73 protein-coding genes and 2 other annotated features (1 of these 75 cut by a window edge) are annotated in these 55,051 nt (G+C 47.5%); of the genes, 69 read left to right on the top strand and 4 right to left on the bottom strand.

All coding sequences use genetic code 11. The features are described from left to right. Together disA and pssA are read left to right on the top strand one after the other, a co-directional pair. Positions 1-1,026, top strand: partial view of a DNA integrity scanning diadenylate cyclase DisA gene (gene disA / locus HPY31_RS27975; protein ID WP_172143230.1) — the 3' portion only. Its footprint begins 51 nt before the window's first position; only the last 1,026 of its 1,077 coding nucleotides appear in the window; the start codon falls outside the window, past its left edge; it ends in the stop codon at positions 1,024-1,026. 114 nt (positions 1,027-1,140) lie between these two features. Then, positions 1,141-1,869: a CDP-diacylglycerol--serine O-phosphatidyltransferase gene (gene pssA / locus HPY31_RS27970; RefSeq protein ID WP_016742861.1), complete on the top strand. Its 729-nt coding sequence runs from the start codon at positions 1,141-1,143 to the stop codon at positions 1,867-1,869. Between the two features lie 95 nt (positions 1,870-1,964). Here the strand turns inward: pssA and HPY31_RS27965 are convergent, their stop codons facing one another. Further along, positions 1,965-2,360, bottom strand: coding sequence for a nucleoside triphosphate pyrophosphohydrolase family protein (locus tag HPY31_RS27965; protein ID WP_007716195.1), 396 nt, complete (start codon positions 2,358-2,360; stop codon positions 1,965-1,967). A gap of 286 nt (positions 2,361-2,646) precedes the next feature. Here HPY31_RS27965 and HPY31_RS27960 point away from each other — a divergent pair, with 286 nt between their 5' ends. From HPY31_RS27960 to HPY31_RS27840, 26 genes are all read left to right on the top strand, one after another. Then, positions 2,647-3,735 carry a PIN/TRAM domain-containing protein gene (locus HPY31_RS27960; protein WP_012683961.1) on the top strand — a complete coding sequence of 363 codons (1,089 nt, stop codon included), beginning with the start codon at positions 2,647-2,649 and terminating at the stop codon, positions 3,733-3,735. A 27-nt stretch (positions 3,736-3,762) separates the two neighbouring features. Then, the gene (gene ispD / locus HPY31_RS28665; protein WP_371811819.1) at positions 3,763-4,449 is read left to right on the top strand and encodes a 2-C-methyl-D-erythritol 4-phosphate cytidylyltransferase; all 687 of its coding nucleotides are present in this window, start codon (positions 3,763-3,765) and stop codon (positions 4,447-4,449) included. Between the two features lie 3 nt (positions 4,450-4,452). After that, complete coding sequence (ispF, locus tag HPY31_RS28660; RefSeq protein WP_048035642.1) at positions 4,453-4,926, top strand: 2-C-methyl-D-erythritol 2,4-cyclodiphosphate synthase; 474 nt, start codon at positions 4,453-4,455, stop codon at positions 4,924-4,926. A gap of 87 nt (positions 4,927-5,013) precedes the next feature. After that, complete coding sequence (gene gltX / locus HPY31_RS27950) at positions 5,014-6,480, top strand: glutamate--tRNA ligase (protein ID WP_172143229.1); 1,467 nt, start codon at positions 5,014-5,016, stop codon at positions 6,478-6,480. A 27-nt stretch (positions 6,481-6,507) separates the two neighbouring features. Next, positions 6,508-6,767 (top strand) — a binding site (T-box leader). A gap of 90 nt (positions 6,768-6,857) precedes the next feature. Further along, entirely contained in the window at positions 6,858-7,523 is a 666-nt protein-coding gene (gene cysE / locus HPY31_RS27945) for a serine O-acetyltransferase (RefSeq protein ID WP_012683965.1), read from the top strand. Then, positions 7,504-8,910 carry a cysteine--tRNA ligase gene (gene cysS, locus HPY31_RS27940; protein WP_172143228.1) on the top strand — a complete coding sequence of 469 codons (1,407 nt, stop codon included), beginning with the start codon at positions 7,504-7,506 and terminating at the stop codon, positions 8,908-8,910. Before cysE ends, cysS begins: the two co-directional genes overlap by 20 nt. Before the next feature lie 17 nt (positions 8,911-8,927). After that, positions 8,928-9,332 (top strand): Mini-ribonuclease 3, encoded by a 405-nt coding sequence (locus HPY31_RS27935; protein WP_007716204.1) that lies wholly within the window; start codon positions 8,928-8,930, stop codon positions 9,330-9,332. 1 nt (position 9,333) lies between these two features. Next, positions 9,334-10,089 carry a 23S rRNA (guanosine(2251)-2'-O)-methyltransferase RlmB gene (gene rlmB / locus HPY31_RS27930; protein WP_064202935.1) on the top strand — a complete coding sequence of 252 codons (756 nt, stop codon included), beginning with the start codon at positions 9,334-9,336 and terminating at the stop codon, positions 10,087-10,089. Between the two features lies 1 nt (position 10,090). Next, complete coding sequence (locus HPY31_RS27925; protein WP_172143227.1) at positions 10,091-10,615, top strand: NYN domain-containing protein; 525 nt, start codon at positions 10,091-10,093, stop codon at positions 10,613-10,615. 83 nt (positions 10,616-10,698) lie between these two features. After that, positions 10,699-11,349 (top strand): RNA polymerase sporulation sigma factor SigH, encoded by a 651-nt coding sequence (gene sigH / locus HPY31_RS27920; RefSeq protein ID WP_005828894.1) that lies wholly within the window; start codon positions 10,699-10,701, stop codon positions 11,347-11,349. A gap of 237 nt (positions 11,350-11,586) precedes the next feature. Continuing rightward, complete coding sequence (rpmG, locus tag HPY31_RS27915; protein WP_003392018.1) at positions 11,587-11,736, top strand: 50S ribosomal protein L33; 150 nt, start codon at positions 11,587-11,589, stop codon at positions 11,734-11,736. Continuing rightward, complete coding sequence (gene secE, locus HPY31_RS27910) at positions 11,736-11,984, top strand: preprotein translocase subunit SecE (RefSeq protein WP_012683970.1); 249 nt, start codon at positions 11,736-11,738, stop codon at positions 11,982-11,984. Before rpmG ends, secE begins: the two co-directional genes overlap by 1 nt. A gap of 45 nt (positions 11,985-12,029) precedes the next feature. Continuing rightward, on the top strand, positions 12,030-12,566 hold the full coding sequence (nusG, locus tag HPY31_RS27905; RefSeq protein ID WP_012683971.1) for a transcription termination/antitermination protein NusG: 537 nt from the start codon (positions 12,030-12,032) through the stop codon (positions 12,564-12,566). A gap of 187 nt (positions 12,567-12,753) precedes the next feature. Beyond that, entirely contained in the window at positions 12,754-13,179 is a 426-nt protein-coding gene (rplK, locus tag HPY31_RS27900) for a 50S ribosomal protein L11 (RefSeq protein WP_005828886.1), read from the top strand. A gap of 89 nt (positions 13,180-13,268) precedes the next feature. Next, positions 13,269-13,952, top strand: coding sequence for a 50S ribosomal protein L1 (gene rplA / locus HPY31_RS27895; RefSeq protein WP_016742853.1), 684 nt, complete (start codon positions 13,269-13,271; stop codon positions 13,950-13,952). 42 nt (positions 13,953-13,994) lie between these two features. Further along, positions 13,995-14,158 (top strand) — a sequence feature (ribosomal protein L10 leader region). A 24-nt stretch (positions 14,159-14,182) separates the two neighbouring features. Then, on the top strand, positions 14,183-14,698 hold the full coding sequence (rplJ, locus tag HPY31_RS27890) for a 50S ribosomal protein L10 (protein WP_016742852.1): 516 nt from the start codon (positions 14,183-14,185) through the stop codon (positions 14,696-14,698). Between the two features lie 55 nt (positions 14,699-14,753). Beyond that, positions 14,754-15,116 (top strand): 50S ribosomal protein L7/L12, encoded by a 363-nt coding sequence (gene rplL, locus HPY31_RS27885; RefSeq protein WP_007716218.1) that lies wholly within the window; start codon positions 14,754-14,756, stop codon positions 15,114-15,116. 102 nt (positions 15,117-15,218) lie between these two features. Further along, positions 15,219-15,815: a class I SAM-dependent methyltransferase gene (locus HPY31_RS27880; protein ID WP_172143226.1), complete on the top strand. Its 597-nt coding sequence runs from the start codon at positions 15,219-15,221 to the stop codon at positions 15,813-15,815. 309 nt (positions 15,816-16,124) lie between these two features. After that, on the top strand, positions 16,125-19,664 hold the full coding sequence (rpoB, locus tag HPY31_RS27875) for a DNA-directed RNA polymerase subunit beta (protein ID WP_172143225.1): 3,540 nt from the start codon (positions 16,125-16,127) through the stop codon (positions 19,662-19,664). Between the two features lie 29 nt (positions 19,665-19,693). After that, positions 19,694-23,320: a DNA-directed RNA polymerase subunit beta' gene (gene rpoC / locus HPY31_RS27870; RefSeq protein ID WP_016742849.1), complete on the top strand. Its 3,627-nt coding sequence runs from the start codon at positions 19,694-19,696 to the stop codon at positions 23,318-23,320. A 138-nt stretch (positions 23,321-23,458) separates the two neighbouring features. Continuing rightward, positions 23,459-23,713, top strand: a complete 255-nt coding sequence (locus HPY31_RS27865) for a 50S ribosomal protein L7ae-like protein (RefSeq protein ID WP_172143224.1) — start codon at positions 23,459-23,461, stop codon at positions 23,711-23,713. 122 nt (positions 23,714-23,835) lie between these two features. Next, complete coding sequence (gene rpsL / locus HPY31_RS27860; protein ID WP_012683978.1) at positions 23,836-24,270, top strand: 30S ribosomal protein S12; 435 nt, start codon at positions 23,836-23,838, stop codon at positions 24,268-24,270. A 56-nt stretch (positions 24,271-24,326) separates the two neighbouring features. Then, on the top strand, positions 24,327-24,797 hold the full coding sequence (gene rpsG / locus HPY31_RS27855) for a 30S ribosomal protein S7 (RefSeq protein WP_007716226.1): 471 nt from the start codon (positions 24,327-24,329) through the stop codon (positions 24,795-24,797). Between the two features lie 69 nt (positions 24,798-24,866). Next, positions 24,867-26,945, top strand: a complete 2,079-nt coding sequence (gene fusA, locus HPY31_RS27850; RefSeq protein WP_012683979.1) for an elongation factor G — start codon at positions 24,867-24,869, stop codon at positions 26,943-26,945. Positions 26,946-27,065: 120 nt separating this feature from the next. Then, positions 27,066-28,256 (top strand): elongation factor Tu, encoded by a 1,191-nt coding sequence (gene tuf, locus HPY31_RS27845; RefSeq protein ID WP_012683980.1) that lies wholly within the window; start codon positions 27,066-27,068, stop codon positions 28,254-28,256. A gap of 153 nt (positions 28,257-28,409) precedes the next feature. Further along, positions 28,410-29,345, top strand: coding sequence for a DMT family transporter (locus HPY31_RS27840; RefSeq protein ID WP_172143223.1), 936 nt, complete (start codon positions 28,410-28,412; stop codon positions 29,343-29,345). A gap of 27 nt (positions 29,346-29,372) precedes the next feature. Here the strand turns inward: HPY31_RS27840 and HPY31_RS27835 are convergent, their stop codons facing one another. After that, positions 29,373-29,759: a globin domain-containing protein gene (locus HPY31_RS27835; RefSeq protein WP_172143222.1), complete on the bottom strand. Its 387-nt coding sequence runs from the start codon at positions 29,757-29,759 to the stop codon at positions 29,373-29,375. A gap of 356 nt (positions 29,760-30,115) precedes the next feature. Here HPY31_RS27835 and rpsJ point away from each other — a divergent pair, with 356 nt between their 5' ends. The 38 genes from rpsJ (at position 30,116) to HPY31_RS27645 (ending at position 51,553) form a co-directional block, all read left to right on the top strand. Then, positions 30,116-30,424, top strand: a complete 309-nt coding sequence (gene rpsJ, locus HPY31_RS27830) for a 30S ribosomal protein S10 (protein ID WP_005828858.1) — start codon at positions 30,116-30,118, stop codon at positions 30,422-30,424. A gap of 150 nt (positions 30,425-30,574) precedes the next feature. Further along, positions 30,575-31,204, top strand: a complete 630-nt coding sequence (rplC, locus tag HPY31_RS27825) for a 50S ribosomal protein L3 (protein WP_012683983.1) — start codon at positions 30,575-30,577, stop codon at positions 31,202-31,204. A 20-nt stretch (positions 31,205-31,224) separates the two neighbouring features. Next, a complete protein-coding gene (rplD, locus tag HPY31_RS27820; protein WP_016742844.1) occupies positions 31,225-31,848 on the top strand; it encodes a 50S ribosomal protein L4 in 624 nt (207 codons plus the stop codon). Then, a complete protein-coding gene (gene rplW / locus HPY31_RS27815) occupies positions 31,848-32,138 on the top strand; it encodes a 50S ribosomal protein L23 (RefSeq protein ID WP_007716243.1) in 291 nt (96 codons plus the stop codon). The genes rplD and rplW overlap by 1 nt, the downstream gene beginning before the upstream one ends. A 32-nt stretch (positions 32,139-32,170) precedes the next feature. Beyond that, a complete protein-coding gene (rplB, locus tag HPY31_RS27810; RefSeq protein ID WP_012683985.1) occupies positions 32,171-33,001 on the top strand; it encodes a 50S ribosomal protein L2 in 831 nt (276 codons plus the stop codon). A 49-nt stretch (positions 33,002-33,050) separates the two neighbouring features. Then, the gene (gene rpsS, locus HPY31_RS27805) at positions 33,051-33,332 is read left to right on the top strand and encodes a 30S ribosomal protein S19 (protein WP_007716246.1); all 282 of its coding nucleotides are present in this window, start codon (positions 33,051-33,053) and stop codon (positions 33,330-33,332) included. A gap of 29 nt (positions 33,333-33,361) precedes the next feature. Continuing rightward, positions 33,362-33,694 carry a 50S ribosomal protein L22 gene (gene rplV / locus HPY31_RS27800; protein WP_012683986.1) on the top strand — a complete coding sequence of 111 codons (333 nt, stop codon included), beginning with the start codon at positions 33,362-33,364 and terminating at the stop codon, positions 33,692-33,694. A gap of 13 nt (positions 33,695-33,707) precedes the next feature. Continuing rightward, on the top strand, positions 33,708-34,370 hold the full coding sequence (gene rpsC, locus HPY31_RS27795) for a 30S ribosomal protein S3 (protein WP_012683987.1): 663 nt from the start codon (positions 33,708-33,710) through the stop codon (positions 34,368-34,370). Positions 34,371-34,372: 2 nt separating this feature from the next. Continuing rightward, positions 34,373-34,807: a 50S ribosomal protein L16 gene (gene rplP / locus HPY31_RS27790; protein WP_007716249.1), complete on the top strand. Its 435-nt coding sequence runs from the start codon at positions 34,373-34,375 to the stop codon at positions 34,805-34,807. Beyond that, the gene (gene rpmC / locus HPY31_RS27785; protein WP_012683988.1) at positions 34,797-34,994 is read left to right on the top strand and encodes a 50S ribosomal protein L29; all 198 of its coding nucleotides are present in this window, start codon (positions 34,797-34,799) and stop codon (positions 34,992-34,994) included. The genes rplP and rpmC overlap by 11 nt, the downstream gene beginning before the upstream one ends. Positions 34,995-35,016: 22 nt before the next feature. Further along, positions 35,017-35,283: a 30S ribosomal protein S17 gene (gene rpsQ / locus HPY31_RS27780; RefSeq protein WP_012683989.1), complete on the top strand. Its 267-nt coding sequence runs from the start codon at positions 35,017-35,019 to the stop codon at positions 35,281-35,283. A gap of 41 nt (positions 35,284-35,324) precedes the next feature. Then, positions 35,325-35,693 (top strand): 50S ribosomal protein L14, encoded by a 369-nt coding sequence (rplN, locus tag HPY31_RS27775; protein ID WP_012683990.1) that lies wholly within the window; start codon positions 35,325-35,327, stop codon positions 35,691-35,693. A gap of 49 nt (positions 35,694-35,742) precedes the next feature. Further along, the gene (gene rplX / locus HPY31_RS27770; RefSeq protein WP_007716253.1) at positions 35,743-36,057 is read left to right on the top strand and encodes a 50S ribosomal protein L24; all 315 of its coding nucleotides are present in this window, start codon (positions 35,743-35,745) and stop codon (positions 36,055-36,057) included. Positions 36,058-36,083: 26 nt separating this feature from the next. Then, positions 36,084-36,626 (top strand): 50S ribosomal protein L5, encoded by a 543-nt coding sequence (gene rplE, locus HPY31_RS27765; RefSeq protein WP_012683991.1) that lies wholly within the window; start codon positions 36,084-36,086, stop codon positions 36,624-36,626. 24 nt (positions 36,627-36,650) lie between these two features. Then, positions 36,651-36,836, top strand: a complete 186-nt coding sequence (locus HPY31_RS27760; RefSeq protein ID WP_007716256.1) for a type Z 30S ribosomal protein S14 — start codon at positions 36,651-36,653, stop codon at positions 36,834-36,836. A 27-nt stretch (positions 36,837-36,863) separates the two neighbouring features. Beyond that, positions 36,864-37,262 carry a 30S ribosomal protein S8 gene (gene rpsH, locus HPY31_RS27755; protein ID WP_012683992.1) on the top strand — a complete coding sequence of 133 codons (399 nt, stop codon included), beginning with the start codon at positions 36,864-36,866 and terminating at the stop codon, positions 37,260-37,262. A gap of 35 nt (positions 37,263-37,297) precedes the next feature. Beyond that, positions 37,298-37,834 carry a 50S ribosomal protein L6 gene (gene rplF, locus HPY31_RS27750; RefSeq protein WP_016742843.1) on the top strand — a complete coding sequence of 179 codons (537 nt, stop codon included), beginning with the start codon at positions 37,298-37,300 and terminating at the stop codon, positions 37,832-37,834. Between the two features lie 32 nt (positions 37,835-37,866). Continuing rightward, positions 37,867-38,229 (top strand): 50S ribosomal protein L18, encoded by a 363-nt coding sequence (rplR, locus tag HPY31_RS27745; protein ID WP_012683994.1) that lies wholly within the window; start codon positions 37,867-37,869, stop codon positions 38,227-38,229. Between the two features lie 18 nt (positions 38,230-38,247). After that, the gene (rpsE, locus tag HPY31_RS27740) at positions 38,248-38,745 is read left to right on the top strand and encodes a 30S ribosomal protein S5 (protein ID WP_007716268.1); all 498 of its coding nucleotides are present in this window, start codon (positions 38,248-38,250) and stop codon (positions 38,743-38,745) included. Positions 38,746-38,761: 16 nt separating this feature from the next. Beyond that, complete coding sequence (gene rpmD / locus HPY31_RS27735) at positions 38,762-38,947, top strand: 50S ribosomal protein L30 (protein ID WP_012683995.1); 186 nt, start codon at positions 38,762-38,764, stop codon at positions 38,945-38,947. Positions 38,948-38,980: 33 nt separating this feature from the next. Beyond that, positions 38,981-39,421 (top strand): 50S ribosomal protein L15, encoded by a 441-nt coding sequence (rplO, locus tag HPY31_RS27730; protein WP_007716272.1) that lies wholly within the window; start codon positions 38,981-38,983, stop codon positions 39,419-39,421. Continuing rightward, positions 39,421-40,716: a preprotein translocase subunit SecY gene (secY, locus tag HPY31_RS27725; protein ID WP_172143221.1), complete on the top strand. Its 1,296-nt coding sequence runs from the start codon at positions 39,421-39,423 to the stop codon at positions 40,714-40,716. The genes rplO and secY overlap by 1 nt, the downstream gene beginning before the upstream one ends. Positions 40,717-40,776: 60 nt before the next feature. Continuing rightward, positions 40,777-41,421: an adenylate kinase gene (locus HPY31_RS27720; RefSeq protein WP_012683997.1), complete on the top strand. Its 645-nt coding sequence runs from the start codon at positions 40,777-40,779 to the stop codon at positions 41,419-41,421. A 6-nt stretch (positions 41,422-41,427) separates the two neighbouring features. Beyond that, complete coding sequence (map, locus tag HPY31_RS27715; RefSeq protein WP_012683998.1) at positions 41,428-42,174, top strand: type I methionyl aminopeptidase; 747 nt, start codon at positions 41,428-41,430, stop codon at positions 42,172-42,174. A 118-nt stretch (positions 42,175-42,292) separates the two neighbouring features. Further along, entirely contained in the window at positions 42,293-42,511 is a 219-nt protein-coding gene (infA, locus tag HPY31_RS27710; RefSeq protein WP_003333772.1) for a translation initiation factor IF-1, read from the top strand. Between the two features lie 34 nt (positions 42,512-42,545). Beyond that, positions 42,546-42,659: a 50S ribosomal protein L36 gene (gene rpmJ, locus HPY31_RS27705; RefSeq protein ID WP_003333770.1), complete on the top strand. Its 114-nt coding sequence runs from the start codon at positions 42,546-42,548 to the stop codon at positions 42,657-42,659. 21 nt (positions 42,660-42,680) lie between these two features. Continuing rightward, a complete protein-coding gene (rpsM, locus tag HPY31_RS27700) occupies positions 42,681-43,049 on the top strand; it encodes a 30S ribosomal protein S13 (protein ID WP_012683999.1) in 369 nt (122 codons plus the stop codon). 16 nt (positions 43,050-43,065) lie between these two features. Continuing rightward, a complete protein-coding gene (gene rpsK / locus HPY31_RS27695) occupies positions 43,066-43,467 on the top strand; it encodes a 30S ribosomal protein S11 (RefSeq protein WP_005828803.1) in 402 nt (133 codons plus the stop codon). Between the two features lie 156 nt (positions 43,468-43,623). Continuing rightward, complete coding sequence (locus tag HPY31_RS27690; RefSeq protein ID WP_005828801.1) at positions 43,624-44,568, top strand: DNA-directed RNA polymerase subunit alpha; 945 nt, start codon at positions 43,624-43,626, stop codon at positions 44,566-44,568. Between the two features lie 56 nt (positions 44,569-44,624). Continuing rightward, a complete protein-coding gene (gene rplQ, locus HPY31_RS27685) occupies positions 44,625-44,984 on the top strand; it encodes a 50S ribosomal protein L17 (RefSeq protein ID WP_012684000.1) in 360 nt (119 codons plus the stop codon). Positions 44,985-45,152: 168 nt separating this feature from the next. Then, positions 45,153-46,004 carry an energy-coupling factor transporter ATPase gene (locus tag HPY31_RS27680; protein WP_012684001.1) on the top strand — a complete coding sequence of 284 codons (852 nt, stop codon included), beginning with the start codon at positions 45,153-45,155 and terminating at the stop codon, positions 46,002-46,004. Beyond that, complete coding sequence (locus tag HPY31_RS27675) at positions 45,980-46,852, top strand: energy-coupling factor transporter ATPase (RefSeq protein ID WP_172143220.1); 873 nt, start codon at positions 45,980-45,982, stop codon at positions 46,850-46,852. The genes HPY31_RS27680 and HPY31_RS27675 overlap by 25 nt, the downstream gene beginning before the upstream one ends. Positions 46,853-46,854: 2 nt before the next feature. Then, positions 46,855-47,652, top strand: a complete 798-nt coding sequence (locus HPY31_RS27670; protein ID WP_012684003.1) for an energy-coupling factor transporter transmembrane component T family protein — start codon at positions 46,855-46,857, stop codon at positions 47,650-47,652. Next, complete coding sequence (truA, locus tag HPY31_RS27665; protein ID WP_172143219.1) at positions 47,649-48,383, top strand: tRNA pseudouridine(38-40) synthase TruA; 735 nt, start codon at positions 47,649-47,651, stop codon at positions 48,381-48,383. Before HPY31_RS27670 ends, truA begins: the two co-directional genes overlap by 4 nt. Positions 48,384-48,637: 254 nt before the next feature. Continuing rightward, positions 48,638-49,075 carry a 50S ribosomal protein L13 gene (gene rplM, locus HPY31_RS27660; RefSeq protein WP_012684005.1) on the top strand — a complete coding sequence of 146 codons (438 nt, stop codon included), beginning with the start codon at positions 48,638-48,640 and terminating at the stop codon, positions 49,073-49,075. A 20-nt stretch (positions 49,076-49,095) separates the two neighbouring features. Then, positions 49,096-49,488: a 30S ribosomal protein S9 gene (rpsI, locus tag HPY31_RS27655; RefSeq protein ID WP_005828788.1), complete on the top strand. Its 393-nt coding sequence runs from the start codon at positions 49,096-49,098 to the stop codon at positions 49,486-49,488. A 124-nt stretch (positions 49,489-49,612) separates the two neighbouring features. After that, positions 49,613-50,329 (top strand): N-acetylmuramoyl-L-alanine amidase CwlD, encoded by a 717-nt coding sequence (gene cwlD, locus HPY31_RS27650; RefSeq protein ID WP_137031380.1) that lies wholly within the window; start codon positions 49,613-49,615, stop codon positions 50,327-50,329. Between the two features lie 111 nt (positions 50,330-50,440). Further along, the gene (locus tag HPY31_RS27645) at positions 50,441-51,553 is read left to right on the top strand and encodes a P-loop NTPase (RefSeq protein WP_016742835.1); all 1,113 of its coding nucleotides are present in this window, start codon (positions 50,441-50,443) and stop codon (positions 51,551-51,553) included. Positions 51,554-51,605: 52 nt separating this feature from the next. Here HPY31_RS27645 and gerD read toward each other — a convergent pair whose 3' ends face one another. After that, a complete protein-coding gene (gene gerD / locus HPY31_RS27640) occupies positions 51,606-52,250 on the bottom strand; it encodes a spore germination lipoprotein GerD (RefSeq protein ID WP_172143218.1) in 645 nt (214 codons plus the stop codon). 125 nt (positions 52,251-52,375) lie between these two features. Between gerD and HPY31_RS27635 the strand changes: the two genes are divergently transcribed. Further along, positions 52,376-52,963, top strand: coding sequence for a KinB-signaling pathway activation protein (locus HPY31_RS27635; RefSeq protein ID WP_172143217.1), 588 nt, complete (start codon positions 52,376-52,378; stop codon positions 52,961-52,963). Between the two features lie 26 nt (positions 52,964-52,989). On the opposite strand, the gene pdaB is transcribed toward HPY31_RS27635, so the two are convergent. Further along, positions 52,990-53,760 carry a polysaccharide deacetylase family sporulation protein PdaB gene (pdaB, locus tag HPY31_RS27630; protein WP_172143216.1) on the bottom strand — a complete coding sequence of 257 codons (771 nt, stop codon included), beginning with the start codon at positions 53,758-53,760 and terminating at the stop codon, positions 52,990-52,992. Between the two features lie 124 nt (positions 53,761-53,884). Between pdaB and HPY31_RS27625 the strand changes: the two genes are divergently transcribed. Continuing rightward, positions 53,885-54,538, top strand: a complete 654-nt coding sequence (locus tag HPY31_RS27625; protein ID WP_172143215.1) for a stage II sporulation protein M — start codon at positions 53,885-53,887, stop codon at positions 54,536-54,538. Positions 54,539-54,653: 115 nt separating this feature from the next. Then, entirely contained in the window at positions 54,654-54,887 is a 234-nt protein-coding gene (locus tag HPY31_RS27620; protein ID WP_012684012.1) for a hypothetical protein, read from the top strand. The last annotated feature ends 164 nt before the right edge of the window (positions 54,888-55,051 follow it).

The following is a 55,051-nucleotide window of genomic DNA, read 5'->3' as shown; positions in this document are numbered from 1 at the left end:
GTGGCACCCGGTACACAGCTTCGTGAAGGGTTGGAAAATGTTTTACGGGCCAAAACCGGGGGTTTGATCGTTATTGGGTGCGGTCCGGAGATGAAGTCGATTGTCGACGGCGGTTTTTCCATCAATTGTGATTTTTCTCCTGCCCATTTGTATGAATTAGCGAAGATGGATGGGGCGATTATAGTAAGTGAAGACGCAAAACGCATCCTGTACGCGAATACGCAAATCTTCCCACCCTCCTCAATCCCCACGAGCGAGACGGGCACACGGCATCGTACAGCACAACGTACGGCCATTCAAACGAATCATCTGGTCATTGCTATCTCTCAGCGTCGCAATGTGATCACGCTGTATCAGGGGAATTTCCGGTATGTCTTAAGCGAAATCAGCGTCATTCTGGCCAAGGCGAATCAAGCTGTATCTACCCTTGAGAAATACAAGGCCGTCCTTGATCAAACCTTGACAAATCTCGGTGCGTTAGAATTTGAGGAGCTCGTTACTTTGCATGAAGTTGCCTCGGTTTTGCAACGGATTGAGATGGTGTTACGTATTAAGACAGAGGTCTCCAAGTACATATGTGAGCTAGGGGTAGAAGGAAGGCTCGTCAGTATGCAGTTGGAGGAACTGGTTTCAAACATTGAGGAAGAGGCCCATATGCTTATTCGGGATTATTCCCGAGATCCATCCTATTCACCTGATCTTGTACTGCGGGATATGAAAAAATTGAACTCAGAGGAAATGCTGGAGCTCACTTCTTTTTTGCGAACGCTGGGGTATTCCTCCAATGCCAGTATGCTCGATGAATCCGTTTCCCCTAGAGGTTATCGGATCCTGTACAAGATCAGGCGTCTGCCCGTTACAATCATCTCGAATCTGGTAGAGCATTTTCATCATCTGCCACGAATCATGATGGCAACGATTCAGGAATTAGACGAAGTGGAAGGCATTGGCGAAGTTCGAGCGAGAGCGATTAAAGAGGGACTGAAACGGATTCAAGAACAAGTGTTCATTGACAGGCACATTTAAAGTAGAATAGGATAAAGGCATTATTTGTATTCAGCATTTGCCTAAGGGACTTGGATAAAAACAAGGTCAACAGGATAACCTGCTCCTTACGCAAAAGAAATCAGGAGGTAGTCTATGTTCGTGAAATCGTTACCGAACATACTAACCGTAAGCAACTTGTTTCTGGGAGTTTTAGCAATTATTCTTGCGTTTCGAGGCGATCAATACGTCGAATATGCAGCGATCACAGTGATCATTGGTATGCTGGCAGACGGGCTGGATGGACGTGTAGCTCGTATGTTGAACGCCCAAAGTGAGTTCGGGAAGGAATTGGATTCCCTTTCTGACGTTATTACTTTTGGGATTGCGCCGGCGTTCATTATGTATGTTGTCGTCTTGCAACACTTTGATTTGCTTGGGATTCTCATTACAGCCATTTTTCCGATCTGTGGTGCGCTGCGTTTGGCGCGTTTTAACGTACAGGCCGGGGTTCCGGGGTATTTCATCGGTTTGCCGATTACGGCAGCGGGGGGCGTACTGGCTACGCTTGCACTCTACCACCAAGTATTCACTCCGGTATTGCTTGCCGTAAGTATGTTGCTGCTTGCTTTTTTGATGGTATCAAAGGTCAAGTATCCTAACTTTAAAAAAGTGGGGATTCCAAAGTCTGCTTACTGGATCACACCCATTATCATCGCGATTGTGGTTATTGTAGCGATTAAGTACCCGCAGCAGTTTCCAAAAATTGTCTTCTTGCCACTTGCTTTTTATGCACTGTACGGAATAAAAAAAAACGTTGACTTTCTCGTCAAAAAATTACGGAAGCGTAAAAACAAAGAGGAAGAATCCGTTCCGTTTGAATAGTTTCGGCATAAAAAAACCCACACTTCAATGTGCGGGTTTTTCTTTTTTGTATGCAACTTTTTTTAGGGTTCATTCGTAATACGAGTAGCGGACTTTTAAGACAGATTGAAGACACCCAAAGTATTCAATCGGTTGGATTCTTTCTGAAGGACATCTTCTAGCTTAATGTCTGTAATATTGCACAAGGCAGTGAGGTAAAAGAGGTTTTTGCCAAGCTCAGCAGTAACTACATCGCGACAATGCTCGCACAGCGGTCCGTTAAAGTGGGTGTCCAAATGGGACTTGTTGTCCTCCAGGTTCTTGTTTGAATCGTATGTCTGTTTTTTGGCAACCACTTCGACACAGCCGCATTCGGTGATGGCTTTTGTCAGTGAACGGTTAATGCGGGATGCCGTTTCCTGAACTTTGGACATGACGTCCAGTACGCTACGATGTCTGATTAAAAGCTCGGATACTTGCGTTTGAAAGTCGTCTATGTTTCGATTGTCCATCTGGTTCACCTCTGCTTTAGGCTGTTGGTATCGTCATAATTTTCTCTCATTACGATACTGACATTATAAGAAGGGAGTCAGCTCCCTGTCAATTTAACATCGAAGGAAACGAGTGTTCCCGGGTTGACGAGAAAATGACAACTGTGTTAAAATTTTTGGCTATTTGACATGGCAAAATCTTTTTTGCTATAGTGAGGGAAAGTAAGATGAAGCATTATAATGATTTGGAAAAAAATAGGTTTTTACTTTTAGGCTTCTGTCTATATTAGTAAAAGGAGGTGAAGGCATGTTACGCCGAGTAGGAAAATTCATTTTTGTTTTGATTGGTGCCGGATTGGGGTATCGGTTTGGTGACGAATTGTTCTCGTTGCTCGACCCACTGTTAAACTTTGGTGTAGTAGCCGGATCGCAATATATTGGGGCTGTACTAGGTGCCATCTTGTTTTTCTTTTTAGCGAATTGGGTTGTGGATTATGTTCTGCGCATCGTTCGATGGGGTGAAGAGACACTCGTCAAAATGCCGGTTGTCGATGTGATGTTCGGAGCGATGGGGTTGATTAGTGGTCTTATTGTTGCATTCTTATTATTCCTGCCCATCAGTAAAATTCCGATTCCATTTGTAGGAGATCTTTTGCCGTTAATTGTTTCTGGGTTGCTCGGTTATTTGGGCTTCCAGGTAGGGTTTCGCAAGCGGGACGAGATTATGTCGGTATTTTCAATTGGACGTAAGGATAAGAAAAAGGATAGCGCAACCACTACCGTTAACTTGGAAAATAAAATCCTCGATACCAGTGTCATCATTGACGGACGCATCGCAGATATTTGCCGTACCGGCTTTCTGGAAGGGGTACTGGTCATTCCGGGGTTTGTGCTAGAGGAACTGCAGCATATCGCCGATTCCTCCGATGTGCTAAAGAGAAACCGCGGTCGTCGGGGTCTGGATATCTTGAACAAGATTCAAAAAGAAATGAAGGTAAAGGTTCAGATTTGGGAAGGCGATTTTGAAGAAGTATCCGAGGTGGACAGCAAGCTGATCAAGCTCGCAAAGCTCATTAACGGAAAGGTCGTAACAAACGACTTCAACCTGAACAAGGTATGTGAGCTGCAAGGTGTTGCGGTATTGAACATCAATGATTTAGCGAATGCAGTCAAGCCTGTAGTTTTACCTGGAGAAGAGATGAACGTCCAAGTCATCAAGGATGGGAAAGAGCACGGTCAGGGTGTCGCTTATCTGGACGATGGCACGATGATTGTTGTAGAGGGCGGACGAGAATACATCGGAAACGACGTCGATGTTCTCGTAACGAGTGTGCTACAAACTTCAGCAGGACGAATGATCTTCGCCAAACCAAAGTTGCTGGAACGAGCGTTATAGAAAAGACAACAGGAGAGGGATGAATCAGTGAGTACGGGTGTCGTGATCGTTGCAGCCGGTTCGGGTAAACGAATGGGTGGGCAACGGAACAAGTTGTGGTTACCGCTTGCGGGCGAGCCGATCCTGGCTCATACGGTACGTCTATTTGCTACTCATCCCGACATTGATGAAGTCGTGCTAGTGGTGAGTGAAGCAGACCACGCAGAAGTAATGACCTTGATCTCGGCTGAAAAGCTGATGGTTGTGGTTACTATGGGTGGAGCAGAGCGACAGGACAGTGTGAGAAATGGCTTGGCTTCCCTATCCGCAAATTGCGATTACGTACTGGTTCACGATGCTGCCCGTCCTTTCGTCACTCGCAAACAGATCAGTGACATGATCAAACAGGTACAACAAGATCAGGCAACGATCATGGCAGTACCTGTCAAAGATACGATTAAAGTGGTGGGGGCAAATGGACTTGTAGAGTCAACCCCGGCACGGGAAAGCTTGTGGGCGGTTCAAACCCCACAAGCTTTTCGTATGTCTTTATTGCGAGAGGCACATCAGGCAGCAGGGGCAGCAGGGAAGCTAGGTACGGATGATGCGATGCTGGTTGAGTGGCTGGGTCATCCGGTATCGATAATGCAGGGAAGCTATGAGAACATTAAGATTACGACGCCAGATGATCTGTGGTTTGGTGAAGAGATATTGCGGAAACGAAAGGGAGAGTAGCTCATGCGTATTGGACAAGGTTTTGACGTGCATCAATTAGTAGAGGGGCGTCCATGCATTATTGGAGGCGTCACCATCCCGTATGAAAAAGGCTTGCTAGGGCATTCTGACGCGGATGTTCTCCTCCATGCGATTAGTGACGCGATTCTTGGAGCGATTGGTGAGGGGGATATTGGCCGTCATTTTCCAGATACAGACCCGGCTTTTAAGGATGCCGATAGCGTAAAGCTGCTGGAGCATGTATGGAAGTTGGTTCGGGAGCGTGGCTACCGATTAGGTAACGTGGATGCAACGATCATTGCTCAAGCGCCGAAAATGGCACCGTACATTCCGCAAATGTGTGAAGTCATTGCACGCGTGCTGGAGGCAGACGATCTCTCGCAAGTGAATGTGAAGGCGACGACCTCCGAGAAACTCGGTTTTACAGGCAGAGGGGAAGGAATCGCTGCGCAGGCGGTATGCTTGCTTGTCAAGTAGAGGGGCAAGGTGTAACATAAAGCCTTAGATACGTTTTTACTTAGGTCAAGGTTATAGCCTTTTACATTCATAAGGATGGTGCTACCAATGGCGAAAGAAATTCGCACTCGTTATGCGCCGAGTCCTACGGGGCATTTACACATCGGCGGTGCGCGAACAGCGCTCTTTAATTATCTTTTTGCGAAACATCACGGTGGTTCGTTCATCGTTCGGATTGAAGATACGGACCAAACGCGCAATAAGGAAAATGCGGACGAAGAGCAAATGAAAAACCTGAAATGGCTCGGCGTAACATGGGAAGAAGGTACAGACATTGGGGGACCATATGGACCGTACCGTCAAACAGAGCGCCTGGACATTTATCGGAAATATATCGATCAACTGCTAGCAGAAGGCAAAGCATACTACTGCTACGCGACAAAAGAAGAGCTGGATGCAGAACGTGAAGAACAGCTCGCGCGTGGAGAAACACCTCGCATTCTGGAAAAGCATCGCCATGTAACGGACGAGCAGCGTGCTCAGTACGAAGCAGAAGGTCGAGTGCCATCCATTCACTTCCTCGTTCAGGATGATCGCGAATATGTCGTGAACGACCTGATTCGTGGCCAGGTAACCTTCAACTCTAACGAGATGGGCGATTTCGTTATTTGCCGTCCGGATGGGATTCCTACATACAACTTCGCCGTTGTAGTGGACGACTATTTGATGAAAATTAGCCACGTCATTCGTGGAGAAGAGCATCTGTCCAACACGCCACGTCAATTGATGATTTACGAAGCGTTTGGATGGGAAGCGCCTGACTTTGCTCACTTGGCACTGATCCTCAACCAAGATGGCAAAAAGATGTCCAAGCGCGACGAGAGCATTCTTCAGTTCATTGAACAGTACCGTGACCTGGGCTTCTTGCCAGAAGCAATCGTGAACTTCCTTGTTCTCTTGGGATGGTCTCCAGGTGGCGAAGAAGAGATTTTCTTAATCGAAGATCTGATCAAGCTGTTCTCAATGGATCGCGTGAACAAGTCGCCAGCTGTATTTGATGCAACGAAGATGAACTGGATGAACAACTTCTATTTGAAGCGTCAACCGCTGGATATGATTACAGACATGTGTATCCCGCATCTGCAAAAAGCTGGCTTCATCGAAGAGACTTTGTCTGCTGAGAAGCGCGAATGGGTTCGTAGTATTGTAGGCCTGTACCAAGAGCAAATGTCCTACTGTGCGCAAATCGTTCCGTTGGCAGCCCTTTTCTTCCTTGACGAAGTGGTGTACGATGAAGAAGCAACTCTGGTGCTGAAAGAACCGCAATTGCCGGAGGTACTTGCTTCCTTTGTGAAACACCTTTCTGCCCAGGATGCATATAATGTGGATGTTATTAAAGCGGTACTCAAGGACGTGCAAAAGGAAACAGGTCACAAAGGCAAAGCGTTGTTTATGCCGGTTCGCGTAGGAGCAACTGGCCAGGCGCATGGTCGTGATTTGGCAGAGACTTTGTATCTGCTTGGACGCGACAAGGTGATTGCACGTGCACAACAAGTAATTGCAAACGGTCAGTAAGTATTGGCTGGCTTTCTTTTATAAATAAGGAATGCGTCGATCAGGAGAAGTACAACAGTCTGCACATCTACAGAGAGGATGGATAGGTGAGAGCCATCTGATGTGTCCTGTATGGAAATGCCCCTGTGAGCAATGAGCTGAACCTATCTTTTTGAAAAGATATCAGTAGGCGCCATCGGCTTCCCGCCGTTATCGGGATATGAGCGAGATCGTTCGAGGTTGTTTGTTATGTCTTTGCAGCCAAGACGATCTAAGCAGAGTGGAACCACGGTAAACCCGTCTCTGTCCCTTCGTAATGGAGGGGATAGGGACGTTTTTTTATTTTAGAGGAAGTTGAACACTCGGCAGGTAAATCAGGCAGGAGGTGCCACCCAAAAATGTTAGCACAGATGAGAGATGACATTCATGCTGTTTTTGAACGAGACCCGGCTGCGCGCAGTACGCTGGAAGTCGTCATGACCTATTCCGGATTGCACGCGATATGGGGGCACCGGATTGCCCACAGGCTCTGGAAAGCTGAGCTGTGTACACTCGCCCGAATTGTCTCTCAACTATCCCGCTTTTTCACGGGAATTGAGATTCACCCGGGCGCGACAATTGGCCGCGGCCTGTTCATTGACCATGGCATGGGTGTTGTGATCGGAGAGACGTGCGAAATCGGAGACAATGTAACGATTTATCAAGGGGTTACACTCGGGGGAACAGGTAAGGAAAAAGGAAAGCGTCACCCTACGATCGGCAATGATGTCATTATTGCAACGGGAGCAAAGGTGTTGGGCTCCTTCAAAATTGGCGATAATTCAAAGATAGGGGCTGGTGCCGTTGTTTTGCAGGAGGTACCGCCGAACTCGACCGTAGTAGGAATCAAGGGGCGTATCGTGATCCAGGATGGCAAGCGGGTCAAAAACGATCTGGACCATGTAAACATGCCAGACCCGGTAGCGGATACGATTCGCATGATGCAAAAGGAAATTGATCAATTACGCAAAGAATTGGAGCTTTTGAGGGAGGATAAAAAGAACGATGGGCATTCAGCTGACTAACACGATGACGCGGCGAAAGGAACCGTTTCACACATTGGAGCCAGGAAAGGTAAAAATGTACGTGTGCGGTCCGACCGTGTACAATTACATTCACATTGGAAATGCGCGCCCGGCCATTGTATTTGATACACTGCGCCGTTACTTGAAATACCGTGGCTACGAAGTGACATTCGTGCAAAACATTACGGACGTAGATGACAAACTGATTCGTGTGGCGAATCAGGAAGGTGTCACTGTGAAAGAAGTGGCGGATCGATACACAGATGCGTACAATGCTGATCTGAACTCATTGAACGTATCGCCACCGGATATTCAACCGCGAGTGATGCAGACCATTCCGGAGATCATTGAATTCGTACAAGGGCTGATTGAAAAAGGCTTTGCCTACGAGAGTGAAGGTGACGTCTATTTCCGCACGGGGCGTTTTCAGGAATACGGAAAGCTTTCGCATCAACCGTTGGATGATTTGCAGGCAGGTGCTCGTGTAGAAATCAACGAGAAAAAGGAACATCCCCTGGACTTTGTGCTTTGGAAAGCGGCCAAGACTGGAGAAGTTACTTGGGATAGTCCATGGGGCGAAGGAAGACCGGGATGGCATATTGAGTGCTCGGCAATGGCCCTGAAGTTTTTAGGGGAGGAAATCGATATTCATGCGGGCGGAACAGACCTTGTGTTCCCTCACCACGAGAACGAAATTGCCCAGTCGGAGTGCTTTACGGGTAAAGTTTTTGCTCGCTACTGGCTACACAACGGCATGCTCAATATCGATAACGAAAAAATGTCCAAATCCCTCGGGAATTTCTTGCTTGCACGCGATCTTTCGGAGAAATTCGGCGGTCAATTAATTCGCTTCTTTATGCTTCAGGGACACTATCGTAATCCGATCAATTTTAGCGAAGAGTTGATCGAACAAGCGGCCAATGGTTTGGATAGAATCACGACGGCGTATACGAATCTTTCCCATCGTCTGGATACCGCGCGAGCAGAAGAGCCCAATGATCAGGCGCAGGAGCAGGCACGAATCATTGGAGAGCTTCGCGAGCGCTTCATTACTGAGATGGATGATGATATCAATACAGCGAATGCTATTACCGTTATTTTTGATGTGGTGAAGGAAGCCAACCTTTATTTGCGTCATCAAAATGTAGGCGAAACCGAAGTTCGCGCGTACATGGATTTGTTGGTGGAGTTGACGGAGGTTCTTGGTCTTGGTATTGCAGAAGAGCAGGAGCTGTTGGATAGTGAGATTGATGCGTTGATCGAAGAGCGCACAGAAGCTCGCAAAGCAAGAAACTTTGCGCGTTCTGACGAAATCCGCGATCTGCTCGCTGCAAAAGGAATCGTGCTAGAGGACACGCCACAAGGTGTTCGCTGGCGTCGAAAATAAGGGGCCGAAGAAAATAGATGCAAAAAGAAGAACTGACCCGAGATCCTAATCTGACAAATCCACTCGTGCTTGCCTTCCTCGGGGATGCTACCTATTCGCATTGTGTCAGGTATCATTTGATCGCCAAGGGGCTGGTTAAACCAAACCAGCTCCACAAGGCGGCAAACCGCTATGTTTCAGCGAAAGCACAGGCCAATGTGTTGTTGACGTTAATGCCCACATTGCCGGAGGAAGAATTGAATGTAGTGAAGCGGGGGCGGAATGCCAAATCCGGCTCCAGTGCCAAAAACGCCGATATTATCGACTACCGTCATGCGACGGCTTTTGAAGCATTGATCGGGTACCTGTACTTGAGTGGAAAAGAAGAGCGGATCGCTGAAATTGTGCAGCAGGCGTTTGCCATAGTGGAAGGAGAATCATGAAATGAGTGAAGAATGGATTCTGGGGAAAAACCCCGTCATCGAGGCTTTGCGATCAGGCCGTACGATCAATAAAATTTGGGTTGCAGAGGGAACAAATAAAAATCTGATGGGACCTGTCTTTGCCTTGGCAAAAGAACAGGGTGTCATTGTGACGACAGCGAACCGCAAAAAGCTGGATCAGCTCGTGTCGACGGACAACCACCAGGGTGTAGTGGCTTCTGTTGCTGCTTACGATTACGTAGAAGTAGACGATATTTTGAAGCGGGCAGAGGAGAAAAACGAGGCGCCGTTCATTTTGCTGCTGGACGAGCTGGAAGATCCGCATAACCTCGGTTCCATCATGCGGACAGCCGATGCAGTCGGGGCTCATGGTGTCATCATTCCAAAACGACGTTCCGTCAGTCTTACAGCAACAGTGGCAAAGGCTTCGGCAGGTGCGATCAACTACGTACCGGTAGCGCGAGTGACGAACTTGGTTCGTACCATGGAAGAGCTCAAGGAACGCGGTGTTTGGATCGCGGGAACAGACGCGAGTGCCAAGCAAGATTTCCGCCAGGGTGATTATACGATGCCGCTTGCAATTGTCATTGGCAGCGAAGGAAAAGGCATGAGTCGTCTCGTCCGGGAAAACTGTGATTTTTTATACAGCCTTCCGATGGCGGGCAATGTTACATCTCTCAATGCTTCTGTAGCAGCTGCCTTGTTGATGTATGAAGTCTATCGCTCCAGGAGTCCAATTTCGACGCGGGTGAAATGACATGGCGAAACGAAAAGCCAAGCAGCTGTTGATCGTAGATGGATACAATATCATCGGCGCCTGGCCCGATCTGCGCCTGCTGAAGGATCAAGAGCGGATGGACGAGGCGCGTGATCAATTAATCGCAAAAATGGCTGAGTACCAGAGCTACACTGGTGTGAAGGTCATCATTGTCTTTGATGCGTACAACGTACCTGGTATTGGCCGTCAAATGGAAGACTTCCAGGTTGAAGTTTATTTCACGAAAAAAAAGGAGACGGCAGACGAGAAAATTGAGCAATTAGTCTCCCAATTTCACAATAAAAATCGACAAATTTATGTAGCAACTTCTGACTATACCTCGCAACGTGTCATATTTGGGCAGGGGGCTTTGCGCAAATCGGCGCGGGAGTTGTTGCTTGATATGGAAAATGCGGGCAAGGAAATCAAGAAACAAGTCGAAAAAACGCAAGAAGAACGTTTCTCCAGTCGGATTACGCTGAATGATGAAATAGCGAAAATATTCGAAAAATGGAGAAGGGAATAACTTGGATTCGGTTGACGCTTTTTTACGGCATCATGTATAATAGCGCTATCTATTGGAGAAACCGGTTGGCGGAGGGATCATTTGTGAGTGTTGACCTCAAGGAGTTAAAACATGCCCAATATGAACTAATGACCGACGAAGAAGTAGTCGACCTGGTTCGCGATAATGACGCCGAAGCTTTGGAGTATTTGATCAACAAATACAAGAACTTCGTTCGTGCCAAAGCGAGATCCTATTTTCTTATTGGGGCTGACCGCGAAGACATCGTGCAGGAAGGGATGATCGGACTGTACAAGTCTATTCGCGACTTCCGAGGAGACAAGCTCACGTCGTTCAAGGCATTTGCCGAGCTGTGTATTACCCGTCAGATCATTACCGCGATCAAGACAGCGACACGCCAAAAGCACATCCCGCTCAATTCTTACGTTTCACTGGACAAGCCTATCTACGATGAAGATTCTGACCGCACGCTCCTCGATGTGATCTCGGGAACAAAAGTGACCGATCCAGAGGAATTGTTTATCAATCGGGAAGAGTTCGATGATATCGAGGGCAAAATGAGTGAAATTTTGAGTGACTTGGAGCGTCAGGTTCTCATGCTCTATTTGGATGGGCGATCCTATCAGCAGATTGCCGTCGAGCTGAAGCGTCACGTCAAGTCTATTGATAATGCATTGCAGCGGGTAAAGCGCAAGCTAGAGCGCTATTTGGAAGGAAGAGAGATTCATCTGTAGAGAATCTCTCTTTTTATTTTGGAAGCAAAAGGACTATCTCTTGTCAAGTCATTTTGTTTGACATGGGTATTTCGGTATGATAAATTTATTTAGGTAGCCATAGACTCTTATCTCTCTGTTCTATGGTTACTTAGGTGAATGAAATGGTCTGGAAAAAGTAGCGGTTTTCCCGTACTATTTATCATCGGGGTACTTTTAACTAATAGCAGGTTTGAAATGAGATGGAGGTGGCAATAAATGCGAGTAAACATCACGTTGGCGTGCACCGAGTGTGGCGAGCGTAACTATATCTCCACAAAGAACAAGCGCACCACTACTGAACGTGTTGAACTGAAAAAGTATTGCTCCCGTGACAAGAAGCAAACCCTTCATCGCGAGACGAAGTAATGGTTGATGCGACGAAGTCAGGGGGTGGCAAAGTGGGTTTTTTATCACGAATTGGAGCCAGTTTTCGCCGTACCGGTGGTTTTTTTAGTGACGTAATGTCCGAGCTAAAGAAAGTCCGTTGGCCCAACCGTAAAGAATTGACGACCTATACGCTCGTTGTCCTTGTCACGGTTGTGCTCCTGGCAATTTTCTTCTTCGTCGTTGATTTGGGTATCTCGCGCTTGATCGATTTGATTCTAGGAACGTAATTATGCAAGTCTTAGGAGGGACGGACGGTTATCGTCCTGTTGGATATGGAAAAAGCATGGTATGTACTTCATACGTACTCAGGTTACGAAAACAAGGTAAAAACCAATCTGGAGAAGCGACTCGAGTCGATGGGCATGGAAGACAAGATCTTTCGCGTTCTTGTTCCCACTGAAGAAGAGGTGGAAACCAAGGATGGTAAAAAGCGCACCGTCACGAAAAAAGTGTTTCCTGGATACGTCCTTGTTGAAATGGTGATGACGGACGACTCTTGGTATGTCGTGCGCAACACCCCTGGGGTTACCGGCTTTGTCGGATCCACGGGTGCTGGCTCTAAACCGACAGCGCTGCGTCCTGAAGAGGCCGATACGATTCTCAAGCAAATGGGAATCGAGATTCCCAAGATCAGAGTCGATTTTGCTCTCCGCGATATGGTGCGCGTCACAGATGGTCCGTTTTCCAATCGCACCGGGGAGATTATCGAGATTTACCCGGACAGGCAGAAGGTTCGCGTGTTGGTGGACATCTTCGGTCGCGAAACACCGGTAGAGCTAGACTTTACACAAGTTCAACAATTGGATTAGGATTCAACTTGAAAAGTATCGCGCTATGTGGTACATTTCATTTTGTTTTAACAATCCCACAAAACTAATTTGGGGTTTCTTGCACTCTCACTATAGATCGAAAGTCTGTTACATACAGACTTTCAAAAAACGGTGGGAGGGGGCATTCCCCCGTAATAACCACATGTGAAGTAAGGAGGTGTGTTACGTGGCTAAGAAGGTTATCCGCGTAATTAAATTACAAATCCCAGCAGGTAAAGCGAATCCTGCACCTCCAGTAGGTCCGGCTCTCGGTCAAGCTGGTGTAAACATCATGGGATTCTGTAAAGAATTCAATGCTCGCACTGAAAGCGAAGTAGGTATGATCATCCCGGTGGAAATCACCGTGTTTGAAGACCGTTCTTTCACTTTTATCACAAAAACTCCTCCAGCTGCAGTTCTGTTGAAGAAAGCTGCTGGTATTGAGTCCGGTTCTGGCGTACCAAACAAAACAAAGGTTGCTACGCTGAAGCGTGATAAAGTTCGTGAAATCGCAGAACTGAAGCGTCCTGACCTGAATGCTGCATCCGTGGAAGCGGCTATGCGCATGGTAGAAGGTACAGCTCGTTCTATGGGTATCGTAATCGAAGACTAATTGTCTTGAGTGCAAGGGGGCACAGACGTTGTGCCCCCCTGTCTGTGGGAGGATCAACCGCTACGACCACATTGAAGGGAGATTTAATCATGGCGAAAAAAGGTAAGAAATATCAAGAGGCTGTAAAGCTCGTTGATAAAAACAAAGTATACGAAGTAGTTGAAGGCGTTGAGCTGGTTAAAAAAGCAGCTACAGCTAAATTCGACGAAACTGTTGAAGCAGCTTTCCGTTTGGGTGTAGATCCTAAGCGTGCTGACCAACAAATTCGTGGCGCAGTTGTATTGCCACATGGTACTGGTAAAGTACAACGTGTTCTCGTATTCGCAAAAGGCGAAAAAGCAAAAGATGCTGAAGCAGCTGGCGCAGACTTCGTAGGCGATGCAGACATGATCGCAAAAATTCAAGGTGGCTGGTTCGACTTTGACGTTGTAGTAGCTACTCCTGATATGATGGGTGAAGTAGGTAAATTGGGTCGTGTACTCGGTCCAAAAGGCCTGATGCCAAACCCTAAGACCGGTACAGTTACTTTCGATGTAACCAAAGCGGTTAACGAAATCAAAGCAGGTAAAATTGAGTATCGTGTAGACAAAGCGGGTAACATCCACGCTCCTATCGGAAAAGCATCCTTCGATGCTGACAAACTGGTAGAAAACCTGGCTGCTCTGACTGAAGCACTGAACCGTGCGAAACCAGCTGCTGCTAAAGGTGTTTACATGAGAAACGTAACCCTGAGCTCTACTATGGGCCCTGGCGTACGCGTAGCTGTAAAATAATGACACTTGACTTCCTTTGTGGAAGTTGTTAAGATAGTCCCTGTTGATGAAAAGAATATGCCGTAGACAGAAGGTGCGGTGCTTGTGAGAGTAACGCTTAATACCCCTCCGAGGCGTGTAATGTACGAATGAGGAAACGCTGTTTTCCTTTGACGATATAGCATTATGCCCTCGTGAGTCTGCGAGGGCATTCTTCATTTTCTAGGATTAGAGCACGGGAGGTGTAATCAATGGCAGAAATTCGTCCAACCGTTATTCGTGAAGAAAAGGTACAAGCGATCAACGAAATCGCAACTAAGCTTCGCGAAAGCCAAACTACAGTGGTAGCTGACTACCGCGGTCTGACAGTAGCACAAGTAACTGAGCTCCGTAAGCAATTGCGTGAAGCTGGTGTTGAGTTCCAGGTGTTGAAAAACTCCCTGACTCGTTTGGCTACTGAGAAGGAAAGCCTGACTGAACTGGATCAATATCTGACTGGACCAAACGCTCTGGCGTTCTCCAAAGACGATATCATCGCTCCAGCGAAAGTTATCGCTGAATTCGCTAAGAAAAACGACAAGCTGGAAATCAAGGGTGGCGTTATCGAGGGTAAAGTAGTTGATGCTGAGCAAATTAAAGCTCTGGCTTCCCTGCCGAACCGCGAAGGTCTCTTGTCCATGCTTCTTTCCGTCCTGCAAGCTCCAATGCGCAACGTTGCACTGGCAGTCAAAGCAGTGGCAGAACAAAAAGAAGGTCAAGGCGCGTAATCGTCTGATCGGTTAATGTTTTACAAATACTATTCCTTGAATGGAGGATTTACAAATGTCTAAAGACCAAATCTTGGAAGCCATTAAAGGCATGTCCGTTCTCGAACTGAACGATCTGGTAAAAGCAATTGAAGAAGAATTCGGCGTAACTGCTGCTGCTCCTGTAGCTGTAGTTGCTGGTGGCGGAGCAGAAGCTGCTGCTGAGCAAACTGAGTTCACTGTAAACCTGGTAAGCGGTGGCGCTTCCAAAATCAACGTAATCAAAGTTGTTCGCGAGCTGACTGGCTTGGGTCTGAAAGAAGCAAAAGACCTGGTAGACAACGCTCCAAAAACACTCAAAGAGGGCGTTTCCAAAGACGAAGCAGAAGCCCTCAAAGCAAAACTCGAAGAAGCTGGCGCTCAAGTAGAAGTAAAGTAAGTTAGCTTCCTTTAGGATATCCCCTTGCCTGCGGCAGGGGGATTTTCTGTAAGCTTTTGATGTTAGAGGTTTTCTTAAACGATGAGGAAGGGTGGATCACACGTGGCAGACCATTACTATACAAATCAACCGGGCGCTGCACATGATGAACAGCAATTTACGTTCAAACTCCGTGGTAATGAATTTCGTTTCATAACGGATGCTGGCGTTTTTTCCCGAGACCGGATTGACTTTGGAAGCGTATTGCTCATCGAGAACATGGTGATCGACAGTCATGCACGTGTGCTTGATGTGGGATGCGGGTATGGTCCGATGGGATTGACGGCTGCCAAGCTTGCTGATCATGGTCGGGTGACGATGATCGACGTGAACGAGCGTGCGGTTAACCTGGCTCGTCGTAATGCAGAAGCAAATGGAATAAAAAATGTTGAGGTTCGAGTGAGTGATGTCTACAGTGGCGTGCAAGGCGAGCAGTTTGATGTCATTCTGACCAATCCGCCGATTCGTGCGGGTAAGGAAATCGTTCATCGCATTTTTGTTGAGGGATACGACCTGTTGGTAGAAGGCGGAGAAATGTGGGTTGTCATTCAGAAGAAGCAAGGCGCCCCATCTGCATTAAAGAAGCTCCAGGAAGTGTACCGCGAAGTAATAGAGGTAGATCGGGAAAAAGGCTATCACATATTCAGGGCTATCAAATAAGCAAGAAGAAATCATTAGAAAAGTTTTCTTGACGCGAATAATTGAATGTGATAGTATTATAAAATGTCAATATGGGATAAATGTCTATTTTTCAGCAATTCCCTGTCCATCAAGCGTTTCTACTTTTTTCCTGAGATAGGAATGTTTGAGTGAAAACATGGGAATTCTTTTAAAATAGAGTTTCTCTGGGTTAAAAATGGTTGAAGCTGCTTTAACCCATTTTTATTTTTAGGCATTCGAATGCGACTGAAAGAAGTTGCCGAATGCCGAGTTTCTATGTGTGAAAACACAACCTGAGGGGTGAATAAGTTGGCAGGTAAAGTGATTCAAAGTGGCCGACACCGCCAGCGTCGTACGTATTCACGTATTAACGAAGTGCTGGGCCTTCCAAATCTCATCGAGATTCAACAAAAGTCCTACCAATGGTTCCTTGATGAGGGGCTCCGTGAGATGTTCCAAGACATTTCGCCAATCCAGGACTTCACAGGTAATCTCGTGCTGGAGTTTATCGACTACAGCTTGGGAGAGCCGAAGTACGATGTTGACGAGTCGAAAGAACGTGACGTCACCTATGCGGCGCCTCTGCGTGTGAAGGTACGTTTGTTGAACAAAGAGACGGGTGAAGTGAAGGAACAAGAAGTATTCATGGGGGATTTCCCGCTCATGACCGAAACGGGAACCTTCATTATTAATGGTGCTGAGCGCGTAATTGTCAGCCAGCTTGTTCGTTCCCCCAGTGTATATTACAACACCAAAGTGGACAAAAACGGCAAGCAGACGTTTACAGCTACAGTAATCCCAAACAGGGGTGCTTGGCTGGAGCTGGAGACCGATGCGAAGGACGTTATTTATGTCCGCATCGACCGTACGCGAAAAATCCCGGTAACGGTTCTTTTGCGTGCGTTGGGCTTTGGTTCCGACATTGAGATTCTCAACTTGCTGGGTGAAGATGAATACATCAAGAATACGCTGGAAAAAGACAATACCGATTCTACGGAAAAAGCACTCATTGAAATCTACGAGCGTCTTCGTCCGGGTGAGCCACCAACAGTCGAAAATGCGAAGAGCCTCTTGATCTCTCGTTTCTTCGACCCTAAGCGCTATGATTTGGCTTCTGTTGGTCGCTATAAAATGAACAAAAAGCTTCATTTGAAAAACCGTCTGTACAACCAACGTCTGGCTGAAACGTTGATCGATACGACAACAGGTGAAATTTTTGCCGAAGCAGGTCAAATGATTGACCGTCGTGTATTGGAACGTATTGTGCCAGCTCTGGAAGGCAGCATCGGATTTATCGACGTTCGCACGCATGGCGGCGTTCTGGAAGATGAAGCAATCCATCTACAATCTATCAATATTTTTTCTCCGATCGAAGATGGCAAGATCATCAAAGTAATCGGAAACGGAAATGTAGATAAGTCCTTCAAACATATTACGCCGGCGGACATCGTATCGGCGATCAACTATTTCATGAACCTGCTGCACAGTGTAGGCTCCACAGATGATATCGACCACTTGGGTAACCGTCGTCTGCGTTCCGTAGGTGAACTGTTGCAGAACCAGTTCCGTATTGGTCTGTCCCGTATGGAGCGTGTGGTTCGTGAGCGCATGTCCATCCAGGATCAAAACCAAATTACACCGCAAGCTCTCATTAACATCCGTCCAGTGATTGCCTCGCTGAAGGAGTTCTTTGGTAGCTCGCAGTTGTCCCAGTTCATGGATCAAACGAATCCATTGGCTGAGCTGACGCACAAACGCCGTTTGTCCGCACTCGGACCTGGTGGTTTGACGCGTGAGCGCGCGGGCTTCGAAGTGCGCGACGTTCACCATTCCCACTACGGTCGTATGTGTCCAATTGAGACGCCAGAGGGACCAAACATTGGTTTGATCAACTCTTTGTCGTCCTTTGCACGCATTAACGATTACGGATTCATCGAAACGCCGCGTCGTAAAGTAGATCCAGAAACAGGCTTCGTGTTGACTGATATCAGCTACTTGACTGCTGATGAGGAAGACGTGTTCAACGTGGCACAGGCGAATCAGCCACTTGATGAAGATGGCCGTTTCGTAAACGACATGGTAATCTGCCGTCGTAAAGGTGAGATCTTGAGCGTACCGCGCGACAAGGTAGACTTCATGGACGTATCGCCGAAGCAGGTTGTATCTGTTGCGACCGCGCTGATTCCGTTCCTCGAGAACGATGACGCCAACCGCGCACTGATGGGTTCAAACATGCAGCGGCAGGCCGTTCCGCTTTTGATTCCACAAGCACCGTTTGTCGGTACGGGTATGGAACATAAAGCAGCGCAAGACTCCGGGGTGGCGATCGTTGCCAAACATCCGGGTCAAGTAGAGCGCGTAACGGCTCGCGAAATCTGGATTCGTCGTTACCAAGAAATCGATGGCAGAAAAGTTGCTGGCGATCTCGATAAATACAAAATGCACAAGTTTATCCGTTCCAACCAAGGTACCTGCATCAACCAGCGTCCAATTGTAAGCACTGGAGACTGGATTGAAAAAGGCGATATCGTTGGGGACGGCCCATCCACTGAAAAAGGTGAATTGGCTCTCGGTCGTAACGTAATCGTTGCGTTTATGACGTGGGAAGGATACAACTACGAAGACGCGATTCTTCTAAGTGAAAAACTTGTAAAAGATGACGTGTATACGTCTATTCATATTGAAGAATACGAGTCCGAAGCTCGCGACACCAAGCTGGGTCCAGAGGAAATCACTCGCGATATTCCAAACGTCGGGGAAGATGCTCTGAAAAACCTGGACGAACGCGGTATCATCCGTGTTGGTGCGGAGATTCAGGACGGCGACATTCTCGTTGGTAAGGTTACACCTAAAGGGGTTACTGAGCTGACAGCAGAAGAACGCCTCCTGCATGCCATCTTCGGTGAAAAAGCTCGTGAAGTTCGTGATACATCCCTGCGCGTACCGCATGGTGGTTCCGGTATCATCGTAGACGTAAAAGTATTTACGCGTGAGAATGGCGACGAATTGCCACCAGGCGTAAACCAACTCGTTCGCGTTTACATCGCCCAAAAACGGAAAATCTCCGTGGGTGACAAAATGGCCGGTCGACATGGTAACAAAGGGGTTATCGCCCGCATCATGGCGGAAGAAGATATGCCGTTCCTGCCAGATGGTTCTCCAGTAGAGATCGTACTTAACCCGTTGGGCGTACCTTCGCGTATGAACATCGGTCAGGTATTGGAGACTCACTTGGGTATGGCAGCGAAACTTCTGGGTATCCACGTAGCAACGCCGGTATTCGACGGTGCACGTCAGGCAGAAGTATTCGAAACGTTGGAAGAAGCAGGTCTGGATCGTGACGGAAAAACGATCTTGTTTGATGGTCGTACTGGTGAACCGTTTGATCGCCGTGTAACAGTTGGTTGTGTATACATGCTGAAACTGGCTCACTTGGTTGACGATAAAATCCATGCTCGTTCTACTGGTCCTTACTCTCTTGTTACGCAGCAGCCATTGGGTGGTAAAGCTCAATTCGGTGGACAGCGTTTCGGGGAGATGGAGGTTTGGGCATTGGAAGCATACGGTGCTGCCTACACCTTGCAAGAAATTCTTACTGTCAAGTCGGATGACGTCGTGGGCCGCGTGAAAACGTACGAAGCGATCGTTAAGGGCGAAAACGTTCCAGAACCAGGTGTTCCAGAGTCCTTCAAGGTATTGATCAAGGAACTGCAGAGCTTGGGTATGGACGTGAAAATTCTGTCCGGTGACGAGCAGGAGATTGAAATGCGTGAAATGGAAGACGAGGATGAAGGCAACGGTGAAAAACTGAACCTCGTTCTCGAAGGCGGAAGCTTGAACGAAGAGTAAGATTCCGGTACCAAGGGAGGTAACGCCCTGTGATTGACGTGAACAACTTCGAATATATGAAGATCGGCTTGGCTTCCCCCGATAAGATCCGTTCGTGGTCTTTCGGGGAAGTGAAGAAGCCAGAGACGATCAACTACCGCACACTGAAACCGGAAAAAGACGGCTTGTTCTGTGAACGCATCTTTGGACCAACCAAGGACTGGGAGTGCCATTGCGGTAAATACAAGCGTGTTCGTTATAAAGGTGTAGTGTGCGACCGTTGTGGCGTGGAAGTAACCCGCGCCAAAGTACGGCGTGAGCGCATGGGGCACATTGAACTGGCTGCCCCAGTTTCTCACATCTGGTACTTCAAGGGGATTCCAAGCCGTATGGGCTTGGTGCTCGACATGTCCCCTCGTTCCCTGGAGGAAGTAATCTACTTTGCTTCTTACGTAGTTACCGATCCAGGTGACACTCCTCTCGATAAAAAGCAATTGCTCTCCGAAAAAGAGTATCGCAACTATCGTGAGAAATACGGCCACTCCTTCCAAGCGATGATGGGAGCAGAAGCGATCAAACGCCTGCTTGCAGAAATCGATTTGGATAAAGATGTGGAAACGTTAAAAGAAGATTTGAAAACGGCACAAGGCCAGCGTCGCAACCGTGCGATCAAGCGTCTGGAAGTACTCGAGGCATTCCGTAACTCCGGTAACCACCCGGATTGGATGGTTCTCGACGTATTACCGGTTATCCCGCCAGAGCTTCGTCCAATGGTTCAGTTGGATGGTGGACGTTTTGCTACTTCCGACCTGAATGACCTGTACCGCCGTGTAATCAACCGTAATAACCGTCTGAAGCGCCTGCTCGAACTGGGTGCGCCTGACATTATCGTACAAAACGAGAAACGCATGCTGCAGGAAGCGGTAGACGCGCTCATCGACAACGGTCGTCGTGGACGTCCGGTAACAGGACCGGGTAACCGTCCTTTGAAATCTCTCAGCCACATGCTGAAAGGTAAACAAGGTCGTTTCCGTCAAAACCTGCTCGGTAAGCGTGTTGACTACTCCGGTCGTTCCGTTATCGTTGTAGGACCTAACCTGAAGATGTATCAGTGCGGTTTGCCTAAAGAAATGGCACTCGAGCTCTTCAAGCCGTTCGTGATGAAAGAGCTGGTTTCCAAAGGTCTCGCTCACAACATCAAGAGCGCAAAGCGCAAGGTTGAGCGCGTTCAGCCAGAGGTATGGGACGTTCTCGAGGACGTTATTCGTGAGCACCCGGTACTGTTGAACCGTGCCCCCACCTTGCACCGTCTGGGTATCCAGGCATTCGAACCAGTTCTGGTTGAAGGCCGTGCGATCCGTCTGCATCCACTCGTTTGTACAGCGTACAACGCGGACTTCGACGGTGACCAAATGGCGGTTCACGTTCCGTTGTCTGCTGAAGCACAGGCAGAAGCCCGTATCCTCATGCTGGCAGCGCAGAACATCTTGAACCCGAAAGACGGTAAACCGGTAGTAACACCATCCCAGGACATGGTGCTTGGTTCTTACTACTTGACACTGGAACGCGAAGGCGACAAAGGCGAGGGTACGATTTATCGCGATCCTCACGATGCGATTGCCGCTTATCAGCAAGGCTTTATCAGCTTGCATACGCGTATCGTTCTGCCAGCGAAACGCCTGAACAAAATCAGCTTTACTGAGCGTCAAGAGAACGCACTGATCGTAACGACAGTTGGGAAAGTGATTTTCAACGAGATTTTCCCTGCTGATTTGCCGTTCATTAATGCGCCAACTCGAGCTAACCTGCAAACGATGGTTCCAGATGAGTGCTTTATTTTTGATAAAGGTACGAATGTTTCTGAGTTCATTAAGAACCTCCCTGATCCAGGGGCTGTAAAAAAAGGCTTCCTAGGTACCATTATTTCCGAGTGCTTCCGCCGCTTCGGTACGATGAAAACGTCCATGATTCTCGACAGAATCAAGGAACTGGGCTTCACGTACTCGACGAAAGCAGGTATCACGATTGCCGTAGCGGACATCGCGGTGCCAGGAAAGAAAAAAGACATCCTTGATGCTGCAGATGAGAAGGTAGCAACTGTTATGACGCAATTCCGTCGCGGTTTGATCACCGAGGACGAGCGCTATGACCGCGTTATTTCCATCTGGTCCAAAGCGAAGGATGAGGTAACAGAAGTTTTGATGAAGTCCATGGATAAGTTTAACGCGATCTTCATGATGGCGAACTCCGGTGCCCGTGGTAACGTATCCCAGATCACTCAGCTGGCTGGTATGCGCGGTCTGATGGCGAACCCATCCGGTCGAATCATCGAGTTGCCGATTAAATCCAACTTCCGTGAAGGTCTGACGGTATTGGAGTACTTTATCTCTACGCACGGTGCGCGTAAAGGTCTCGCCGATACTGCCTTGCGTACAGCGGACTCGGGTTACCTGACTCGTCGTCTGGTGGACGTTGCTCAAGACGTGATTGTACGCGAAACCGATTGTGGAACAGATAAAGGTATCCGTGTAACAGCGATCAAGGATGGTAAAGAAGAGATCGAGAAGCTATCTGACCGTCTGACAGGACGTACTTGCTTCGAGACTTTACGCCACCCTGAGACAAAAGAAATCATCGTGCACCGCAATGAGGAGATCTCTGAAGAGGTTGCCGAGTATATCGAAAAAGTTGGAATCACTGACGTTTACATCCGTAACGTACTTGCTTGCCGCACCAGTCACGGTGTCTGCAAACTGTGCTACGGACGCAACCTGGCTACAGGAGCCGAGGTGGAAGTGGGAGAAGCAGTCGGTATTATCGCTGCACAATCCATTGGTGAGCCGGGTACCCAGCTGACCATGCGTACCTTCCATACCGGTGGGGTTGCGGGAGACGATATTACCCAAGGTTTGCCGCGTATTCAAGAGTTGTTTGAGGCGCGTAATCCGAAAGGGCAAGCAGTGATCTCCGAAATCGATGGTGAAGTTGTTGATATTCGCGAAGGGAAAGATCGTCGCGAGATCGAAGTACGTGGAGAAGCGGAGAACAAAGTGTATGCAGCACCGTATGGCTCGCGCATCAAGGTTTCTGTTGGTGTCAAGCTGAATGCTGGTGACGAGCTCACAGAGGGTTCCGTAGACCCGAAAGAAATGCTCAAAGTTCGCGGTATGCGCGGCGTTTCAAACTACATCTTGCAAGAGGTACAAAAAGTTTACCGTATGCAAGGGGTAGAAATTAACGACAAGCACGTAGAGGTTATGATTCGTCAGATGCTGCGCAAACTGCGCGTTATCGACAGCGGAGATACAGACCTCTTGCCAGGTTCCTATGTTGAGGTTCCTGAATTTGAGCAAGCGAACGCAAAAGTTCTCATGGAAGGCAGAAATCCAGCAGTGGGTCGTCCGGTTCTTTTGGGGATCACCAAAGCATCCCTCGAAACCGACTCCTTCCTGTCGGCAGCATCCTTCCAGGAAACGACTCGCGTTCTTACCGATGCAGCAATCAAAGGAAAAGTCGATCGCCTGCTAGGTTTGAAAGAGAACGTTATTATCGGGAAGCTGGTTCCTGCAGGTACCGGTATGTCACGTTACCGCAATGTAAAAGTTGCTAGTCAAGTAGATTACGAAGCAGAGCTGGAAGCAGCGAAAGCTGAGCAAGAAGCAGTTTCTGTAGAGTAATAGCGGGAAAAGCGCCCATCACCGATTGGTGGGCGCTTTCCTAAATAAAAAATATCAAAAGGGCGTTGACAATAACTAGCCCACCTGATATTATATTCAAGTGTGCCTGACATCTGTACTTTGGAGGATATGAGAATCATGTCTTATGAAAAAGTCGAGCGGGCCAAGGACTTGACAATCGGCATTAAGCAGACGATCAAAGCTGTTGAAAGCCAACAGGTAGAAGCAGTGTATATCGCTGCTGATGCAGATAAGCGTTTGACCCAAAAAGTCGAGCTCCTTTGCAAAGAGAAGGGTGTTCCAGTCATCCATGTAGATTCCATGTATCGCTTAGGCAAAGCGTGCGGAATTGAAGTGGGAGCGGCTACTGCTGCGATTAAAAAAAGTGGTTAACGATGTTTTTGTCCGTGGCTTACACGTTGCGTAATGATGGACAAGGACTTTCTATTTGACCTAAAATGACTCACCTGGATCTGTGGTCTTGAAGATTGGGTATTAAGAAGGGAGGTAACATCATGCCTACAATTAACCAATTGGTGCGTAAAGGTCGCGAGGATAAGGTAGTGAAGTCGAAGTCCCCAGCTCTTCAAAAGGGGTACAACAGCTTCAAGAAAAGCCAAACTAACCAAAGCTCTCCTCAAAAACGTGGTGTTTGCACTCGTGTAGGTACCATGACTCCGAAAAAACCGAACTCCGCGTTGCGTAAATACGCTCGTGTGCGTTTGACTAACGGAATCGAGGTAACAGCTTACATCGGTGGTATTGGCCACAACCTGCAAGAGCATAGCGTCGTGCTGGTGCGCGGCGGCCGTGTAAAAGACTTGCCAGGGGTACGCTACCATATCGTTCGTGGTGCTCTTGACACTGCTGGTGTGAACAACCGTAAACAAGGTCGTTCCAAATACGGTACTAAGCGTCCGAAGCCAGGTCAAGCAGCAGCGAAGAAGTAATAAAAAAACGCCTGTGAAGTGGCGTGAATTGATAACGAAAAGAAGGAGGGAATACGATGCCTCGTAAAGGTCCTGTAACCCGTCGTGACGTGCTGCCTGATCCTATTCACAACAGTAAGTTGGTTACTCGCTTGATTAACCGCCTGATGTTGGATGGTAAGCGTGGTGTAGCTCAGAACATTCTCTACAACGCATTTGACATCATCCAGGAGCGCACAGGTCGCAACCCGATGGAAGTGTTTGAAGAAGCACTGAAAAACGTAATGCCAGTACTGGAAGTTAAAGCTCGCCGTGTAGGTGGTGCTAACTACCAAGTACCAATCGAAGTAAAACCGGAGCGCCGTACCACTCTTGGTCTGCGTTGGATGGTTAACTACTCCCGTAACCGTGGAGAGAAAACCATGGAACAACGTCTTGCTAACGAGATCATGGACGCTGCTAACAACACCGGTGCAGCAGTTAAAAAGCGTGAAGACACGCACAAGATGGCTGAAGCGAACAAAGCGTTTGCTCACTATCGCTGGTAGGAATTGAATCGGGTGTCCGTATTGGATACCCGTTTATTCTCAAACTCGAGTATGGAAGGAGCATACCTAATGGCTCGCGAGTTCTCTTTGCCGAATACGCGTAATATCGGTATCATGGCTCACATCGATGCTGGTAAGACGACGACTACTGAGCGTATTCTGTTCTACACTGGTCGCGTTCATAAAATTGGTGAGGTGCACGAAGGTGCTGCAACCATGGACTGGATGGAACAAGAGCAAGAGCGTGGTATCACGATCACTTCGGCTGCTACTACTGCTCAATGGAATGGCCATCGAATCAACATTATCGATACGCCAGGCCACGTAGACTTCACTGTAGAAGTTGAGCGCTCCCTCCGCGTTCTTGACGGTGCTGTAACCGTTTTTGACGCAAAAGGTGGCGTTGAGCCGCAAACCGAAACCGTATGGCGCCAAGCTGACCGCTATGGCGTACCACGCATGTGCTACATCAACAAAATGGATATCATGGGTGCTAACTTTGATATGTGCTTGGGTCAGATCAAATCTCGCCTGGGTGCAAATCCAGTAGCGATCCAATATCCAATCGGCGCAGAAGATCAATTCAAAGGTATGGTTGACCTGATTGAAATGAAGGCAATCGTATATACTGATGACCTGGGTAAAACTTCTGACTCCGCTGAAATCCCTGCTGACCTGCTCGCTCGTTGCGAAGAACTTCGCATGGCGATGGTTGAGGCAGCTGCAGAACAAGACGAAGAGCTCATGATGAAGTACTTGGAAGGCGAAGAGCTGACCAACGACGAAATCCGTGCTGCTCTGCGTAAGGGTACTATCGACTGCAAACTGACGCCGGTAATGTGCGGTTCTTCTTATAAGAACAAAGGTGTTCAGCCTATGCTGGACAACGTAGTTGCTTACCTGCCGTCTCCGGTAGATATCCCTGCAATTAAAGGTACATTGCCAGATACTGAAGATGAAGTTGATCGTCCAGCTGACGACAACGGTCCGTTCTCTGCTCTTGCGTTCAAGATCATGACTGACCCGTATGTTGGTCGTTTGACTTTCTTCCGCGTATACTCCGGTGTACTGAACTCCGGTTCTTACGTTCTCAACTCTACCAAGGGTAAACGTGAGCGCGTAGGCCGTATCCTTCAAATGCACGCAAACCACCGTGAAGAAATCACAACGGTTTACTCCGGTGACATTGCTGCAGCTGTAGGTTTGAAAGATACAACAACTGGTGATACTCTGTGTGATGAAAAGGCTCCAGTAATCCTTGAGTCTATGGACTTCCCAGAGCCAGTTATTTCTGTTGCGATCGAACCAAAATCCAAAGCAGACCAAGACAAGATGGGTATCGGCCTGTCCAAGCTTGCTGAAGAAGATCCAACGTTCAGAACTCGCACAGATGAAGAGACTGGTCAAACAATCATCTCCGGTATGGGTGAGCTTCACCTGGAGATTATCGTAGACCGTCTGAAACGCGAATTTAAAGTCGAGTCGAACGTAGGTGCTCCACAGGTTGCTTACCGTGAAACATTCCGTAACGCAGCAAAAGTGGAAGGTAAATTCGTTCGTCAGTCCGGTGGTCGTGGTCAATACGGTCACGTTTGGGTGGAATTCGCTCCACTCGAAGCTGGTCAAGGCTTCCAATTCGAAAACAAAATCGTTGGTGGTGTAGTACCACGCGAATACATCCCTGCTGTTCAAGCGGGTATCGAAGAGTCCATGAAAAATGGTGTTATCGCCGGCTTCCCGCTGGTTGATATCAAAGCTACTATCGTAGACGGTAGCTACCATGATGTTGACTCCAACGAGATGGCATTTAAAGTAGCAGGTTCCCTCGCATTGAAGGAAGCTGCGAAAAAATGTGGCGCTGTACTGCTCGAGCCAATCATGAAAGTAGAAGTTACAATGCCAGAAGAGTACATGGGCGACGTTATGGGCGACCTGAACTCCCGCCGCGGTCGTATCGAAGGTATGGAAGCTCGTGCAAATGCACAAGTAATCCGTGCAATGGTACCACTGTCCGAGATGTTTGGTTACTCCACAATTCTTCGTTCCCGTACCCAAGGCCGTGGCGTTTACTCCATGGTGATCGACCACTACGAAGAAGTACCTAAATTTATCGCTGAAGAGATCATCAAGAAATCTAAAGGCGAATAATTACAGGTTACAGCTTTATCTTGCAATCAGAAAGGTTTACAATATGGAAGGGACAACCATTCGTAAGGTAAACCTTTCTTCAAACCATAAAACCCTTATCTATAAGGAGGCTTTTCTCTCATGGCAAAAGCGAAATTTGAGCGTAATAAACCACACGTTAACATTGGTACTATCGGTCACGTTGACCATGGTAAAACTACCCTGACTGCTGCTATCACAACTGTTTTGGCACAAACAGGTCAAGCACAAGCAATGAACTATGCATCTATCGACGCTGCTCCAGAAGAAAAAGAGCGCGGTATCACTATCAACACTGCTCACGTTGAGTATGAAACTGAAAACCGTCACTATGCTCACGTTGACTGCCCTGGTCACGCGGACTATGTGAAAAACATGATTACTGGTGCTGCTCAAATGGACGGCGCAATCCTGGTTGTATCCGCAGCTGATGGCCCTATGCCACAAACTCGCGAGCACATCCTGCTCTCCAAACAAGTAGGCGTACCTTACATCGTAGTATTCATGAACAAATGCGACATGGTAGACGATGAAGAGTTGTTGGAACTGGTTGAAATGGAAATCCGTGACCTGTTGTCTCAATATGAGTTCCCAGGTGACGACACTCCAGTAATCAAAGGTTCTGCTAAAGAAGCTTTGGATAACCCAACTGGTGAGTGGGCTAAGAAAATTGGCGAACTGATGGAAGCTGTTGACAGCTACATCCCAACTCCTGAGCGTGCAACTGACAAGCCGTTCCTGATGCCTGTAGAGGACGTGTTCACGATCACTGGTCGTGGTACTGTTGCTACTGGTCGTGTAGAGCGCGGTATCGTTAAAGTTGGTGACCAAGTAGAAATCATTGGTCTGGCTGAAGAAACTAAAAACACAACTGTAACTGGTGTTGAGATGTTCCGCAAATTGCTGGATCAAGCTCAAGCTGGTGACAACATCGGTGCTCTGCTGCGCGGTGTAGACCGTAACGACATCGAGCGTGGACAATGCTTGGCGAAACCAGGTTCCGTTAAGCCTTACACTAAGTTCAAAGCAGAAGTTTACGTTCTGTCCAAAGAAGAAGGCGGACGTCACACTCCTTTCTTTGCTAACTACCGTCCACAATTCTACTTCCGTACAACTGACGTAACAGGTATCATCCAACTGCCAGAAGGCGTTGAAATGATCATGCCTGGCGACAACACTGAGTTCACTGTAGAACTGATCGCTCCAGTAGCGATGGAACAAGGTACTCGCTTCGCGATCCGCGAAGGTGGCCGTACAGTAGGCGCTGGCGTTGTAGCTTCTATCGACGCGTAAGATATACGGATACACAAAACCCGACAACTTTGGTTGTCGGGTTTTTTTATGTGCATTTATCGAACTTTTAAATAACTCCCATCAAAATCATTCAATTTGCCTCTCGTAGCAATATGCTACAATACCATCAGGATTGGATGGGGGATAATAGAGATGAAAAATAATGAGCGATTATTGTTTCTTATGCTTGCGGGTGTTGTCACACTGTGGGGTTTGAATGTTGTCATGGTCAAGTATTTAACCACATTTCCTCCATTATATGTCGCTGCTATACGCATGACTGTTGGTGGAATCTGTTTATCACCACTCATCTTTCTATACAGAAAGAGTTTGCGCTTTAGCAAAACGGATTGGTTCTTGTTAGCTGGAGTCGGAGCTAGTTCTATCGCCCTTCATCAAATAACGCTTGCAGCAGGTGTTCAATACACGACGGCAGGAAATGCATCTCTAATACTTGGATTAAATCCGTTGGCAACTGCTCTCTTGGCGATGCTATTCTTAGGGGAAGGCATGTCTCTGAAAAAAGGACTTGGCATTGGAATGGGTTTTGCAGGAGTGTTAATTGTCGTCATCTCTCAGCACGGCGGCCTTCATATGAATGGCTGGGGAGATGCCATTATGTTTTTCTCCATGCTCATGTATGTAACGGGTGGTTTACTTATTCGCAAGTTGGTCGTAAGAGGTGTACCGGTACTCTTAATTACGGCTTTATCGCAAATGTTTGGGGTCATCTTCTTGTGGGGAGTCGCATTGACTGTTCAACCAGCTTCCTATTATATTTCTTTGGACGTTTCCTCCTTCCGGTGGCTTGTAATTTTTGCTTCAGGTGCGCTGTCAACTGCGCTCGGCTCAATCGGCTGGAATTATGGGATACGTCAGCTCGGGGCGAGTCGAACAGCTGTATTCCTAAATGGAATGCCAATGGCCAGCTTGGTATTTGCGGCGATATTCCTGGGTGAAAGCCTTCAACTCGTACACCTACTAGCACTGTGCATGATCGTAGGCGGTGTATACTTGGGATCACGTAGCTTGGTAAGACCGAAAGCTACATGTGCAGCAGCACCCTCTGATATAACAACAAAAGCGTAGGACGGTAAATTGTCCTACGCTTTTTACTTATTGATCCCACTTATTGACCATATGGTGAGCAGTTAAACGCAAGCGATCAAAGATTTGCTTCCGAATTTCGCCCTCTAGTCCAGTCAGGTTCATGGCTTTATCCATACAAGATAGCCAAGCCTCTGCCTGTACAGGTCCAATAGGGAAAGGCATGTGTCGTGCTCGCAGCATCGGATGACCATGGACGTCCGAATAAAGGGTTGGACCACCGAGAAACTGCGTCAAAAACTGATATTGACGCTCCTTCACGTGGGTCAAATCTTCAGGGAAGAGGTCGTTAATATCAGGATGCTGTTTTACCAGATCGTAAAAGGTATCGACAAGACGGGCCAAAGTATCTGCACCGCCAATGATTTCATAAGGGGTTTGATTCGCTTCAGACATTGAGGAAAACCTCCATTTCATAACAACTACATTCCTAAGTATAACGTCTTCCTTCTATTATAGATAGATGACTTGGCAGGTTGGCAGGTAATCCCGCTTGCCTTTCTTCCTTGAAATCTGTAATATGATCTAGGTGAGCCATTCAGTAGGCACACCATGTACAAAAAAATATACGGGAACCCAAGAAAATACTTGCGTTGCCCAAATCTTTTTAGTACAATATTGAATGTTGGTCATGGACTTGCGATGATGTGGGAGGTTGCTGACACACCCGGCCCCTTTGCCATGACCGGGGTGCAGGATATTTCCACGGAGAAATGTCTGTTTAAAAAATGGGCGAAAAAGGAGGGACTTCAATGGCAAAGCAAAAGATTCGTATTCGTTTGAAGGCGTATGATCACAAAATCCTGGATCAGTCCGCAGAAAAAATTGTGGACACTGCGAAGCGTTCCGGTGCTAACGTATCCGGTCCAATTCCACTCCCTACGGAGAAAGCAGTTTACACGATCCTGCGTGCGGTTCATAAGTACAAAGATTCTCGTGAGCAATTCGAGATGCGTACACACAAACGTTTGATCGACATCTTGAACCCAACACCACAAACAGTAGATGCTTTGATGCGTCTGGATCTGCCATCTGGTGTGGATATCGAGATTAAACTGTAAGGTCCCAAAAAGCGATACACGCGCAGACGTTGTCTTGATAAGCGTGTTACACCAAGCAACAAACCCTTAAAATGGCACCCCTGCGCATCGATGGGGACTTGATACAACATAAAAAGCGTTTTACTGAAATAAGCACAGGAGGTGGCACAAATGACCAAAGGAATCTTAGGGAAAAAACTTGGTATGACTCAAGTTTTTGGTCCAAACGGAACAGCGACTGCTGTAACGGTCATCGAGGTTGGTTCCAACGTAGTTCTTCAGAAGAAAGACGTTGAGACTGACGGTTATGAAGCGATTCAAATCGGCTTCGAAGACAAAAAAGAACAGCGCGCTAACAAGCCGGAAAAAGGACATGCAGCGAAAGCTAACACTGCTCCTAAGCGCTTCATTCGCGAAATTCGCGGAGTTAACCTCGCTGATTACGAGGTTGGTCAAGAGTTGAAGGCTGACATTTTTGCCGAGGGAGAAATGGTGGACGTAGCTGGCGTATCCAAGGGTAAAGGTTTCCAAGGTGCTATCAAACGTCACAATCAATCCCGCGGTCCTATGGCTCACGGTTCGCGTTACCATCGCGGTCCAGGTTCCATGGGTGCTGTAGCTCCGAACCGCGTATTTAAAGGTCAAACACTGCCAGGTCAAATGGGTGGCGACAACGTTACTATTCAAAACCTGGAAGTAATTAAAGTAGATACAGAGCGTAACCTGGTTCTCGTGAAAGGCTCCGTGCCTGGTCCGAAAAACAGCTGCGTACTGGTATCCACGGCAGTCAAGAAGAACTAGTAAGGAAAGGAGGAACTGACATGCCGAAAGTAGCTCTTTATAACCAAACCGGTTCTCAAGTTGGCGAAATCGATCTGGCAGACAGCGTATTTGGTATTGAGCCTAACAGCGCAGTTCTGTACGATGCGATCGTGATGCAACAAGCATCCCAACGCCAAGGTACACATGATGTAAAGAACCGTTCTGAAGTACGTGGTGGTGGCCGCAAGCCATGGCGCCAAAAAGGTACAGGTCGTGCACGCCAAGGTTCCATTCGCTCTCCGCAATGGAAAGGTGGCGGTGTTGTATTCGGTCCAACTCCGCGCAAATACGGTTACAAACTGAACCGTAAAGTTCGCCGTTTGGCTCTGAAATCTGCACTTTCCACGAAAGTACAAAACAACGAACTCCTGGTATTGGAAGCTTTGAACTTCGCAGCTCCAAAAACTAAGGAAATGACAGCTGTTCTGAGCAGCTTGAAAGTAGATCGCAAAGTTCTGATCGTTACTTCCGAGTACGACCAAAACGTAGCGCTCGCTTCCCGCAATATCCCAGGTGCAAAAATCGTAGATGCTGCAGGCATTAACGTTCTTGATCTGGTAGCGCATGACAAAGTAATCGTGACGAAAGAAGCGGTTGCGAAAGTAGAGGAGGTGCTCGCATAATGAAGAGCCTTCATGATGTCCTTAAACGCCCTGTCATTACCGAGCGCACCACTGATATGATGGCTGAGAAGAAGTACGTTTTCGAAGTACCTCTCAAAGCTAACAAAACAGAAATCAAACAAGCTGTTGAAAAAGTATTTGGCGTAAAAGTAGAAGCAGTTAACACAGTTCGTGTACCTGCGAAACCAAAACGCTACGGAAAATACTCCGGTTACACATCCGAGTGGAAGAAAGCAATCGTTAAGCTGACTGATGACAGCAAAGAATTGGCCTTCTACGAGGGAGTATAACCTCGACGACTACCGAAAAGGAGGGTATTAACATGGGTATCAAAAAGTTTAAACCGACTTCTCCTGGTCGTCGCCAAATGACGGTTTCTACTTTCGAGGAGATCACCACGTCGACTCCCGAAAAATCCTTGTTGGCGCCTCTCAGCAAAAAAGCTGGTCGCAACAACCAAGGTAGAATTACCGTTCGTCATCAAGGTGGCGGTCATAAACGTAAATACCGTATTATCGACTTCAAACGTAACAAAGATGGTATCATTGGTCGCGTAGCAACCATTGAATACGATCCAAACCGTTCCGCTAACATCGCGCTGATCAACTATGCAGACGGTGAAAAGCGTTACATTATCGCTCCACACAACCTGAAAGTGGGCGACCAGATCGTATCCGGAGCAGATGCCGACATCAAAATCGGTAACGCACTGCCAATGGAGAAAATCCCGGTAGGTACTACCATCCACAACATCGAGCTGAAACCTGGTAAAGGCGGCCAATTGGTGCGCGCTGCTGGTACATCTGCTCAATTGCTTGGTCGTGATGGTGAGTTCGTAATCGTTCGCCTGTCTTCCGGTGAAACTCGCCGCATCCACAACGTATGCCGCGCTACTATCGGTCAAGTAGGTAACCTGGATCACGAATTGCTGAACATCGGTAAAGCAGGACGTTCCCGCTGGTTGGGTATTCGTCCAACTGTTCGCGGTAGCGTAATGAACCCTAACGATCACCCACACGGTGGTGGTGAAGGTCGCGCTCCAATCGGTCGTAAGGCTCCTGTTACTCCTTGGGGTAAACCAACCCTGGGTCTCAAGACTCGCAAGAAGAAGAACAAGTCCGACCAATACATCATCCGCCGCCGCAAGAAGTAAGGTAGGCTGATACTATAACCGAACGCCTTTGGCGAAGGGAGGTTCACTAATGGGACGTAGCTTAAAAAAGGGTCCTTTCGTGGATGACCACTTGATGAAAAAAGTTGACGAGCAAAATGAAAAGAACGAGAAACGCGTGATCAAAACTTGGTCTCGCCGTTCCACCATCTTCCCTGATTTCGTAGGACACACGTTTGCAGTTTACGATGGCCGCAAACATGTACCAGTTTACGTATCGGAAGACATGGTTGGTCATAAATTGGGTGAATTCGCACCAACTCGTACCTTCAAGGGTCACGTCGACAACGACAAGAAGTCCAAGAAGCGCTAATTTTCTCTTGACAGAGAGGAGGTACAAAGATGGAAGCAAAAGCAGTTGCACGCAACATTCGCATCGCGTCTCGTAAAGTCCGCCTGGTGGTAGACTTGATCAGAGGCAAGCAAGTAGGTGAAGCTTTGGCGATCTTGAAACACACGCCAAAGGCAGCTTCTCCAGTTGTTGAAAAACTCCTGAAGTCGGCTATTGCAAACGCTGAGCACAACTATGAGATGGATCCAAACAGCCTCGTAGTGGGTAAAGTCTTCGTAGACCAAGGTCCTACGTTGAAGCGTTTCCGTCCGCGCGCTATGGGTCGCGCTAGCCGCATCCATAAACGCACGAGCCACATCACAGTGGTACTAAACGAGAAATAAGGAGGGATTACGTGTGGGTCAAAAGGTAAGCCCGGTAGGTCTTCGGATCGGTGTCATTCGTGACTGGGAGTCCAAATGGTACGCTGACAAGGACTTCGCAACTCTGTTGCACGAAGACTTGAAAATCCGCAAGTATGTAAAAGGGCGTCTGAAAGATGCTGCTGTATCCACGATCGAAATCGAACGCGCAGCTAATCGCGTGAACGTTACGATTCACACCGCTAAGCCTGGTATGGTAATTGGTAAAGGTGGTTCAGAGGTTGAAACTCTGCGCAAAACCCTGACTGATCTGACTGGCAAACGCGTTCATATCAATATCAACGAAATCAAACGTCCGGATCTGGATGCTACTCTGGTAGCTGAAAATATTGCACGCCAATTGGAAAACCGCATTTCTTTCCGCCGTGCGCAAAAGCAATCGATCACTCGTACGCTGCGCTCTGGTGCTAAAGGTATCAAAACCTTGGTAAGCGGTCGTCTTGGCGGCGCGGACATCGCACGTTCTGAAGGTTACAGCGAAGGTACTGTTCCACTTCACACATTGCGCGCTGACATCGACTACGGTACTGCTGAAGCACATACCACTTATGGTCGCATCGGTGTTAAAGTGTGGATCTATCGTGGAGAAGTCCTTCCAGCGAGAAAGAACGTCGCTACTGAGGAAGGAGGCAAGTAATCATGTTGACGCCAAAACGCGTGAAACACCGTAAACAACACCGCGGGAAAATGGCTGGTAACGCAAAAGGCGGTACTACTGTTGCGTTCGGTGAATACGGATTGCAAGCAATGGAACCATCTTGGGTAACTAACCGTCAGATCGAGGCAGCTCGTATCGCGATGACTCGTTACATCAAACGTGGTGGTAAGGTTTGGATCAAAATTTTCCCTGATAAACCAGTAACACAAAAACCGCTTGAAGTCCGCATGGGTTCCGGTAAAGGTTCTCCTGAGAAATGGGTAGCGGTAGTGAAGCCAGGCAAGATCATGTTCGAACTTGCTGGTGTTCCTGAAGAAGTCGCTCGCGAAGCTATGCGTCTGGCTATGCACAAACTGCCAATCAAGTGCAAGTTCGTGAAGCGTGAAGAAGTGGGTGGTGACGCACATGAAGGCTAATGAGTACCGTAATTTGACCACTGCCGAGATCGAACAAAACGTTACTTCTTTGAAAGAAGAGTTGTTCAACCTTCGTTTCCAGCTGGCTACGGGTCAACTCGAAACCACATCTCGTATTAAACAAGTGCGTAAGGATATTGCTCGTGCGAAAACCGTCCTGCGCCAGAGAGAATTGGGAATCGGTTAATTATAGGAAGGAGGTTTGAACGATGACCGCAGATCGCAATATGCGTCGAACAGTTGTAGGTCGCGTTGTTTCCGACAAGATGGATAAAACCATTGTTGTTCTTGTTGAAACTTACAAGACACATCCTTTGTACGGCAAACGCATGAAATTCTCGAAAAAGTTCAAGGCTCACGACGAGAACAACACGGCAAAAGTGGGCGACATCGTAGAAATCATGGAAACTCGTCCATTGTCTAAAGACAAGCGTTTCCGTTTGGTACGTATCGTCGAAGAGGCAGTAATCGTATAAGTCAGATTTTCGGATATTAATTCCGAAAGGAGGAACAGTAAATGATCCAAACTCAGACGAGATTGGCTGTTGCTGACAACTCCGGTGCAAAGGAACTCATGTGCATCAAGGTTCTGGGTGGTTCCGGTCGTAAAACGGCGAACATCGGTGATGTTATCGTGTGCTCCGTAAAATCCGCTACACCCGGCGGCGTTGTCAAGAAAGGTCAAGTAGTTAAAGCGGTAGTAGTACGCACAGTAAGTGGCGTTCGTCGTAACGATGGTTCTTACATCCGTTTCGATGAAAATGCAGCTGTAGTTATCAAAGACGATCAATCCCCACGTGGTACTCGTATCTTTGGACCTGTGGCTCGTGAGCTCCGCGATAAGGATTTCATGAAGATCATCTCTCTGGCTCCAGAGGTTATCTAATTGAACGGCAAAACTCAGGCAGTTTGTTCGATAGGAGGTGCACCAAGCGATGCACGTTAAAAAAGGCGACACTGTTATCGTAAATGCGGGCAAAGATAAAGGCAAAAAAGGTCGCGTTCTCGCTGCTTATCCAAAGAAAGAACGCGTTCTGGTTGAAGGTATCAACCTCGTGAAGAAACATAGCCGTCCGTCCCAAGCTAACCCGCAAGGTGGCATTGTGACTCAAGAAGCAGCTATTCACGTATCCAACGTATCTTTGATCGATCCGAAGTCCGGAAAAGCTACTCGCATCGGTTACAAAGTTTTGGATAACGGCAAGAAAGTTCGGTACGCGAAAAAGTCTGGCGAAGTACTCGACAAGTAGTCAGGTTGGAAAGGAGGATATCCTAGATGGCAACAAGATTGAAAGAAAAGTATACGAGCGAAATCGTGCCTAGCTTGATGAGCAAGTTCAACTATACTTCCATCATGCAAGTGCCGAAAGTAGAAAAGATCATCATCAATATGGGTGTTGGCGAAGCGGTAGCGAACGCTAAGTCCTTGGATACTGCAATTGAAGACCTGCAAATCATCGCTGGTCAAAAGCCTGTAGTAACAAAGGCTAAGAAATCCATCGCGGGTTTCAAATTGCGTGAAGGTATGCCGATCGGTGCGAAGGTTACTCTGCGCGGCGAGCGTATGTACCACTTCCTCGACAAATTGATGAACGTATCTCTCCCACGTGTTCGTGACTTCCGTGGAATTTCTTCCAAGGCTTTTGACGGACGCGGTAACTACACACTTGGTCTGAAGGAACAACTGATCTTCCCTGAGATCGAGTACGATAAAATTGATAAAGTTCGCGGTATGGACATCGTTGTTGTTACTTCCGCGAAAACGGATGAGGAAGCTCGTGAGTTGCTGACTCAAATGGGTATGCCATTCCGTAAATAAACCCACTCGTAAGGAGGGAAGAATGTGGCAAAGAAATCAATGATCATCAAGCAACAGCGGGAGCCGAAGTTTGCAGTACGCGCGTACACACGTTGCGAGCGTTGCGGACGTCCTCACTCCGTATTGCGCAAATTTAAACTCTGCCGTATTTGCTTCCGTGAACTTGCTTATAAAGGTCAAATTCCAGGCGTGAAAAAAGCAAGCTGGTAATTTGAAACGGGAAGGAGGTTTTCTCTCATGGTTATGACTGATCCAATCGCAGATATGTTGACACGAATTCGTAACGCCAACATGGTTCGCCACGAGAAAGTGGAAATCCCGGCGTCCACCATCAAGAAGGAAATCGCGCGCATTCTGAAAGAAGAAGGCTTCATCCGCGATGCGGAGTTTGTTGAAGACAACAAACAAGGAATCATCCGTGTATTCCTGAAATATGGTGCAGGCAACGAGCGTGTTATCACAGGTCTGAAACGTATCTCCAAGCCAGGACTTCGTGTTTATGCAAAGAACAATGAAGTACCTAAGGTTTTGGGTGGTCTCGGTTGCGCGATCATCTCTACATCCACTGGTGTAATGACTGACAAGCAAGCTCGTCAAGCTCACGTAGGTGGAGAGGTTCTCGCATACATTTGGTAATTAACAGATTGTAAATAGCACAGGAGGTGCACCACATGTCTCGTGTCGGTAGAAAACCGATCGTGGTCCCTGCAGGCGTTACCCTCACTCTGAACGGTACTGAGCTGACGGTAAAAGGCCCTAAGGGTCAACTCGTTCGTAGCTTCCATGAAGATATCAAAATCAACATCGCTGAAAACGAAGTAATCATTGAGCGTCCAAGCGATAACAAACTTCACCGTTCCCTGCATGGTACGACTCGTGCGCTGGTATCCAACATGGTAACTGGCGTATCTGAAGGCTTCACTCGTACCCTGGAACTGGTCGGTGTAGGTTACCGTGCTGCTAAGTCCGGCAACGGTGTTACTCTCTCTCTTGGTTTCTCCCACCCAGTGGAAGTTACTCCAGAAGAGGGTATCGAAATTGATGTACCAAACCAAACCACTTTGGTGGTAAAAGGTATTAACAAAGAGCGCGTAGGCCAAATTGCCGCTGAAATCCGTTCTCTGCGTAAACCTGAGCCATACAAAGGTAAAGGTATCAAGTACAGCAATGAAGTTGTTCGTCGTAAAGAAGGTAAAAAAGGTAAATAAGCTTCTAGCTTCATGAGAAAGGAGGCCGCTTAATGTTTACGAAAGCTGATAAAAACAAAGCTCGGAAAAAACGTCACCTGCGAATCCGCAAACGTGTGATTGGTACTACCATTCGCCCACGTCTGAACGTATTCCGTTCTTCTAAGCACATCTACGCTCAATTGATTGACGATGCAACTGGCGTAACACTGGTATCTGCATCTTCTTTGGATAAAGAGCTGGGCCTGAATAATGGCGCTAACGTGGAAGCTGCTACAGCTGTTGGCACACTGATCGCTAAGCGTGCACAAGAAAAAGGTGCGACTGAAGTGATTTTTGACCGCGGTGGTTACATCTATCATGGACGTATTAAAGCACTGGCAGAAGCAGCTCGTGAAGCTGGTCTGCAATTCTAACAACAAGGAGGGTAAGGAATGCGTATCGACCCTAGCAAATTAGAGCTCGAAGAAAAAGTAGTCGCAGTTAACCGTGTAGCAAAAACGGTTAAAGGTGGACGTCGTATGAGCTTCAGCGCCTTGGTTGTTGTGGGAGACCGTAACGGCCACGTAGGTGCTGGTATGGGTAAAGCTCAAGAAGTTCCAGACGCCATTCGCAAAGCGATTGACGATGCTAAGAAAAAATTGATCCGTGTACCGATGAGAGGAACGACTGTTCCGCACCAAGTACTGTGCCAATTCGGCGCTGGTAAGGTTCTCATCAAGCCTGCTGCCCCTGGTACAGGTGTTATCGCTGGTGGACCTGTTCGTGCCGTACTCGAACTGGCTGGTGTAGGCGATATCTTGAGTAAGTCTCTTGGTTCCAACAATCCTATCAACATGGTCAACGCTACGCTGGAAGGCCTCGGTCGTCTGAAAACAGCGGAAGATGTCGCGAAATTGCGCGGTAAGACTGTTGACGAGTTGTTGGGTTAATAAGGAGGGAATGAACATGGCAAAATTGCAAATCACCCTCAAACGCAGCCTGATCGGTCGTACTGTAGATCAGCAAGACACTGTAAAAGCTCTGGGTCTTCGCAAAATCAACTCCACTGTAGTGAAGGAAGATAATCCTGCAATTCGTGGAATGGTTTTCAAAGTGAAGCACTTGGTAGAAGTGAAAGAAGTAGAAGCTTAATTGAACATCTCAATTAGTTAGGAGGTGCAACGTATGAAATTGCATGAACTGCAACCTGCAGAAGGATCCCGTCACACTCGTAAGCGCATCGGTCGCGGTATTGGTAGCGGTACTGGCAAAACTGCTGGTAAAGGTCACAAAGGTCAAAACGCTCGTTCCGGTGGCGGCGTACGCCCAGGTTTCGAGGGTGGTCAAAACCCATTGTACCGTCGTCTGCCTAAGCGTGGTTTCACTAACATCAGCCGCAAGGAATTTGCGATTGTTAGCTTGGACGCGCTGAACCGTTTCGAAGAGGGCACTGTAGTAACACCTGAGCTGTTGAAAGAAACTGGTGTTATCAGCGCGCTGCGCGACGGTGTTAAGGTTCTTGCTAACGGTGAACTGACTGTGAAGCTGACTGTAAAAGCTCACAAGTTCTCCGGAGCTGCTGCTGAGAAGATCGCACAAGTCGGTGGAACGACCGAGGTGATCTAATGTTAGCGTCCTTAACTAACATTTTCAAAATTAGCGACCTTCGTCGCAAAATCCTTTTTACGCTCATGATGCTGGTTGTTTTCCGGATCGGAAGCTATGTGCCAGTTCCTAACGTAAATGTCGCGTTGTTTCAGGAGAACACAAACCAATTACTTGGCTTGTTGAACACCTTCTCAGGTGGAGCACTGCATAACTTCTCGATTTTTGCCATGGGTATCATGCCGTACATTACGGCATCGATTATCATGCAGCTGATGTCCATGGATGTTGTGCCTAAGCTTACGCAATGGGCTCGTGAAGGGGAAGTTGGTCGTCGCAAGATTGCCACCGTTACCCGTTACGCTACAATTATCCTTGGTTTGATTCAGTCTGTAGGGATGACGATTGGATTCAACAATATGGCGCCTGGTTTGCTAAACGACACGTCGGCTAGCAGCTATGCACTCATTGCGTTGACTTTGACAGCTGGGACCGCATTCATGATGTGGATGGGGGAACAGATTACGGAGAAGGGTATCGGTAACGGGATTTCGATCCTGATCGTTGGTGGGATCGTCGCTAACATTCCGCAAGGGATTACGACGATTTACACAACACAGTTCGCTGACCCATCTCAAAACGTATTCTTCAGCGTCGTCAAAGTTCTGCTTATCCTTTTGGTGATCCTCGCCATCATTGTCGGGGTTATCTTTATGCAGCAAGGCCTTCGTAAGATTCCAGTGCAATATGCGAAACGAGTGGTTGGACGCAAAATGTACGGTGGTCAATCTACCCACATTCCGCTGAAAATCAACTCTGCTGGTGTTATTCCTGTTATCTTTGCGGTATCGCTGGTAATGTTCCCGTCAACGATTGCTCAGTTCTGGGTGGATGCATCCGGACAAGGATTTGCTAACTGGATTTATCAGAACTTCCAAGTCAACAAACCATTAGGAATGACGCTTTACGCTATCTTGATTCTCGGATTCACCTATTTCTACACATTCGTACAGATCAACCCTGTACAAATGGCAGAAAACATGAGAAAAAATGGCGGTTACATTCCTGGTATCCGACCTGGTAAAAACACTGAGGTATTCATTACTCGTACATTAAACCGGTTAACATTGGCGGGCGCTTTGTTCTTGATGATTATTGCGATATTGCCATTCTTCTTCGGTAGTCTTGCAAACTTGCCACAATCCATTTACATCGGTGGTACATCGCTGTTGATCGTGGTTGGGGTAAGCTTGGATACAATGAAGCAGATTGAAAGTCAAATGATCAAACGCCACTACCAAGGGTTTATCAAGTAATGACTTAGATGTTTACAGAAAAGCTTCTGTAGCTTTTTTGATGGGACGGAGGGAATGGACGTGAATATAATTCTGATGGGACTGCCTGGAGCCGGTAAAGGGACACAGGCAGAACGTATCGTAAAAGAGTTTGACATCCCGCACATTTCGACTGGCGACATGTTCCGAGCTGCGGTCAAAAACGAAACGCCGCTCGGACTAGAGGCTAAATCCTACATGGATAAAGGTCATCTCGTCCCAGACGAGGTTGTCATTGGTATTGTGCGGGAGCGCCTTTCGATGGATGACTGCGCAAAGGGATTCCTCTTAGATGGTTTTCCGCGCACAGTTCCTCAGGCGGAAGCGTTGACAGCTACAGTAAAAGAGCTGGGACGCGAAATTGACCATGTAATTAACATCAACGTTCAACGCGAGCAATTGATTGAACGTCTGACCGGTCGCTGGATCTGCCCTGTTTGCGGTGCTAGCTATCACACGATGTTCAATCCTCCAAAAGAGGCTGGCGTATGTGATAAAGATGGTGGTAAGCTGTATCAGCGTGAAGACGACAAGATCGAAGTGGTAACACAACGCCTTGACGTGAATATCGCTCAAACACAGCCACTTATCGACTACTACTCCGCACAGGAACTTCTGCGAGATATCGATGGAGAACAAGATATCCAGGTAGTGTTTGCGGAAATTAAGTCTTTGTTGCGAGGGTAATTGCGAATGATTATCCTAAAGTCGAAAGCAGAACTTGAGGTTATGCGCGAAGCTGGTCGTATCGTCGCACTCACCCATCAAGAACTGGCCAAGGCGATCAAGCCTGGTGTCACGACGAAGCAGCTAGACGAAATTGCCGAGACCTTTATTCGAAGCATGGGAGCAATTCCATCGTTTAAAGGCTATGGTGGCTTTCCAGGAAGTATCTGTGCTTCAGTCAATGAAGAACTCGTACACGGGATCCCAGGTAAACGGGCGTTACAAGAAGGAGACATTATCAGTATCGACATTGGTGCCCAGTTTCAGGGTTATCATGGCGACTCCGCTTGGACGTATCCGGTCGGTAAGATTTCAACAGAAAACCAGAAGCTACTCAGAGTAACGGAAGAGTCGTTGTACAAGGGGCTTGAAAAAGCGGTTCCAGGTGGACGCTTATCCGATATCTCTCATGCGATTCAGGTTCATGCAGAAGCTGCCGACTTCACACTCGTTCGCGAGTATGTGGGGCATGGGATCGGGCAAAACTTGCACGAAGATCCGCAGGTTCCTAACTACGGCCCTCCTGATCGAGGACCACGGTTAAAACCAGGCATGGTGTTGGCAATTGAGCCAATGGTAAATGCCGGCGAACGTTATGTCCGCACATTGGAGGACAATTGGACGGTAGTAACAGTGGATCGGAAAACTTGTGCTCATTTTGAACACACCATCGCGATTACGGAAGATGGCTATGAGATTTTTACACGGACATAAAAACGGTAGTTCCGAACGATTCGGGATTGTCGTCCAACGTGTCGACGATAAGTTCGTTGTGTGATCATTTCGCAAAACTCATGGTCCGACTGAAGAGCAGAAGAAAGGAGAGTTTACCATGGCAAAAGATGATGTAATTGAGGTGGAAGGTACGGTAATCGAACCTTTGCCAAATGCTATGTTTCGAGTAGAATTAGAGAATGGACATAAAGTCCTTGCTCACGTCTCAGGAAAAATCCGCATGCACTTTATCCGTATCCTGCCGGGGGATAAAGTAACTGTTGAACTGTCGCCGTACGACTTAACCCGCGGACGTATTACGTACCGCTATAAATAGTAAGCAAAACCCCTAGAAAAGGGAGGCAAGAACCATGAAAGTGAGACCTTCGGTTAAACCGATCTGCGAGAAATGCAAGGTTATCCGTCGCAAAGGTAACGTAATGGTTATTTGTGAAAATCCGAAGCATAAGCAAAAACAAGGGTAAACAAGGAGGTGCTTTTGACACATGGCACGTATTGCAGGCGTAGACTTGCCGCGCGAAAAACGCGTTGAAGTTGCTCTTACCTACATTTTTGGTATTGGCCGCCCCACGTCTCAAAAAATTCTGTCCGCTACTGGCGTAGATATGAACACTCGTGTTCGCGATCTGACAGAAGATGAAGTGAACAAACTTCGTGAGTACATCGACAAAACTGTGAAGGTAGAAGGTGACCTCCGTCGTGAGATCTCCCTCAACATCAAGCGTCTGATGGAAATCGGTTGCTTCCGTGGCATCCGCCATCGTCGTGGACTTCCAGTTCGCGGTCAACGTTCTAAAACAAATGCTCGTACGCGTAAAGGTCCACGCCGTACAGTAGCAAACAAGAAGAAGTAAAGGAGGGTAATCTGACATGGCGAAAAGAAAACAAGCTACAGCAACACGTACCCGTCGTCGTGACCGTAAAAATGTTGAAGTCGGCGTAGCACACATCCGTTCTACTTTCAACAATACGATCGTCACAATCACGGATCCACACGGTAACGCGATCTCTTGGTCCAGTGCTGGTTCCCTCGGCTTCAAAGGCTCCCGTAAAAGCACTCCATTTGCTGCGCAAATGGCTGCTGAAGCGGCTGCACGCGTTGCTATGGAACACGGCATGCGTTCCCTTGAAGTATCGGTAAAAGGCCCAGGTGCAGGTCGTGAAGCTGCGATCCGTTCCCTGCAAGCAACTGGTCTTGAAGTGAACATGATTAAAGACGTGACGCCAATTCCGCACAACGGTTGCCGTCCACCAAAACGTCGCCGCGTGTAACTGGTTTATATCGTTCAGAACATGTCCATACTAGAATGGTAAATTCTGATTTATAGCTTGTCATGCACGCAAACGGTAAACCGCCGGGGAAATTCCTGAGTGGGCACGTATGCGGCCCACCCAAGGATTTCGACGTTTTGAAGGAGGGTTTGTTTAATGATAGAAATAGAAAAACCAAAAATCGAGGTTGTGGAAGTTAGCGACGACAACTCGTATGGAAAGTTTGTTGTAGAACCTCTAGAGCGCGGATACGGAACTACCCTTGGCAACTCGCTGAGACGAATTCTTCTTTCGTCCTTGCCAGGCGCGGCAGTTCGTACTGTTCAAATCGATGGGGTTCTTCACGAATTCTCTACGGTTGAAGGCGTCGTTGAAGATGTAACCGAGATCATCCTGAACATCAAAGGCTTGGCGCTGAAGATCCATTCCGATGAAGAAAAAGTAATCGAGATCGATGCAGAAGGCGAAGGCGTTGTCAAAGCGGGAGATATCCGTGCTGACAGTGATGTGGAGGTCTTAAACCCTGATCTTCATATTGCAACGTTGGCCAATGGCGGTCGTCTGCATATCCGCATGACAGCTGGACGTGGTCGTGGTTATGTTCAATCTGATGGAAACAAATCTGAGGATCTGCCTATTGGTGTGATTCCGATTGATTCGATCTACACGCCGATCAAGCGCGTTAACTATCAAGTGGAAAATACCCGTGTAGGGCAAATGACCAACTATGACAAGTTAACACTTGAGGTTTGGACTAACGGTAGCATCAGTCCGGAAGAAGCCGTGAGTCTCGGCGCAAAAATCATGACGGAGCACCTGAACCTGTTCGTCGGTCTGACTGACGAGGCGAAGGATGCAGAAATCATGGTAGAGAAGGAAGAGGACAAGAAAGAGAAAGTCTTGGAGATGACTATCGAAGAGCTCGATCTTTCTGTTCGTTCCTACAACTGCTTGAAGCGTGCCGGTATTAATACCGTGCAAGAGCTGACGCAGAAGACCGAAGAGGACATGATGAAAGTACGCAATCTGGGGCGCAAATCTCTTGAAGAAGTTCAAGAAAAGTTAGCTGAACTGGGCCTGTCCCTGCGCAGCGACGACTAGAGTAGCAAACCAAGAAGCAAACTTTTGTTCTCTCGATTAAGAGGGAGGTAAACCACATGGCACAACGTAAATTGGGTCGTCGTAGCTCAGCTCGTAAAGCGCTGTTCCGCGACTTGGTAACAGACCTGATCATCAACGAGCGCATCGAAACTACAGAGATGAAGGCGAAAGAATTGCGCCCAATCGCTGAAAAAATGATCACGCTCGCGAAACGTGGCGATCTGCATGCTCGCCGTCAAGTTGCTGCTTTCGTTCGCAAAGAAGTTGCGAATGCTGAAGGCCGCGATGCTGTTCAAAAACTGTTCGATGAAATCGCTCCTCGCTTCAAAGAGCGCAACGGTGGATACACTCGTATCCTGAAAGCCGGCCCTCGCCGTGGCGACGCTGCTCCAATGGCGTACATCGAATTCGTTTAATACATGTAAACTGGTCATTTACTCAGGTTGTAAGCCTGGTAGATTACCGCGAAAAGGGTGGGGGCAGATCTGGTCATAGGCTGGACTCTGATTCAACCCTTTTTTCCTTTCTCTTCGAAATCCTGCTAGTCAGATCCCTGTGAAGGCTGGGGAGGTTGTGAATGCCTCATGAATGAAGATAACCTGCTGGCATTGCGAGATGTTTCTTATACCTACGATGGTGAGGATGGCCAACGGGTTCCGGTATTACAAGGTGTTGACCTTACCATTCAAAAAGGTTCCTTTGTATCCGTACTGGGTCACAACGGTTCCGGCAAATCAACGATGGCAAAGCTGATGAATGCTCTGTTGCTTCCAGAAGGCGGCACAGTACTTATCAGTGGAATGGATACGAAAGATGGGGAGCAGCTTTGGGAAATTCGACGACATGTTGGCATGGTCTTTCAGAATCCGGACAATCAGATTGTTGGGGCTACTGTGGAAGATGATGTCGCCTTTGGCCTAGAGAACATGGGTGTGGACCCCAAAGAGATGCGAGATCGTATCGATGAGGCGCTCGTTTCTGTAGGGATGGAGTCTTATTTACAAGCACAACCACATCGTCTGTCTGGTGGTCAAAAACAACGAGTGGCGATTGCAGGGATTATGGCAATGCGTCCTTCTGTCATCATCTTGGATGAAGCGACAGCGATGCTTGATCCACAAGGGAGAATGGAAGTGCTGAACCTGGCTCGTCAACTGAACCGGGATGAGGGACTCACGATCATAAACATTACTCACTTTCCGGAAGAAGCCATCTATTCGGATAAGGTCATCGTCATGAATGCGGGTGAAGTCCTAATGGAAGGTAAGCCGAGTGAAGTGTTTAATGAGGTAGATCGTTTGAAACAGGTGGGACTGGATGTGCCATTTGCCGTACGACTGCGACATGCACTTCAGTCCAAAGGGATTGATTTACCGTTTGTCCTGCATCAAGAGGAGCTGGTGGAGCACGTATGCAAATTACTTTTGACCAAGTAAGCCATATCTACGCAAAGGGAACACCGTTCGAGCGAGTTGCCTTACACAATATTTCGCTGACGATTCCATCCGGTTCGTTTGTCGGAATTATTGGCCACACGGGCTCAGGTAAGTCAACGCTGATTCAGCACTTGAACGGGTTGCTGATGCCTAGTTCAGGGCAGATTACCCTGGGTGATGCGGTCATTACTCCAAAGCGGCGATTACCCCATGCTCAGAGGCGCGATATTGGGCTCGTCTTTCAATATCCTGAACATCAGTTGTTTGAAGAAACGGTTGCGAAGGATGTTGCTTTTGGGCCGCTCAATTTTGACTTACCAGCTGAAATGGTGGAAGCGCGCGTAAAGGAATCCCTTGAAATTGTTGGCCTGGATTATGCCACAATCAAGGATCGCTCGCCGTTTCATTTGAGTGGCGGGCAAATGCGACGTGTTGCTTTGGCTGGTGTTCTTGCCATGCAGCCGAAGGTTCTGGTATTGGATGAACCAACTGCGGGTCTTGATCCTGCGGGACGAGTCACGATTCTTGAAGGGATCTACCGGATTCATCGGGAACAAAACCTTACGACACTATTGGTCACGCACAGCATGGAAGAGGCAGCCCGCTATGCAGACTATTTGCTTGTGATGGCACAAGGTCAAGTAGCTTTGCAGGGGAAGCCGGAGGAAGTATTCATGCATGTGGATCGTCTCCGAGAGCTGTCTTTGGATGTACCGGAAACGGTGGCTCTCGTATCGCAAATGAATCAAATGCTGCCGGACAAGGCTAGTCTGCCGAGCTCCCTTTATCGGGAGGAAGAGCTGATTGCCCATCTGCTGGAACGACTGTCCGTACCAAAGGAGGGCTAGGCATGCTGCAGAATATCGCAATTGGTCAATACGTACCAGGGCAATCTTTTTTACATCGTGCAGATCCGCGAAGCAAGCTTCTTTTCATCATTCTTTTTGCTACCTTGATTTTTCTGGCTAACAATACGGTTACGTACGCCATACTCATTGGTTTTACCTTGTATGCTGCACTTCTTTCTAGGCTTTCCTTGTCCTATATATTAAAAAGCTTAAAGCCTGTCTGGATCCTGATTCTGTTTACCGTAGTCTTGCATATTTTTATCACAAAAGGCGGAACGGTTTACTTTCAGTGGGGATGGTTTACAGTAGAAGAACAGGGAGTTCGCCAGGCGATCTTCATTTCTTTGCGGTTGGGACTATTGATTCTCATTAGTTCCCTGCTAACACTGACAACCTCTCCAATCGATTTGACGGAGGGTTTGGAGCGTTTACTAGGACCACTAGGGAAGATCGGCATACCGGTTCATGATATAGCCCTGATGATGTCTATTGCACTCCGGTTCATTCCGACCCTGATGGAAGAAACGGATAAAATCATCAAGGCGCAGACCGCCAGAGGAGCCAATTTCACCAGTGGAAGTCTCGTGCGCAGAGCCAAGAACCTGATTCCGATTGCTATTCCTTTATTCGTTAGTGCGTTTCGGCGTGCTGAAGAACTGGCTTTGGCGATGGAAGCGCGTGGCTATCGCGGAGGAGTGGGGAGAACGAGGCTGAATAAGCTGACGTTCACTTGGCGTGATGGAATCGTAGCTGTTGTGAGTGTGATCTTGGTAATCGTGATTGGATGGTGGCGTACATGAAGCGACTGCGATGTGTATTGGCATATGACGGAACTGACTTCAGCGGTTTTCAGGTACAGCCAGATCAAGTAACGGTGCAGGGGGAAATTGAAGCCGCATTGAATCGGGTTACCGGAGAGGATATCCAAGTCTTCGGTTCAGGCCGGACAGATGCGGGTGTTCATGCACGCGGTCAAGTGATTCACTTTGACACGTCGAGCAACATTCCGATGGATAAATGGCGGTTTGTGTTGAACAATCAATTGCCTGATTCTATTGTCATTCGGACAGTCGAAGAGGTCGATGCCTCTTTTCATGCGCGTTTTGACGTGCAAGTAAAAGAATATCGATATTGTATCGACAACAATCCAGTGGCAGATGTATTCCGGCATCGTTACGCCGACCATGTCCGGTTTCCGTTAGATGTAGACGCAATGCAGCAGGCTGCTCATTATTTGGTGGGTGAACATGATTTTACTTCCTTTTGCTCGGCAAAGACATACGTCGAGGACAAGGTTCGGACTGTGTACGGGCTCTCCGTGGAAAAAATCGGAGACGAGGTTTGGGTGACATGCCGAGGCAACGGTTTTTTGTACAACATGGTTCGAATTATTGTGGGGACTTTGGTTGAAGTAGGGCAAGGAAAAAGAAACCCTGCTGAACTGAGGGAAATCCTCGCCGCATGTGATCGGGAAAAGGCAGGTAAGACAGCACCAGCCAAGGGTCTGACCATGTGGGAAGTTGTCTACTAGTTTTCAGATTTCCAACTATTAGACGAACGAGCAGCACTTGACTATGGGGCGTCTATGTAGTACGATATTCCTTGGTATTTTAACCCCGCCTAGCCCCACTCTAGCCCCGGGATTGAAAGACAAGATCGTGATTACATGGAACACCTGGAAGAGTTGCTCACCCGTAACAGCAATTATCTTCCATTGCAAGTTTCGGTTGTTTTGGTTATAAGTAGATGGATATGTGTTAGGTAAGATATTTAGGAGGGACAAAAATGCGTACCACATATATGGCGAAACCGCTCGAAGTTGAGCGCAAATGGTACATCGTTGACGCTGAAGGCCAAACGCTGGGTCGTCTGGCGAGCGAAGTAGCTTCTATCCTGCGCGGAAAATTGAAACCAGAATTCACTCCTCACGTTGACGCTGGCGATTTCGTAATCGTAATCAACGCTGACAAAGTGAAATTGACTGGTAACAAACTGAACGACAAAATTTACTACACTCACTCCCTGTATCCAGGTGGTTTGAAAAAAACCACTGCTGGCGCAATGCTGAACAAGCGACCAGATCGTATGTTCGAACTGGCGGTAAAAGGCATGCTGCCTAAAAACAGCCTGGGACGTCAAATGTTCACCAAGCTGAAAGTATACGCTGGAACTGAGCATCCACACGCAGCACAAAAACCAGAAGTTTGGCAAATTCGCGGTTAAGGTAAAGGGAGGAAATATACGTGGCACAAGTACAATACTACGGTACAGGTCGTCGTAAGCACTCCGTAGCACGCGTTCGCCTGGTTCCAGGTGAAGGTCGCATCGTGATCAACAAGCGTGAAATGGATACTTACTTTGGTTTGGAAACACTGAAATTGATCGTAAAACAACCACTCGTTCTGACTGAAACTCTTGGTCGTTACGATGTATTGGTTAACGTAAACGGCGGCGGAACCACTGGTCAAGCTGGTGCAATCCGTCACGGCGTTGCTCGCGCTCTGCTGAAAGCAGATCCGGAACTGCGCGGCGCTCTGAAACGCGCTGGCTTCCTGACTCGCGACCCTCGTATGAAAGAGCGTAAGAAATACGGCTTGAAAGCAGCTCGTCGCGCACCTCAGTTCTCCAAGCGCTAATTGCTGTTCGATACAACCCCTTGTCTGTTCGCAGGCAGGGGGTTTTTCCTTTTCACAAACGGGTATATTTGTCCATGTTTGTCCATATGATGGAACGAGAATGGGACAAAGGGGACGATACACTGTGACACGAAAAGGAGTAGGCTGGATATTAGCTTTCGCCGTGCTTATGCTGTTGTTCACCTACGAAGCACCTGATCGTTCTTCCTGGCAGGCATGGTCGCTGCCACTGACGGGAACGGTCATAGCCATTGACCCTGGGCATGGGGGAATAGACGGCGGTGCCGTTTCCAAAGCCGGGGATGTAGTTGAGAAAGAAGTGACTTTGGCCATTAGCATGTACTTGCGGGATTTCCTTCAGCAGTCAGGAGCGTTTGTAGTTATGACGAGGGAGGAAGACAAGGATTTGGCGAGTCCAGATGCGGCGCAGGCACGCAAACGAAAATCTGAGGATATTCGAAACCGAGTAAGGCTGGTCAATGATAGTACACCGGATTTTTTGGTCAGCATACACGTCAATTCCATCCCTTCTCCGAAATGGTCAGGAGCACAGACTTTTTATTCCCCTAGCTTCAAAAAGAGTGCAGAAGTATCTTATTTGATACAAGATGAAATCAAACGGGTGATCGGTCATACAGATCGGGTTCCGAGTAAGACGAACAATGTGTTCTTGATTCGGGAGGTTAACTGCCCGGCCGTTTTGGTAGAAGTCGGCTTTGTCAGCAATACAGAGGAGGCAAAGCGACTTCAGAGCGTTGAATACCAAAAGGCTATGGCAAATGCCATTTATCAAGGGATACTGCGTCAGTATTCGGGAGAAAAAGCGCCAATTACACCTTAAGAGGGCGGTGATCGTGTTCCGCCCGCCCGAATATGCTATAATGAACGCGCATACGCTGTCGTTATACCAGCATGGAAATGTTTGAAAAGATCATAGATGAGGTGAACCAGAATGTTGACCAGAGAACAGGTTCTCGAAGCACTACGCGATGTAAAAGACCCTGAAATAAATCGTAGCTTGGTCGAGCTCAACATGATTCGGGATATCCATATTGAAGGCAAGACAGTAAGCCTCACGGTCGTTCTGACGATTTCGGGTTGTCCGCTCAAAGCCAAGATCGAGGATGATGTCATCGCAGCTGTGAAAGCGCTAGGAGCCGAAGAAGTTCGCCTCCAATTCGGTTCAATGACAGATGAGGAACGTGCGGCTCTGTCTGCCCAATTACGTAAGAATCAAGGTGGGCAAACACATAACATGACACCGGGACAAGCACCCGTCTTGAATCCGATCTTGGCGAAGGATTCGAATACGACCTTTATCGCGGTCACTTCCGGAAAAGGTGGCGTCGGAAAATCGACGGTGACAGTGAACCTGGCTGTTGCGCTCGCGCGTTTAGGAAAAAAAGTGGGCATTATCGACGCAGACATTTACGGCTTTAGCGTGCCCGATATGATGAATATTGAACAACGTCCAACAGTGATTGGCGAAACCATTCTGCCTGTTGAAAAGCAAAACGTAAAAGTTATGTCCATGGGCTTTTTTGTGGAGGATAACTCTCCGATCATTTGGCGTGGCCCTATGTTGGGGAAAATGCTGCGTAACTTTTTCACGGAAGTACACTGGGGCGAAGAATTGGACTACCTCTTGCTGGACTTGCCTCCAGGAACGGGGGATATGGCCCTCGACGTGCACACCATGATTCCGCAAAGCATGGAGATTGTGGTAACGACTCCTCATGCTACTGCAGCGTTTGTAGCAGCACGGGCAGGCGCTATGGCAAAGCGGACCGGTCATGAAATCCTTGGTATTGTGGAAAATATGGCATGGTACGAAGCAAAAGATGGTTCGAAAGAATACGTATTCGGGCGTGGTGGAGGAGCTAAGCTTGCTGAGACATTGACATGTGAGCTGCTCGCTCAAATTCCGCTGGGACAACCGGATAATCATCCATCTGAACCAGATTATTCCCCATCCATCTATGGAGAAAAGACCGAAATTGGTCAGCTTTACATCGATATGGCCAAACGTGTCATAGAAAAATGCGGGGAAGCCGTCAAACAATAAAATCAAAGAAGATGAAAAAGGTGGGCTCTACAATAGAGCTCACCTTTGTGTTTTAAGAAGATTTACCGCTGCCTCCACCGGAAGAACCTCCACCTTTACCTTCTTTTCCTTTACCTTTTTTCTTCGGCTTCAGTTCCTTAGGTTTTGTCATGTCCTCGGATACTTTGGTCATGATCTTCATAAGTTCAGCCTGGAACAAAGGACTTTGCAAGGAATCCTTCATCACTTGCATGGTTTGCTGTCGATAGGCTGAGCTTTTCATCAGGTCCATCAAATTTTTCTCAAACTCAGGGTCTTTCATTACGCTTATGAGCTCTTTTTGGTATTCAGGGTCCTTCATTAGGTCCTTCATTAGGGTTTTTTGTTCATTTTTCATGGATTTTGCCATGGCGCTTGCGAACTTAGGGTCTTTAAACGCTTCTTTGATATGCGTGTTATTGGGATTCGTCATGCTTTGAATCAAAGTTGTCCGCACTGTCGACTCGTCCAGCATCAGGTTTTGTTTGAACTTGTCATCCTTCATCATTTTCCCTACAGATTGCTTCGCTTCGTCCGTCTGCAATATGTCCAGCACCATGTCTTTGACGCTTTTATAATCAGGCTGAGACGAACTTTGCGCTTGTCCGCCACCCCCGCAACTGGTAAGAACCAGACAGACAAGAGCGGTTAACCAAAAAGACATCGTCTTTTTTCTCATGGGGTGGACACCTCCTTCTTTACTCTGCCTACAAGTAACGTGTGCATTTTGTTTTGTTCTTACGCTAGTATTTTCTTGTATCCATTGGTACAATCATATTCGATGTGGATGGGAGGGAATACTTGGTGAGTTTGCGTAAGTATGGATGGCTTTTTATTACCACGCTCTTGCTTGGGGGATTAGGTGGGATCCTGGTTGCCCTAATTTTTGATCTGGATAAGCTGCTTGGAGGAAGCACCGGTAACTTTTTTGTCGGCTTGTTCATGTACCTACTGTATGGAATGACCATTAGCATTGTGGCTCAGATGGGTTTTTTTGCGTATATGACAATTAATTATTTCGCCAAAACAATATTCAAAACGGCTTCCCTATGGAAAAGCGTCCAAGTATTTCTTATTTTGTTTGTCTTTTTCGATATGATTTATCTTCGCTATACGTCCTTCGGTGAAGGAAAAGGATTTGGCCTGTACTTTATCGAGCCAACGCTATTATTGATTGTTGCTATTGTTACCGCCTATGGAAAAGTAAGTCTGACTAATAAATCTGCATGGATACCGACGACCTTCTTTATGTTTGTTGTTACGGCACTGGAATGGATTCCAGCATTGAAGGAAGATAATGTGCGTGCAACACTGTCCATGCTCGTCCCACTATTATTTTGTAACGTCTGGCAAGTCATGCAGTTGCATCGTCTGGTAAAAAGAGAAAGCTGACCCAATGAAGGTCAGCTTTTTTTGTTTTAGTGAACTTCTTTGCTTTCTACACTTGTACCCGAAATGAGTTCAGATACCGTAACAAATTCATAGCCATCCTTGCGAAGTCGATCAATGATCACTGGGAGGGCGAGATGTGTATCTTTTGCAGAATCGCTCGCGTGCATCAGGACGATGTCGCCTGGATGAGCTTTCGATAATACATTATTGATGATCACATCTGTTCCCGGATTGGTCCAATCTTTTGAGTCTGTATCCCATTGGATGACAGAATAACCCATACGATTCGCGATTTCCAGCACTCGTTTGTCAAAATCACCATTGGGCATCCGAATAAGCGTTGGTTTTTTTCCAGTCATTTCGGTTAAAATGGAGTCCGCTTTACCCATTTGGGAGCGAATTTCTTCATCGGAGTATTTGGTGTAGTTATCATGCTTGTGACCGTGCGAACCAATTTCTAAGCCATCCTCTTTGATTCGTTTCAAGATGTCTGGATGTCGTTGACTCCAAGGAGAGGAGAGGAAAAAGGTCGCTTTGTTTACCTTTTTTTCTTTCAGCACATCCAGTATCGGTAATGCTCGTGTCTCTCCCCAGCTGATATCAAAGGTAAGGGCGATTCTCTTTTCTTTGGTGTCGACCTTATAAATAGCTTGGGGGGCTTGCGTGCTGGCACCTTCAGCAAAGGCAGCAATTGAATCGCGTTCCGCATAACCAAATCCGGCTGTTAGCACGATGGCCGCGACGATAATTAAGATTTGCTTTAATCGTTTCGCGCTGATCACGTAAATGAATTTCATGGATAGTACCTCCTTTGTCCGATAACAGTTTATGCAAGGAAGACAAGGATATTCTTTGGCCTGTTGGCTATTGTTGAGGTACAATGCATATAGTGAATTATGAGGCAGTAAAGGGGTGTGGTGCATGGGCAATCGATTGCGGCATTTATGGCTTGATAACCGAAACTATTTCTTCGCCGCATGCTTACTATTTTTGGGTGGTGCCTTGATTGGGTATTTTCAAGCACCGCTCGTTGAAGAGATGGTCGGTAAAATGATGGGCCAATTGAAGGAAATTGCTGAACGGATAAAGGATAACGGCGGCGGACCTTTAGCGGTATTCTGGACGATTTTTTCCAATAATGTTTTCAGTGCATTGATGATGATGGCGCTAGGAATATTGTTTGCATTGTTTCCCATAATTGGAATGCTCACGAATGGAGTGCTGCTTGGATTTATCTTTTTCAAATACAGCGGGGTTGGAGTAAGTCCATGGCTTATTTTTAGTGCAGGGATTTTGCCACATGGAATTTTTGAGCTCCCAGCTATCCTGTTTGCAGCGGGAGTTGGTATTCGTTTAGGAGTGCTGAGTTTACGCTCAGTGGGAGTTCTAATCCAACCGCAAAAGCTGGCACGATTGAAAAATGACTGGTACGATACACTCAAGCAATTTCCATTAGCGGTTCTTACTGTGGTCGTTCTGTTATTCGTCGCTGCCATTGTGGAGAGCACGATAACGCCAACCCTTCTCAAGGAAACGATGGGCCAACAACTTCAGCAATTGAACTTACTGAAATAATTCAGATTTGCAAACAAATTGAAGCCTTCCTAAACGGAGGGCTTTTTATTTTGAATAGGGCTGAATTTTGATGGAAAGGATAGAGGAGAGACTCGTAAGGCGGAGGGCGATATCGTTGCTAGGGTTTTTGTTCAATACGAAAGAAGTACAGGAACTTGAATACTTGTTAAAACGTGAGCTGGAAGAGATGCTCCTTGATTTTAGCGATAAACGAATTGATCATCTAGTGAAGCGGGCCATGGAGGAGAGGTACTCCATCATGTTTCGCATGTACGCAAGAATCGCCTCTCCCAATGAGTTATCCAAGTATGTCAGACGCAGAAAACTTGGGGAGGAGCATTATACTTAAAATCTTTTTTAAAAAACATATTGACTCAAAGATAGGTAACGTGATAGATTAGTTCTTGTCCTTAAGACGCCATCACAAATAACGATGAACACTGAGGACAGGAAATTGCTCCTTGAAAACTGAACAGCGAAAGCGTTAATGAGTCTATCATTAAATGATTTGCC

Source organism: Brevibacillus sp. HB1.3 (assembly GCF_013186635.1).
In the GTDB taxonomy this organism is placed as follows: Bacteria; Bacillota; Bacilli; order Brevibacillales; family Brevibacillaceae; genus Brevibacillus; species Brevibacillus brevis_D.
Note: the sequence above shows the minus strand (reverse complement) of the source record. Positions and strands in the feature narration are given on the sequence as shown.

Coding starts and splice junctions, on each gene's coding strand:
- rplA (WP_016742853.1), top strand. CDS start 13,269: ATGGCGAAAAAAGGTAAGAAATATCAAGAGGCTGTAAAGCTCGTTGAT.
- rpsQ (WP_012683989.1), top strand. CDS start 35,017: ATGACCGCAGATCGCAATATGCGTCGAACAGTTGTAGGTCGCGTTGTT.
- rplF (WP_016742843.1), top strand. CDS start 37,298: ATGTCTCGTGTCGGTAGAAAACCGATCGTGGTCCCTGCAGGCGTTACC.
- rplW (WP_007716243.1), top strand. CDS start 31,848: ATGAAGAGCCTTCATGATGTCCTTAAACGCCCTGTCATTACCGAGCGC.
- HPY31_RS27835 (WP_172143222.1), bottom strand. CDS start 29,759: ATGTCTGAAGCGAATCAAACCCCTTATGAAATCATTGGCGGTGCAGAT.
- rpsS (WP_007716246.1), top strand. CDS start 33,051: ATGGGACGTAGCTTAAAAAAGGGTCCTTTCGTGGATGACCACTTGATG.
- pdaB (WP_172143216.1), bottom strand. CDS start 53,760: ATGAAATTCATTTACGTGATCAGCGCGAAACGATTAAAGCAAATCTTA.
- HPY31_RS27935 (WP_007716204.1), top strand. CDS start 8,928: ATGCAAAAAGAAGAACTGACCCGAGATCCTAATCTGACAAATCCACTC.
- rplM (WP_012684005.1), top strand. CDS start 48,638: ATGCGTACCACATATATGGCGAAACCGCTCGAAGTTGAGCGCAAATGG.
- gerD (WP_172143218.1), bottom strand. CDS start 52,250: ATGAGAAAAAAGACGATGTCTTTTTGGTTAACCGCTCTTGTCTGTCTG.
- rpsE (WP_007716268.1), top strand. CDS start 38,248: ATGCGTATCGACCCTAGCAAATTAGAGCTCGAAGAAAAAGTAGTCGCA.
- HPY31_RS27625 (WP_172143215.1), top strand. CDS start 53,885: ATGGGCAATCGATTGCGGCATTTATGGCTTGATAACCGAAACTATTTC.
- rplD (WP_016742844.1), top strand. CDS start 31,225: ATGCCGAAAGTAGCTCTTTATAACCAAACCGGTTCTCAAGTTGGCGAA.
- pssA (WP_016742861.1), top strand. CDS start 1,141: ATGTTCGTGAAATCGTTACCGAACATACTAACCGTAAGCAACTTGTTT.
- rpsL (WP_012683978.1), top strand. CDS start 23,836: ATGCCTACAATTAACCAATTGGTGCGTAAAGGTCGCGAGGATAAGGTA.
- HPY31_RS27680 (WP_012684001.1), top strand. CDS start 45,153: ATGAATGAAGATAACCTGCTGGCATTGCGAGATGTTTCTTATACCTAC.
- rpmJ (WP_003333770.1), top strand. CDS start 42,546: ATGAAAGTGAGACCTTCGGTTAAACCGATCTGCGAGAAATGCAAGGTT.
- rplP (WP_007716249.1), top strand. CDS start 34,373: ATGTTGACGCCAAAACGCGTGAAACACCGTAAACAACACCGCGGGAAA.
- HPY31_RS27965 (WP_007716195.1), bottom strand. CDS start 2,360: ATGGACAATCGAAACATAGACGACTTTCAAACGCAAGTATCCGAGCTT.
- secE (WP_012683970.1), top strand. CDS start 11,736: ATGGTTGATGCGACGAAGTCAGGGGGTGGCAAAGTGGGTTTTTTATCA.
- HPY31_RS27925 (WP_172143227.1), top strand. CDS start 10,091: ATGGCGAAACGAAAAGCCAAGCAGCTGTTGATCGTAGATGGATACAAT.
- rpsH (WP_012683992.1), top strand. CDS start 36,864: ATGGTTATGACTGATCCAATCGCAGATATGTTGACACGAATTCGTAAC.
- rplB (WP_012683985.1), top strand. CDS start 32,171: ATGGGTATCAAAAAGTTTAAACCGACTTCTCCTGGTCGTCGCCAAATG.
- rplX (WP_007716253.1), top strand. CDS start 35,743: ATGCACGTTAAAAAAGGCGACACTGTTATCGTAAATGCGGGCAAAGAT.
- rplR (WP_012683994.1), top strand. CDS start 37,867: ATGTTTACGAAAGCTGATAAAAACAAAGCTCGGAAAAAACGTCACCTG.
- rplV (WP_012683986.1), top strand. CDS start 33,362: ATGGAAGCAAAAGCAGTTGCACGCAACATTCGCATCGCGTCTCGTAAA.
- rpsK (WP_005828803.1), top strand. CDS start 43,066: ATGGCGAAAAGAAAACAAGCTACAGCAACACGTACCCGTCGTCGTGAC.
- rplC (WP_012683983.1), top strand. CDS start 30,575: ATGACCAAAGGAATCTTAGGGAAAAAACTTGGTATGACTCAAGTTTTT.
- secY (WP_172143221.1), top strand. CDS start 39,421: ATGTTAGCGTCCTTAACTAACATTTTCAAAATTAGCGACCTTCGTCGC.
- rpsM (WP_012683999.1), top strand. CDS start 42,681: ATGGCACGTATTGCAGGCGTAGACTTGCCGCGCGAAAAACGCGTTGAA.
- rpmC (WP_012683988.1), top strand. CDS start 34,797: ATGAAGGCTAATGAGTACCGTAATTTGACCACTGCCGAGATCGAACAA.
- HPY31_RS27645 (WP_016742835.1), top strand. CDS start 50,441: ATGTTGACCAGAGAACAGGTTCTCGAAGCACTACGCGATGTAAAAGAC.
- fusA (WP_012683979.1), top strand. CDS start 24,867: ATGGCTCGCGAGTTCTCTTTGCCGAATACGCGTAATATCGGTATCATG.
- rpsG (WP_007716226.1), top strand. CDS start 24,327: ATGCCTCGTAAAGGTCCTGTAACCCGTCGTGACGTGCTGCCTGATCCT.
- rpsJ (WP_005828858.1), top strand. CDS start 30,116: ATGGCAAAGCAAAAGATTCGTATTCGTTTGAAGGCGTATGATCACAAA.
- cysE (WP_012683965.1), top strand. CDS start 6,858: ATGTTAGCACAGATGAGAGATGACATTCATGCTGTTTTTGAACGAGAC.
- HPY31_RS27690 (WP_005828801.1), top strand. CDS start 43,624: ATGATAGAAATAGAAAAACCAAAAATCGAGGTTGTGGAAGTTAGCGAC.
- nusG (WP_012683971.1), top strand. CDS start 12,030: ATGGAAAAAGCATGGTATGTACTTCATACGTACTCAGGTTACGAAAAC.
- rpmG (WP_003392018.1), top strand. CDS start 11,587: ATGCGAGTAAACATCACGTTGGCGTGCACCGAGTGTGGCGAGCGTAAC.
- HPY31_RS27670 (WP_012684003.1), top strand. CDS start 46,855: ATGCTGCAGAATATCGCAATTGGTCAATACGTACCAGGGCAATCTTTT.
- rlmB (WP_064202935.1), top strand. CDS start 9,334: ATGAGTGAAGAATGGATTCTGGGGAAAAACCCCGTCATCGAGGCTTTG.
- rpmD (WP_012683995.1), top strand. CDS start 38,762: ATGGCAAAATTGCAAATCACCCTCAAACGCAGCCTGATCGGTCGTACT.
- rplE (WP_012683991.1), top strand. CDS start 36,084: ATGGCAACAAGATTGAAAGAAAAGTATACGAGCGAAATCGTGCCTAGC.
- ispF (WP_048035642.1), top strand. CDS start 4,453: ATGCGTATTGGACAAGGTTTTGACGTGCATCAATTAGTAGAGGGGCGT.
- infA (WP_003333772.1), top strand. CDS start 42,293: ATGGCAAAAGATGATGTAATTGAGGTGGAAGGTACGGTAATCGAACCT.
- tuf (WP_012683980.1), top strand. CDS start 27,066: ATGGCAAAAGCGAAATTTGAGCGTAATAAACCACACGTTAACATTGGT.
- rplL (WP_007716218.1), top strand. CDS start 14,754: ATGTCTAAAGACCAAATCTTGGAAGCCATTAAAGGCATGTCCGTTCTC.
- cysS (WP_172143228.1), top strand. CDS start 7,504: ATGGGCATTCAGCTGACTAACACGATGACGCGGCGAAAGGAACCGTTT.
- HPY31_RS27840 (WP_172143223.1), top strand. CDS start 28,410: ATGAAAAATAATGAGCGATTATTGTTTCTTATGCTTGCGGGTGTTGTC.
- rplJ (WP_016742852.1), top strand. CDS start 14,183: ATGGCAGAAATTCGTCCAACCGTTATTCGTGAAGAAAAGGTACAAGCG.
- map (WP_012683998.1), top strand. CDS start 41,428: ATGATTATCCTAAAGTCGAAAGCAGAACTTGAGGTTATGCGCGAAGCT.
- rplN (WP_012683990.1), top strand. CDS start 35,325: ATGATCCAAACTCAGACGAGATTGGCTGTTGCTGACAACTCCGGTGCA.
- rplQ (WP_012684000.1), top strand. CDS start 44,625: ATGGCACAACGTAAATTGGGTCGTCGTAGCTCAGCTCGTAAAGCGCTG.
- gltX (WP_172143229.1), top strand. CDS start 5,014: ATGGCGAAAGAAATTCGCACTCGTTATGCGCCGAGTCCTACGGGGCAT.
- HPY31_RS27865 (WP_172143224.1), top strand. CDS start 23,459: ATGTCTTATGAAAAAGTCGAGCGGGCCAAGGACTTGACAATCGGCATT.
- HPY31_RS27960 (WP_012683961.1), top strand. CDS start 2,647: ATGTTACGCCGAGTAGGAAAATTCATTTTTGTTTTGATTGGTGCCGGA.
- HPY31_RS27675 (WP_172143220.1), top strand. CDS start 45,980: ATGCAAATTACTTTTGACCAAGTAAGCCATATCTACGCAAAGGGAACA.
- truA (WP_172143219.1), top strand. CDS start 47,649: ATGAAGCGACTGCGATGTGTATTGGCATATGACGGAACTGACTTCAGC.
- rplO (WP_007716272.1), top strand. CDS start 38,981: ATGAAATTGCATGAACTGCAACCTGCAGAAGGATCCCGTCACACTCGT.